The organism is Mesorhizobium sp. WSM4842 (genome assembly GCF_055901575.1).
This window is the reverse complement of record NZ_CM148372.1, coordinates 512,287-568,658: the sequence shown is the minus strand read 5'-3', so window position 1 is coordinate 568,658 and position 56,372 is coordinate 512,287. Positions and strand designations below refer to the sequence as shown.

57 protein-coding genes (1 of these 57 running past the window's edge) are annotated in these 56,372 nt (G+C 62.7%); 28 read left to right on the top strand and 29 right to left on the bottom strand.

Annotated elements, in window-relative coordinates:
* The first annotated feature begins 222 nt into the window (after positions 1-222).
* Both AC0NIE_RS02610 and AC0NIE_RS02605 read left to right on the top strand, forming a co-directional pair.
* Entirely contained in the window at positions 223-1,767 is a 1,545-nt protein-coding gene (locus tag AC0NIE_RS02610; protein ID WP_473488525.1) for a sugar ABC transporter ATP-binding protein, read from the top strand.
* 24 nt (positions 1,768-1,791) lie between these two features.
* A complete protein-coding gene (locus AC0NIE_RS02605; protein WP_095494041.1) occupies positions 1,792-2,787 on the top strand; it encodes an ABC transporter permease in 996 nt (331 codons plus the stop codon).
* 52 nt (positions 2,788-2,839) lie between these two features.
* Here the strand turns inward: AC0NIE_RS02605 and phnN are convergent, their stop codons facing one another.
* The 9 genes from phnN to AC0NIE_RS02560 form a co-directional block, all read right to left on the bottom strand.
* On the bottom strand, positions 2,840-3,469 hold the full coding sequence (gene phnN, locus AC0NIE_RS02600; RefSeq protein WP_473488526.1) for a phosphonate metabolism protein/1,5-bisphosphokinase (PRPP-forming) PhnN: 630 nt from the start codon (positions 3,467-3,469) through the stop codon (positions 2,840-2,842).
* A complete protein-coding gene (locus tag AC0NIE_RS02595; RefSeq protein WP_473488527.1) occupies positions 3,466-4,605 on the bottom strand; it encodes an alpha-D-ribose 1-methylphosphonate 5-triphosphate diphosphatase in 1,140 nt (379 codons plus the stop codon). The genes phnN and AC0NIE_RS02595 overlap by 4 nt, the downstream gene beginning before the upstream one ends.
* 92 nt (positions 4,606-4,697) lie before the next feature.
* Positions 4,698-5,405 (bottom strand): DUF1045 domain-containing protein, encoded by a 708-nt coding sequence (locus tag AC0NIE_RS02590; RefSeq protein WP_473488528.1) that lies wholly within the window; start codon positions 5,403-5,405, stop codon positions 4,698-4,700.
* Positions 5,406-5,558: 153 nt separating this feature from the next.
* Positions 5,559-6,371 (bottom strand): 5-deoxy-glucuronate isomerase, encoded by an 813-nt coding sequence (iolB, locus tag AC0NIE_RS02585; protein WP_473488529.1) that lies wholly within the window; start codon positions 6,369-6,371, stop codon positions 5,559-5,561.
* 308 nt (positions 6,372-6,679) lie between these two features.
* Positions 6,680-6,892, bottom strand: coding sequence for a DUF3329 domain-containing protein (locus AC0NIE_RS02580; RefSeq protein ID WP_473488530.1), 213 nt, complete (start codon positions 6,890-6,892; stop codon positions 6,680-6,682).
* A 47-nt stretch (positions 6,893-6,939) separates the two neighbouring features.
* Entirely contained in the window at positions 6,940-7,857 is a 918-nt protein-coding gene (gene iolE, locus AC0NIE_RS02575) for a myo-inosose-2 dehydratase (RefSeq protein WP_473488531.1), read from the bottom strand.
* Between the two features lie 171 nt (positions 7,858-8,028).
* Positions 8,029-9,879 (bottom strand): 3D-(3,5/4)-trihydroxycyclohexane-1,2-dione acylhydrolase (decyclizing), encoded by a 1,851-nt coding sequence (gene iolD / locus AC0NIE_RS02570; protein WP_473488532.1) that lies wholly within the window; start codon positions 9,877-9,879, stop codon positions 8,029-8,031.
* Positions 9,880-9,914: 35 nt separating this feature from the next.
* Entirely contained in the window at positions 9,915-11,849 is a 1,935-nt protein-coding gene (locus AC0NIE_RS02565; RefSeq protein WP_473488533.1) for a bifunctional 5-dehydro-2-deoxygluconokinase/5-dehydro-2-deoxyphosphogluconate aldolase, read from the bottom strand.
* 216 nt (positions 11,850-12,065) lie between these two features.
* Positions 12,066-12,911: a MurR/RpiR family transcriptional regulator gene (locus tag AC0NIE_RS02560; RefSeq protein WP_473488534.1), complete on the bottom strand. Its 846-nt coding sequence runs from the start codon at positions 12,909-12,911 to the stop codon at positions 12,066-12,068.
* A 155-nt stretch (positions 12,912-13,066) separates the two neighbouring features.
* On the opposite strand from AC0NIE_RS02560, the gene AC0NIE_RS02555 reads away from it, so the two are divergent.
* Positions 13,067-14,176: a Gfo/Idh/MocA family protein gene (locus AC0NIE_RS02555; RefSeq protein ID WP_473488535.1), complete on the top strand. Its 1,110-nt coding sequence runs from the start codon at positions 13,067-13,069 to the stop codon at positions 14,174-14,176.
* A gap of 81 nt (positions 14,177-14,257) precedes the next feature.
* Here the strand turns inward: AC0NIE_RS02555 and AC0NIE_RS02550 are convergent, their stop codons facing one another.
* The 9 genes from AC0NIE_RS02550 to AC0NIE_RS02510 all read right to left on the bottom strand — a co-directional run bounded on the left by AC0NIE_RS02550 (position 14,258) and on the right by AC0NIE_RS02510 (position 25,202).
* On the bottom strand, positions 14,258-15,229 hold the full coding sequence (locus AC0NIE_RS02550; RefSeq protein ID WP_473490043.1) for an IS110 family RNA-guided transposase: 972 nt from the start codon (positions 15,227-15,229) through the stop codon (positions 14,258-14,260).
* 318 nt (positions 15,230-15,547) lie between these two features.
* Positions 15,548-16,639 carry a 3-deoxy-7-phosphoheptulonate synthase gene (locus AC0NIE_RS02545; RefSeq protein ID WP_473484511.1) on the bottom strand — a complete coding sequence of 364 codons (1,092 nt, stop codon included), beginning with the start codon at positions 16,637-16,639 and terminating at the stop codon, positions 15,548-15,550.
* Positions 16,640-17,027: 388 nt separating this feature from the next.
* Complete coding sequence (locus AC0NIE_RS02540) at positions 17,028-18,584, bottom strand: acetolactate synthase large subunit (protein WP_473484508.1); 1,557 nt, start codon at positions 18,582-18,584, stop codon at positions 17,028-17,030.
* Between the two features lie 287 nt (positions 18,585-18,871).
* Positions 18,872-19,666 carry an SDR family oxidoreductase gene (locus tag AC0NIE_RS02535; protein ID WP_473484506.1) on the bottom strand — a complete coding sequence of 265 codons (795 nt, stop codon included), beginning with the start codon at positions 19,664-19,666 and terminating at the stop codon, positions 18,872-18,874.
* A 23-nt stretch (positions 19,667-19,689) separates the two neighbouring features.
* A complete protein-coding gene (gene iolG / locus AC0NIE_RS02530; RefSeq protein ID WP_473484503.1) occupies positions 19,690-20,691 on the bottom strand; it encodes an inositol 2-dehydrogenase in 1,002 nt (333 codons plus the stop codon).
* Between the two features lie 127 nt (positions 20,692-20,818).
* Positions 20,819-21,586, bottom strand: coding sequence for an ATP-binding cassette domain-containing protein (locus AC0NIE_RS02525; protein ID WP_023796933.1), 768 nt, complete (start codon positions 21,584-21,586; stop codon positions 20,819-20,821).
* Between the two features lie 2 nt (positions 21,587-21,588).
* The gene (locus AC0NIE_RS02520; protein WP_123146217.1) at positions 21,589-22,665 is read right to left on the bottom strand and encodes an ABC transporter permease; all 1,077 of its coding nucleotides are present in this window, start codon (positions 22,663-22,665) and stop codon (positions 21,589-21,591) included.
* A 184-nt stretch (positions 22,666-22,849) separates the two neighbouring features.
* Positions 22,850-23,791, bottom strand: coding sequence for a sugar ABC transporter substrate-binding protein (locus AC0NIE_RS02515; RefSeq protein ID WP_473484500.1), 942 nt, complete (start codon positions 23,789-23,791; stop codon positions 22,850-22,852).
* A gap of 379 nt (positions 23,792-24,170) precedes the next feature.
* Positions 24,171-25,202 carry a LacI family DNA-binding transcriptional regulator gene (locus AC0NIE_RS02510; RefSeq protein ID WP_473484498.1) on the bottom strand — a complete coding sequence of 344 codons (1,032 nt, stop codon included), beginning with the start codon at positions 25,200-25,202 and terminating at the stop codon, positions 24,171-24,173.
* Between the two features lie 171 nt (positions 25,203-25,373).
* Here AC0NIE_RS02510 and AC0NIE_RS02505 point away from each other — a divergent pair, with 171 nt between their 5' ends.
* From AC0NIE_RS02505 to AC0NIE_RS02495, 3 genes are read left to right on the top strand one after another with little or no spacing between them, the layout of a single operon-like run.
* A complete protein-coding gene (locus AC0NIE_RS02505) occupies positions 25,374-26,483 on the top strand; it encodes a fatty acid desaturase family protein (protein WP_473484495.1) in 1,110 nt (369 codons plus the stop codon).
* Positions 26,484-26,535: 52 nt separating this feature from the next.
* The gene (locus AC0NIE_RS02500; RefSeq protein WP_292210939.1) at positions 26,536-26,850 is read left to right on the top strand and encodes a Rieske (2Fe-2S) protein; all 315 of its coding nucleotides are present in this window, start codon (positions 26,536-26,538) and stop codon (positions 26,848-26,850) included.
* A gap of 5 nt (positions 26,851-26,855) precedes the next feature.
* Positions 26,856-28,085, top strand: coding sequence for an NAD(P)/FAD-dependent oxidoreductase (locus AC0NIE_RS02495; protein ID WP_473484492.1), 1,230 nt, complete (start codon positions 26,856-26,858; stop codon positions 28,083-28,085).
* Between the two features lie 115 nt (positions 28,086-28,200).
* Here the strand turns inward: AC0NIE_RS02495 and AC0NIE_RS02490 are convergent, their stop codons facing one another.
* The gene (locus tag AC0NIE_RS02490; RefSeq protein WP_473484490.1) at positions 28,201-28,362 is read right to left on the bottom strand and encodes a hypothetical protein; all 162 of its coding nucleotides are present in this window, start codon (positions 28,360-28,362) and stop codon (positions 28,201-28,203) included.
* On the bottom strand, positions 28,363-28,521 hold the full coding sequence (locus tag AC0NIE_RS02485) for a DUF4437 domain-containing protein (RefSeq protein ID WP_473484566.1): 159 nt from the start codon (positions 28,519-28,521) through the stop codon (positions 28,363-28,365). It lies immediately after the preceding gene.
* Positions 28,522-28,734: 213 nt separating this feature from the next.
* Between AC0NIE_RS02485 and AC0NIE_RS02480 the strand changes: the two genes are divergently transcribed.
* Positions 28,735-29,148: a cupin domain-containing protein gene (locus AC0NIE_RS02480; RefSeq protein WP_473484487.1), complete on the top strand. Its 414-nt coding sequence runs from the start codon at positions 28,735-28,737 to the stop codon at positions 29,146-29,148.
* Positions 29,115-29,570: a cupin domain-containing protein gene (locus AC0NIE_RS02475; RefSeq protein WP_473484484.1), complete on the top strand. Its 456-nt coding sequence runs from the start codon at positions 29,115-29,117 to the stop codon at positions 29,568-29,570. Before AC0NIE_RS02480 ends, AC0NIE_RS02475 begins: the two co-directional genes overlap by 34 nt.
* Before the next feature lie 181 nt (positions 29,571-29,751).
* On the opposite strand, the gene AC0NIE_RS02470 is transcribed toward AC0NIE_RS02475, so the two are convergent.
* From AC0NIE_RS02470 to hslV, 5 genes are all read right to left on the bottom strand, one after another.
* Entirely contained in the window at positions 29,752-30,711 is a 960-nt protein-coding gene (locus AC0NIE_RS02470) for a DUF1402 family protein (protein ID WP_473484563.1), read from the bottom strand.
* 254 nt (positions 30,712-30,965) lie between these two features.
* Entirely contained in the window at positions 30,966-32,279 is a 1,314-nt protein-coding gene (gene hslU / locus AC0NIE_RS02465; RefSeq protein WP_292179811.1) for an ATP-dependent protease ATPase subunit HslU, read from the bottom strand.
* 4 nt (positions 32,280-32,283) lie between these two features.
* Entirely contained in the window at positions 32,284-32,883 is a 600-nt protein-coding gene (locus AC0NIE_RS02460) for a DUF2585 domain-containing protein (protein WP_473484481.1), read from the bottom strand.
* Positions 32,884-32,911: 28 nt separating this feature from the next.
* Positions 32,912-33,442 carry a GNAT family N-acetyltransferase gene (locus AC0NIE_RS02455; RefSeq protein WP_473484479.1) on the bottom strand — a complete coding sequence of 177 codons (531 nt, stop codon included), beginning with the start codon at positions 33,440-33,442 and terminating at the stop codon, positions 32,912-32,914.
* A 73-nt stretch (positions 33,443-33,515) separates the two neighbouring features.
* Positions 33,516-34,067, bottom strand: coding sequence for an ATP-dependent protease subunit HslV (hslV, locus tag AC0NIE_RS02450; protein ID WP_192357920.1), 552 nt, complete (start codon positions 34,065-34,067; stop codon positions 33,516-33,518).
* Between the two features lie 224 nt (positions 34,068-34,291).
* On the opposite strand from hslV, the gene hisB reads away from it, so the two are divergent.
* The 10 genes from hisB (at position 34,292) to AC0NIE_RS02400 (ending at position 40,597) form a co-directional block, all read left to right on the top strand.
* Complete coding sequence (gene hisB, locus AC0NIE_RS02445; RefSeq protein ID WP_292210932.1) at positions 34,292-34,891, top strand: imidazoleglycerol-phosphate dehydratase HisB; 600 nt, start codon at positions 34,292-34,294, stop codon at positions 34,889-34,891.
* Positions 34,892-34,894: 3 nt separating this feature from the next.
* Entirely contained in the window at positions 34,895-35,371 is a 477-nt protein-coding gene (locus tag AC0NIE_RS02440) for a DUF2628 domain-containing protein (protein WP_473484477.1), read from the top strand.
* Between the two features lies 1 nt (position 35,372).
* The gene (hisH, locus tag AC0NIE_RS02435) at positions 35,373-36,023 is read left to right on the top strand and encodes an imidazole glycerol phosphate synthase subunit HisH (protein WP_473484475.1); all 651 of its coding nucleotides are present in this window, start codon (positions 35,373-35,375) and stop codon (positions 36,021-36,023) included.
* A gap of 4 nt (positions 36,024-36,027) precedes the next feature.
* Positions 36,028-36,318: a DUF1330 domain-containing protein gene (locus tag AC0NIE_RS02430; RefSeq protein WP_473484473.1), complete on the top strand. Its 291-nt coding sequence runs from the start codon at positions 36,028-36,030 to the stop codon at positions 36,316-36,318.
* 3 nt (positions 36,319-36,321) lie between these two features.
* Positions 36,322-37,071: a 1-(5-phosphoribosyl)-5-[(5-phosphoribosylamino)methylideneamino]imidazole-4-carboxamide isomerase gene (hisA, locus tag AC0NIE_RS02425; RefSeq protein ID WP_473484471.1), complete on the top strand. Its 750-nt coding sequence runs from the start codon at positions 36,322-36,324 to the stop codon at positions 37,069-37,071.
* Complete coding sequence (locus tag AC0NIE_RS02420) at positions 37,068-37,904, top strand: arginase family protein (protein ID WP_473484469.1); 837 nt, start codon at positions 37,068-37,070, stop codon at positions 37,902-37,904. Before hisA ends, AC0NIE_RS02420 begins: the two co-directional genes overlap by 4 nt.
* Entirely contained in the window at positions 37,901-38,695 is a 795-nt protein-coding gene (gene hisF / locus AC0NIE_RS02415) for an imidazole glycerol phosphate synthase subunit HisF (RefSeq protein WP_473484560.1), read from the top strand. The genes AC0NIE_RS02420 and hisF overlap by 4 nt, the downstream gene beginning before the upstream one ends.
* Positions 38,696-38,755: 60 nt before the next feature.
* Entirely contained in the window at positions 38,756-39,082 is a 327-nt protein-coding gene (locus AC0NIE_RS02410) for a phosphoribosyl-ATP diphosphatase (RefSeq protein ID WP_473484467.1), read from the top strand.
* A gap of 24 nt (positions 39,083-39,106) precedes the next feature.
* Positions 39,107-40,066, top strand: a complete 960-nt coding sequence (coaA, locus tag AC0NIE_RS02405; protein WP_258120878.1) for a type I pantothenate kinase — start codon at positions 39,107-39,109, stop codon at positions 40,064-40,066.
* Positions 40,067-40,153: 87 nt separating this feature from the next.
* Positions 40,154-40,597 (top strand): GtrA family protein, encoded by a 444-nt coding sequence (locus AC0NIE_RS02400; RefSeq protein ID WP_473484558.1) that lies wholly within the window; start codon positions 40,154-40,156, stop codon positions 40,595-40,597.
* A gap of 66 nt (positions 40,598-40,663) precedes the next feature.
* On the opposite strand, the gene AC0NIE_RS02395 is transcribed toward AC0NIE_RS02400, so the two are convergent.
* From AC0NIE_RS02395 to AC0NIE_RS02380, 4 genes are all read right to left on the bottom strand, one after another.
* Positions 40,664-41,281 carry an alpha-ketoglutarate-dependent dioxygenase AlkB gene (locus AC0NIE_RS02395; RefSeq protein ID WP_473484465.1) on the bottom strand — a complete coding sequence of 206 codons (618 nt, stop codon included), beginning with the start codon at positions 41,279-41,281 and terminating at the stop codon, positions 40,664-40,666.
* Between the two features lie 108 nt (positions 41,282-41,389).
* Positions 41,390-41,869 carry a peptidoglycan-binding protein LysM gene (gene lysM, locus AC0NIE_RS02390; protein ID WP_473484463.1) on the bottom strand — a complete coding sequence of 160 codons (480 nt, stop codon included), beginning with the start codon at positions 41,867-41,869 and terminating at the stop codon, positions 41,390-41,392.
* Between the two features lie 161 nt (positions 41,870-42,030).
* The gene (gene arfB, locus AC0NIE_RS02385; protein ID WP_473484461.1) at positions 42,031-42,468 is read right to left on the bottom strand and encodes an alternative ribosome rescue aminoacyl-tRNA hydrolase ArfB; all 438 of its coding nucleotides are present in this window, start codon (positions 42,466-42,468) and stop codon (positions 42,031-42,033) included.
* A gap of 83 nt (positions 42,469-42,551) precedes the next feature.
* Positions 42,552-44,162 (bottom strand): phosphoenolpyruvate carboxykinase, encoded by a 1,611-nt coding sequence (locus tag AC0NIE_RS02380; RefSeq protein WP_473484459.1) that lies wholly within the window; start codon positions 44,160-44,162, stop codon positions 42,552-42,554.
* Positions 44,163-44,505: 343 nt separating this feature from the next.
* On the opposite strand from AC0NIE_RS02380, the gene AC0NIE_RS02375 reads away from it, so the two are divergent.
* The 10 genes from AC0NIE_RS02375 to addB all read left to right on the top strand — a co-directional run.
* Entirely contained in the window at positions 44,506-45,207 is a 702-nt protein-coding gene (locus tag AC0NIE_RS02375) for a response regulator transcription factor (RefSeq protein ID WP_023796909.1), read from the top strand.
* Between the two features lie 84 nt (positions 45,208-45,291).
* A complete protein-coding gene (locus AC0NIE_RS02370; protein ID WP_095493999.1) occupies positions 45,292-47,073 on the top strand; it encodes a sensor histidine kinase in 1,782 nt (593 codons plus the stop codon).
* Positions 47,074-47,175: 102 nt separating this feature from the next.
* Positions 47,176-47,637 carry an HPr kinase/phosphorylase gene (locus AC0NIE_RS02365; protein WP_473484457.1) on the top strand — a complete coding sequence of 154 codons (462 nt, stop codon included), beginning with the start codon at positions 47,176-47,178 and terminating at the stop codon, positions 47,635-47,637.
* Between the two features lie 161 nt (positions 47,638-47,798).
* Complete coding sequence (locus AC0NIE_RS02360; RefSeq protein WP_473484455.1) at positions 47,799-48,200, top strand: PTS sugar transporter subunit IIA; 402 nt, start codon at positions 47,799-47,801, stop codon at positions 48,198-48,200.
* Positions 48,197-48,493, top strand: a complete 297-nt coding sequence (locus AC0NIE_RS02355) for an HPr family phosphocarrier protein (protein ID WP_123146245.1) — start codon at positions 48,197-48,199, stop codon at positions 48,491-48,493. Before AC0NIE_RS02360 ends, AC0NIE_RS02355 begins: the two co-directional genes overlap by 4 nt.
* 215 nt (positions 48,494-48,708) lie before the next feature.
* Complete coding sequence (ahcY, locus tag AC0NIE_RS02350) at positions 48,709-50,109, top strand: adenosylhomocysteinase (RefSeq protein ID WP_473484453.1); 1,401 nt, start codon at positions 48,709-48,711, stop codon at positions 50,107-50,109.
* A gap of 188 nt (positions 50,110-50,297) precedes the next feature.
* Positions 50,298-52,862, top strand: a complete 2,565-nt coding sequence (locus tag AC0NIE_RS02345; RefSeq protein ID WP_473484451.1) for a sensor histidine kinase — start codon at positions 50,298-50,300, stop codon at positions 52,860-52,862.
* Positions 52,863-52,870: 8 nt separating this feature from the next.
* The gene (gene tsaE, locus AC0NIE_RS02340) at positions 52,871-54,382 is read left to right on the top strand and encodes a tRNA (adenosine(37)-N6)-threonylcarbamoyltransferase complex ATPase subunit type 1 TsaE (RefSeq protein WP_473484449.1); all 1,512 of its coding nucleotides are present in this window, start codon (positions 52,871-52,873) and stop codon (positions 54,380-54,382) included.
* 20 nt (positions 54,383-54,402) lie between these two features.
* Complete coding sequence (locus AC0NIE_RS02335) at positions 54,403-55,149, top strand: nucleotidyltransferase family protein (protein WP_473484557.1); 747 nt, start codon at positions 54,403-54,405, stop codon at positions 55,147-55,149.
* Positions 55,146-56,372: the beginning of a double-strand break repair protein AddB gene (addB, locus tag AC0NIE_RS02330; protein WP_473484447.1), read on the top strand. Its footprint extends 1,896 nt past the window's final position; only the first 1,227 of its 3,123 coding nucleotides appear in the window; it begins with the start codon at positions 55,146-55,148; its stop codon lies off the right edge, out of view. Before AC0NIE_RS02335 ends, addB begins: the two co-directional genes overlap by 4 nt.

Sequence of the window (56,372 nt, the reverse complement as noted above, 5' to 3'; positions counted from 1 at the left end):
CAGCTTGTCGGTGTTTGCGCTGCCCCTCATCCGCCTGCCGGCACCTTCTCCCCGTGTGGCGACGGGGACTTGGCCGCAGCGCTGGCGACCCCCTCTCCCCGTTCTTCACGGGGAGGGTAAGGGTGAGGGGCAGCGCCAAACCTTCAGCGGATTGTCCTGCTTATTGTTGACGGGCCTGCACAGGCCCGTCAGTCTTTAGCCCGCCAACTGCTGTCAGGCGTGATGAATTATTCCGAAGCATCCATCGGCGCATCCACGACCGCCCCGTTCCTCAGCCTCGAGGGCGTGCGCAAGACCTATCCCGGCGTGGTCGCGCTGGACGGGTTTTCTATGGAGGTTAGGCCCGGCGAAGTCATCGGCCTCGTCGGCGAAAACGGCGCCGGCAAGTCGACGCTGATGAAGATCCTTGGCGGCGTGACCACACCCGATACCGGCACGATCACCGTCGACGGCGTCGCCCATGACGGGCTGACCGTCGAAGCCAGCATCGGCTCCGGCATCGCCTTCGTTCATCAGGAACTCAACCTGTTCGAAAACCTCGACGTTGCTGCCAACATCTTCTTCGGCCGCGAGCCTTTGCGCGCCGGTCCGCTCAGGCTTGTCGACCGCGCCAGGCTGCGCGCGCTGTCGGCGCCGCTGCTCAAACGCGTGGGCGCCAACTTTTCAGCCGACACGCCGGTATCGACGCTGTCGCTTGCCCAGCAGCAGATGGTCGAAATCGCCAAGGCGCTGTCGATCGAGGCAAGGCTGGTGATCCTCGACGAGCCGACATCGAGCCTGCCACTTGCCGAAACCGACAAGCTGCTCGATGTCATCAAGGCGCTGAAGGCGGAGGGCATCAGCGTCATCTTCATCTCGCACCGCCTTCACGAGGTCGGGCGGGTCGCCGATCGCGTCGTCGTGCTGAGGGACGGTATGCTTGCCGGCACGCTGGCGAAGAACGCCATCAATCACGACCAGATGGTCAAACTGATGATCGGCCGCATGCTGAAGGAGAGGGAGAAGGCGGCAGAATCGGCGCGCCCGCCCGGCACCGTCGCCCTGTCGGCCAAAGCCATTCGCAGCAGCGCCTATCCCGACCGACCGGTCGATCTCGGCGTCAGGCATGGCGAAATTCTTGGCCTGGCGGGTCTTGTCGGCTCCGGCCGGACCGAACTGGCGCGCGTGCTTTTCGGCATCGAGAAGAGCCTTGGCGGTGCGCTCCAGCTTGATGGAAAGGATCTGGTTCTTGGTTCGGCCGCCGACGCCGTCTCCAACGGGATTTTCCTCGTCCCCGAGGATCGCAAGCTGACCGGAATTCTGCTCGACCTGTCGATTGCCCAGAATATTTCGCTCCCCAATCTTTCGGCGCATGCCCGGCGGTTCCTGGTTTCTGCCAGCGCCGAAGCCGTCACCGCCGAGAAGCAGAAGCGCAATCTCGGCGTCAAAGCGCCCTCGGTGGCGACGCGCACCGGCACGCTGTCCGGCGGCAACCAGCAAAAAGTCGTGCTGGCCAAATGGCTGGCCATGAACCCCAGGGTGATGATCCTCGACGAGCCGACGCGCGGCATCGACATCGGCGCCAAGGCCGAGATCTACGGGCTGATGCGGGCGCTGGCCGATGCCGGCGTCGCCGTGCTGATGATCTCCAGCGACATGGAGGAGGTGATCGGCGTCTCCGACCGCATCGCCGTTATGCATGAGGGCCAGATCTCAGGCATTCTCGACAAGGAACAGTTCAGCCAGGAAAACGTGCTGCTGCTGGCCGTGGGCAAGCAGCCGAAATAATTCGAGGGCATTGGGGAGAAGACGATGAGCAAGAAAGATCTCGGCCTGCTGATCCTGATCCTCGTGGTGGGGGCGGTGGTGGCGATCATCAATCCGCGCTTCCTGCTGCCGATCAACCTCGCCAACACCTCGAACCTGATTGGGCTGTTCGGCATACTGGCGATCGGCCAAGCTTTCGTCATCATCACCGGCGGCATCGAATTGTCGGTCGGCTCGGTGGTCGCGCTGCTCGGCGTCCTGTTCGTCGATTTCATCGCCACGCGGGGCATGGCATGGCCGGTCGCGCTGCCGCTGATCCTCGTGCTCGGCGGCATCATCGGGCTGGCACATGGCTGGCTGATCACGCGGCTCAAATTGCAGCCTTTCGTGGTGACGCTGTGTGGCCTCTTGATCTATCGCGGCGTCGCGCGGTTCTACACTGCCGACGGCACGGCGGGCTTTGCCTTCGGACAGAACTTTCCGGAACTCGAGTTCCTGACCGCCGGGCGATCCTATGGCGTGCCGAACAGCTTCATCGCGCTGATCGTCATCGCCATCGTGATGTGGGTGGTGCTGCACCGTTCGGTGTTCGGCCGCTACCTCTACGCCATCGGCAAGAACGAGGAGGCGGCGAAATATTCCGGCATCCGCACCGGCCGCGTCGTCATGGCCGCCTATGTCATCTGCGGCGTGCTGACGGCGCTGTCGGCGATCTATTTCGCGATGTACACGCGCTCGATCTCGCCGGCCAGCCACGGCCAGTTCTACGAACTCTACGCCATTGCCGCAGCCGTGCTAGGCGGCTTCTCGCTGCGCGGCGGCGAGGGCTCGCTGATCGGCGTCATCCTCGGAACGGTCCTGCTGCAGGAACTCCAAAACCTCGTCAACCTGCTCGGCATCCCCTCCTCGCTCAATTTCGCGGTGATGGGCGGGGTAATCCTCATCGGCGTATTGGTCGACCAGCAATGGGGCGTGTACCGGGAGCGGCGGCTGATGCTGGAGGCAACCCGCAAGGGCACGGCTGGTGCGGCAGCGGAATAACCGCACCGCCTCTTCCTTCTCCCACAAGTTAGCGGAGAAGGTACGGGGCAGCTTAGATTAAGCCCGACATGTCGGAGAAGGCCATCGCCTTGCGCAGCACGTCGGCAAAGCGCTCGCCGGCCGCTTCGCGCGGGCCGCTATTGTCGATCGAGGTGACGCCTGGTCCGGACAACGCCACATTGGCGCTACGCGCCAGCCGCGCCAGCACTTCGCCGCGCGACTCGCGGCCGCGCATCGCCAGCCGCTCGGCCAGGATTCCCGGCGATGCGGTGATCTCGACGATCGCCAGATTGGCATAACGATCACGCAGCGCCGGGATGATGGCGCGGGAGACATTGGCGATGGCGACGCGGCCGTTGGCGACCGACCGGTCGACTTCAGCCGGGATGCCGTAGCGCAAGCCATGCGCCTCCCAGGAGATGGCGAAGGCGCCATCCGCTTCCGCCTCGACAAAGGCCGCATCGGCAAGCGTGTCGTGATCCTCGCTTGCCGTGTCGCTCGGCCGGGTGATGACCCGGCGGACGAACTCCAGCCGCGTCCCGTCGGCAAACAGCGACCGGGCATAGCCGATCACCGTGTCCTTGCCGGCGCCGCTCGGGCCGACGACGGCGACGAAGACCCCGTCGCGGATCGGAAACGCCGCGGCCGACAATTCACGCTCGATCGACGCCGGCGCCATCATGCGACCCGGCGTCCCTGCCGCCAGACGGTGCGGACAACCGGGACATGGTCGTCGAGACGTACCCGAACCACATCGGCGCGCCGGCCCTGTTCGATGACGCCGCGGTCGGCGAGGCCGACTGCCTCGGCCGGGTTCTTCGAGACCATGGCGACCGCTTGAGGCAGGGAAATGCCGTCGACTACGTCGCCGAGGAAAAACGCCGACTGGATCAGGCTGAAGGGAATGTAATCGGACGACAATATGTCGAGCAGGCCTTCGCCGGCGAGCGTGCGGGCCGAAACATTGCCCGAATGCGAGGCGCCGCGCATGACGTTCGGGGCGCCCATCAGCACCCCGAGCCCTGCCGCCTTCGAAGCTTTTGCGGCCTCTTTGGTGGTCGGGAATTCGGCGACGCGGACGCCTTGTTCGATCGCCTCGCCGACATGGCCGGTCGTGGCGTCGTCATGGCTGGCCAGCACGATGCCGCGCTGATGGCAGGCAGCAGCGATGAAGGCGCGGTTCGGCCCAGAATTCGTCCCCGACTCCGCCATCCGCTTCTCACAGAATTGCTGGAATTCGCGATCCGTCAGCTTCAGCTTGCGCTGGTAGTAATAGGCATAGGTTTCCAAATCGACGAACTGGCGCTGTCCCGGCGCATGGTCCATCAGCGACGCCAGCTTGATCCTGTCATCGCCGTCAAAATGCGCGAAGGCTGCGAGGCAATCCGGCGCCGAAACCTCGCAGCGCAGATGGATGAAATGGTCGGCCCGCAGCCGGTCCTGCTGGACGCTGTCCTCGATCGCATCGGCCAGCTTGCGCATGTCGGCCGAATTCATGTCGGCGTCGTCGTCCATGCCGACGCGCAAGGCATCGAGCACGGTGGTGATGCCGGCGGTCGCCACTTGCGCGTCGTGAGCGAGCACCGCGGCGATCGGGTTCCAGCGCACTTTCGGCCGCGGCGCGTAATGGCCTTCGAGGTGGTCGGTGTGAAGCTCGACCAGCCCGGGAATGATGAAATCGCCGCCCATGTCCTCGCCGCTCCGGCCGGCGCCGGCGTCGATCCCGGCGATCAAGCCGTCGCGCAGCACGATCGACCCTTCGATGATCTCGTCGGCAAGCACGATGCGGGCATTGTTGAGAACGGTCTCGGCGGTCATTTCAGGCAGTCCTTGGAGCATTTTGCAGCCGATTGGAATCACCGATTGGGTGAATTGGCGTCGCACAAATGCGGTTAAAACAAATAGCCATTTCAGGCAGTTTTTCTGGCCGGGCGGCGCCCGAGCGCGTGATGGGAAAGCACCATGAACGGGGCGCCAGGTTCGGTTTCGACAAACAGGGTCAGTGCGTCCACCGGCAGCGGGCGTTGCAGGACCTGCGCAAACAGGCTGTCGATTGCTGCGCGAAGACGAGGGCTTTCCTGTGACGAAACACGGCCGGACAGCGTCATATGGAACCGGAAGGTCCCGAAGACGTAGGGGTAGCCCCACTGGCAGAGATTGCGGAATTCAGCCGGCTTCAGCGAGTCAGGGCTGCGCCGTTCGATCTCAGCCTCGCTCAGCGGCGCGCGAAAACGGTCGAAGTCGCGCACCACGTCGTCGGCGAAGCGGTTGAGCGCCGGCAGCGGTGCTTCCGGCACCAGCGCGAAGAAGCCGTCGATCTGGCTGACGACCAGCCGTGGGATCGTCACCACCGGCGTCGTCTCGGCGAAATCGTCCAGCGCCGCGCGAAGCGCGCCTTCCGTTTCGTTCGAAGCCAGCCGGAAGGGCGCCTTCAGTGTCGCATGAAAGCCGTAGCGGCGTGCCGAAGCGGTGTGGAAGGCGACTTCCGCCGCCGACAGTTCGCCCACGGCCTCGACCGGCCTCGTGGCGGCGCCGAACGGGTCGCGGCCGAGCCAATTGGCGGCGATCCGCGCCAGCGGTTCGTCCTGCCGGGGTGTGAAATAGATAGCGTAGCGCATCGAAAGTCCTCGTCAACTCCCGCTGCCATAGGCGATTTGCATGACGAAATGACGAAGCTGATGATCGCTCCTGATAACAAAGTTGTTCAGGCGGGTCATTAGCCGACGATTTTTTCGCCTTGGGCCAGTTTGCCGACCCGGACGGGCAGCGCCTCAGGCCTTCATCAGCCATTCGTGCTCGGGCGCGTTGTGGAATTTCCACGTCCGCTTCGGCCCGGCCATGACGTTGAGGTAGTAGAGGTCGTAGCCATGGCAGGCGGCACAAGGGTGATAGCCCTTTGGCACCAGCACGACGTCGCCGTCCTCGATTGCCATCGCCTCGTCGAGCGAACGAGCGCCATTCCAGTCGGCATCGGTGTAGACGCGCTGGAAGGCAAAGCCCTGCGGCGGATTGAGGCGGTGGTAATAGGTCTCCTCAAGATAGGATTCGGCCGGCAGATTGTCCTGGTCATGCTTGTGCGGCGGATAGCTCGATGTATGGCCGCCGGGCGTAATGACCTCGACCACCAGCAATGAATCGGCCGGCTTGCCTTCCGGCAGGATGTTGGTGACATAGCGCGTGTTGGTGCCCTTGCCGCGAACCTCCTGGCCGAGATCCTTCGGCGCAATGACGCGGACCGGCAGGCCGCCGCCAAGCCCCGGCGCCGAGCAGACCGCGACTTCGAGGTCGGTATCGGCGGTCACCGACCAGTCAGAACCCTGCGGTACGTAGACCGACCACGGCTTGCCTTCGAAGGGCGACATGCGTTCGCCGAGCAGGCCGAGATCCTTGCCGCCGGCCTTGGCCTTGCCCTTGCCGGTGACGAACACCAGGCAGACTTCACGGTTCGCGGTTTGTCCGGAGGCTATTTCGCCTGGCCGCAGCCGATGCAGATCGAAACCGACATAGGTCCAGCCGGCGTTTTGCGGCGTCACATGGGCGACGCGGCCATGCCCCTTATCGGCTTTGACCAGCAGTTTCGACATTGAGGTCTCCTATCCTCGACACTCGAATTCCAACTTCGTCATCCTAGGGCGAAGCAGGAGCGAAGCTCCGTCGCGAAGACCCTAGGATCCATGCCGTAACCTTGGCCGAAGGGCACAGCGGAGCAGAATTCTGCACCGTCATAATACTTCGAAGTCATGGCATGGATCCTAGGGTCTGCGCCGCGTCGCTGCGCTCCTTGCTCCGCCCTAGGATGACGAAGCGAGGGGTGTACCGGCCAATCGCCGACGCATGCGATCTGTCAGTCACGCGGTATCCGATCCAAAAACTTCTGCGCCATGGATTCCGATCATTCCTTCGGCTCGGCCGGATCCTTGCCGCCGTCGGCCGGCTTGTAGAGATAGAAGAACTGCCAGACGGCATAGCCGGCGAAGCCGAGCGCGATCGTGCCCCAGAACGGCGCGCCGGTGGCAAACTCGACCACGGCCCAGCCCAGGCAGACCGCGACGATGGCAACGCGCCGCCACAAAGGCCGGAAGAACGGATGCTCAGAGTCCTTCATCGGATCAACCCCCGCATCGGATCAGCCCTTCGCCGGGAATACTGCATTCAAGCATTGGGGAAGCCCTGTGTTGCAACCGTGTAGCCGGCGGCCATCATCACCCGCATCAACTCCTTGTAGCCGACTTGCGCCATCTTGAGCGGCGGATTCTTCTTCGGGTCCTGCTCGGCTTCGACCACGAACCAGCCTTCATAGCCGTAGTTCGCCAGCCTTTCCACAATGGCACCGAAATCCAGCGAACCATCTCCCGGCACCGTGAAGGCGCCAAGCGCCACGGCATCGAGAAAGGATTGCTTCTGGCGATCCAGTTTTTCAATCACCCCCATGCGCACATCTTTCACATGCACGTGGTTGATGCGCTGGTGATGGTTGTCGATGGCGTGCAGAACGTCACCGCCGGCAAACGCCAGGTGACCGGCATCGAGCAGCAGGGGAATGCCTTCACCCGAGTAGCGCATGAAGGCATCGAGCTCCGGCTCGGTCTCGACGACCGCCGCCATATGATGGTGATACGAGAGCGGCATGCCCTGCTCGGCGCACCATTCGCCGAACTGCGTGAGGCGCCTCGCATAGGCTTTCATCTCGTCATCCGAAAGCCTGGGCTTGGTGGCGAGCGGCTTCGAGCGGTCGCCCTGGATGGAGCGGCCGACCTCGCCGTAAACGATGCAAGGCGCGTTCACCGCCTTGAACAGATCGATCATCGGCTGGATGCGATCCTTGTTCTTGGCCATGTCTTCGTCGACCAGCGTACCGGAGAACCAGCCGCCGCAGAGCGTCACGTCGGCCTCCTTCAGGATCGGCAGCATGATTTTCGGATCACTGGGAAAACGGCGGCCCATTTCCATGCCGGTGAAGCCCGCCGATCGCGACTGGCGCAAGCACTCTTCCAGCGACACGTCATCGCTGAGTTCCGCAAGATCGTCGTTCCACCATGCAATGGGAGACATGCCCAGTTTGGCTTTCAAGTCGTCACTCCAATGTCAGTTCGTTCAATTTTCATTCGTCGGCGCTGCCCCTCATCCGCCTGCCGGCACCTTCTCCCCGTAAGGACGGCGAGAAGGGACAAACGTCAACGTTCGCGACCCCCTCTCCCCGTCCTAACGGGGAGAGGGTAAGGGTGAGGGGCAGCGCCGACATCAATCACCAACACTCTGCATCCGCCGCTTTTCTTCATAGGCTTTGCGTGCGGCGTTGACCTGCGGCCGCGAAGAAACTTCCGGCACGGCGACATCCCACCAATGGCCGCCGACATCGGTCGACACCAGTGGGTCGGTGTCGATGACCAGTACCGTCGTCTTGCTATTGTCTTTCGCCTTTGCCAGCGCCGTTTCCAGCCCGGCGATCGACGAAACCTTCTCGGCGATGCCGCCGAGGCTTGCCGCATGCGCGGCGAAGTCGATATCGGGCATAATCTCGTGGCGTGCGTCCTTCAGCAGATTGTTGAAGTTGGCGCCGCCGGTCGCCATCTGCAGCCGGTTGATGCAGCCATAGCCCCTGTTATCGAGCAGCACGATGGTCAGCTTGAGGCCGAGCATGACCGAGGTCGCGATCTCGGAATTGAGCATCAGATAGGAGCCGTCGCCGATCATCACGACGACCTCTTCACCCGGCTTGGCCATCTTCACGCCGAGCCCGCCAGCGATCTCGTAGCCCATGGTCGAGAAGCCGTATTCGGCGTGGTAGGAGCCGGGCGCGCCGGCTTGCCAAAGCTTGTGCAATTCGCCGGGCAGGCCGCCGGCGGCATGAAGCAGTATCACGCCGGAGCCCATGGCGCGCTGCACGGCGCCGATCACCTGCGCGTCGGACGGATAGGCGGCATTGGTCGACGCCGCCACCTTGCCGGCATCGGCCTGCCAGTCCTTTTTGCCCTTGGTAGCATTGTCGGTCCAGGCAGCCGGCGCCTTCCAGCCGTTCAGCGCCGCGCCAAGCTCGGCGAGCCCTTCCGCCGCATCAGTGACCAGCGGCAGCGCCTGGTGTTTTCCCGCATCGAAAGGCTGGACGTTCAGCCCGATGATGATCTTGCCGGAATTCTTGAACAGCGCCCACGAGCCGGTGGTGAAATCCTGCAATCTGGTGCCGACGGCAAGCACGACATCGGCTTCTTCAGCCAGCCGGTTGGCCGCCGAAGTGCCGGTGACGCCGACCGCGGCCATGTTGAGCGGATGATCGTCCGGAAGCGAGGATTTGCCGCCCTGCGTCTCACAGACCGGGATACCGGCGCCTTGCACCAGCTTCGCCAATTCACCGGAAGCCTGCGAATAAAGCACGCCGCCGCCGGCAATCACCAATGGCTTCTTCGCGCCCTTCAGTGCTGCCACCGCGGCCGCCAGCTCCTGGCGGTCCGGACGCGGTCGGCGCTGGGTCCAGACCCGTTCGGCAAAGAAGCTCTCGGGGTAATCATAGGCCTCGGCCTGCACGTCCTGGCAGAGCGCCAGCGTCACCGGTCCGCATTCGGCCGGATCGGTCAGCACCTGCATCGCACGGTTGAGCGCCGGGACGATCTGCTCGGGCCGGGTGATGCGGTCGAAATAGCGCGACACCGGGCGGAAGCAGTCATTGACCGTCGCCGTGCCGTCGGAAAAATCCTCTGCCTGCTGCAGGACGGGGTCGGGGATACGATTGGAGAAGACGTCGCCGGGGAGAAACAGGACGGGCAACCTGTTTACATGCGCAAGTGCCGCCGCCGTCACCATGTTGAGCGCGCCGGGGCCGATCGAACTCGTCGCCGCCATGAACCGGCGACGGAAATTGGCCTTGGCGTAGGCGATCGCCGCATGCGCCATCGCCTGTTCGTTGTGAGCGCGAAAGGTCGGCAATTCGTCACGCACCTGATAGAGCGCCTCGCCGACGCCGGCGACATTGCCATGGCCGAAGATCGCCCAGACGCCGCCGAAGATCGGCATTTTTTTGCCGTCGATCTCGGCCATCTGGCGGGCAAGAAAGCGGGTCAGCGCCTGCGCCATCGTCAGGCGGATTATCTTGGTCATGTTGTTTTCCTCCGCAGTCCTTATGTCGCGCCTTCTTATGCTGCTTTGCGGTCGCGCACGGCAAGCCATGCCTCGGTCAGCCTCTCGAAGCGCGACGCCATGTCGGCCACCGCCTCGTCGTCCGAGATCTTGCCGGCAAGCCATTGTTCGGCCGCGTTGATGAAGATGGTGCGGCCGACGGCGAAGCCCTTGACGATGGGCGCCTTGGCGGTCGCGGCAAAGGCCGCTTCCAGCTCGTCATGTGGCGCTTCCAGGCCGAGCAGCACAATCCCGCGGCACCACGGATCGTTCTTCAGGATCACCGCTTCGATCTTTGCCCAAGACCCGGCTGAAGCCTGCGGTTCAAGCTTCCACCAGTCGGGCTTGATATCAAGCGCATAGAGTTCTTCCAGCGCCCGTGGGATCGTCGTGTCGTCGAGCTTGCCGTGCTTGCCGGCGATGATTTCGATGAGAAGTTCTCTCCCCACTTTCCGCGCGGCCTCGAACAGGCTTTTGAGCTTTTGCTGCTGCTCGGTCTTCAGCGCCTCCGGGTCGTCGGGGTGGTAGAAGCACAGGCACTTGATGCAATGGTCGACCGGCCACTCGATCAATTGCGAGCCGATATCCTGCGAGAATTCGAAACGAAGCGGCCGAGATCCGGGCAATTCGACTGGCCGGCCAAGCCAGGCGAAGGAATGGCGGGCGAATTCGAACATCGCCTCGCGGCCGTATTTTTCGTCGAGCAGCATGCCGTAACCGGCACGGCCGGCGGCGACCTTTGCCGCCGCCTTGACCGTCAGCACCTTGAAATCATGGATACGCGACGGATCGGCACCGGCTTTCGCGGCGACATCGTCAAGCTGGATACGGTGATCGCAGGCCAGCGCCATCAGCGAGGGAATATCGCGCCGGCGCGTCGTCGCCCAATGGATATGGTTGATCGCCTCGTCCTTGCGCAAGGCCAGATGCTTGCTGCCGTTCTTCAGGAAGAACTGCAGTTCCTCGAAGGTCGGGTATTCCGGCGCGCAGAGCAGCCGCGACACGGCGAAGGCGCCGCAGGCATTGGCCCAGGTCGCCGCCGTCTCCAGGCTTTCCTCGCCGAGCCAGCCGCGCAGGAAGCCCGACATGAAGGCATCGCCGGCACCGAGCACATTGTAGACCTCGATCGGAAAGCCCTTGCCGACGATGCCGTCTTCGAGATCATCGCTGATCGGCCCATCATAGACGATGCAGCCCATGGCGCCGCGCTTCAAGACGATCGTGGCCTTGGACAGCGAGCGGATGGTCTTCAACGCGCTCAGGCAATCATCCGCACCGGAGGCGATCATGATCTCTTCTTCGGTGCCGACGATCAGGTCGCAGTCGGGCAGCACTGTCTTCAGCTGGGCGGAGACCCGGTCGGATTTCACGTAGCGCTCGAAGCCTTCGGCATGGCCGGCGAGACCCCAGAGATTAGGGCGGTAGTCGATGTCGAACACCACCTTGCCGCCCTTGGCCTTGATAGTGCGGATCGCCTTGCGCTGCGCGGCATCGCTGTTGGGCCGCGAAAAATGCGTACCGGTGACGACGATCGCACGTGCCGAAGCGATGAAGGCTTCGTCGATATCGTCTTCCGAAAGCGCCATGTCGGCGCAGTCGGAGCGGTAGAAGATCATCGGCGAGACGCCTTCGTCCTCGACCGACAGCAGCACCAGCGCGGTCAGCCGGTCCGGGTCGGTCCTGAGGCCGGCCACGGAAACGCCCTCGCGGGTCAGCTGCTCGCGGATGAAGCGGCCCATCTGCTCGTTGCCGACGCGGGTGAGCAGCGCCGAGCGCAGGCCGAGCCTCGCCGTGCCGACCGAAATGTTGGCCGGACAGCCGCCGACCGACTTGGCAAAGGAGGTGATGTCCTCCAGGCGCGAGCCGATCTGCTGGCCGTAGAGGTCGACCGAGGCGCGGCCAATGGTGATGACGTCGAGCGGCGCATGTTTCGCGTCCACGGCTTCGCCCATTCAAACCTCCCATCAGCCTTGTTGTCTTGGGTAACACGCGCGAGCGGCAGCGTGGCGCCGGCAATATGAAATAATAATTCCAATCCATAGTCAATATGGAACGCGCATTCCTTTGCTGAAAAGTGCTAGACCATGATCCCGAACCGAAGGTCAGCGAAGCAAAAAAGTGGCGCCCGGTTTTCGGAAAAGAGCATGGTCAAACAAGAGAAAAGTTGTCTAGGCCTTGCGCTTCCTGCCCGCATCGCGCCGCTTTTCGCCAACCGCAACGGTCAGCGCCATGGCCAGCGCCATCGTTGCCGACAGCGACCGGAAGCCGGCGAAATCGGCCTCGGCGACCTCGAACCAGACTTTGGCGAACTGGGCGAGCGGCGAAAACGAACTGTCGGTGATCGCCACGATCGGCACGCCTTGCTCGGAAATGACGCGCGCCTCCTCGATGGCCGCCGGGGCATAGGGTGAGAAACTGATGGCGATGACGGCATCCCTGGGCGAGGCAAAGCTGATCATCTCGGCGTTGAGGCCGGCGGCCGATTCGATCAGCTGGTTGCGGATCTTGAGCTTGCCCAGCGCATAGGCGATGTAGGAGGCGACCGGATACGAGCGGCGCTTGGCCAGCACATAGATCGTCTCCGCCTTCGCAAGCAGGGCGATCGCATCTTCGAAATGGTCTTCGTTCAACCTGCCTGAAATATCGTTGAGCGAGGTGCTGGCCGCGGCGACGAAGCCGTCGAAAATCGCCCGGTGACCGGCGCCTTCCTCGGCCTTGGCGCGCAATGCCGCCAGCCTTTCGTCATAGGACGAATTGCGCTCACGCAGCCGCTCGCGAAACACCAGCTGTAGGCTGGTGAAGCCGTCGAAGCCGAGCTGCTGGGCGAAGCGGATCAAGGTCGAAGGCTGGACGCCGGCGGAGGCGGCAATGCTGGCGGCGGTGCCAAAGGCAATATCGTCGGGATTGTCGAGCGCATAGGCGGCGATCTGCGCGATGCGCTTGGGCAGGCTATGGCGCCGTTCCAGGATCGTCGAACGCAGCGTTTCGAAATCGCGGGGCACCCGTTCGTCCATCGTCGCTCCGCCTAAGCCATCAATCGATGCCGTGTGTGCCCCATCATAGCGAGCCTGTGCAAGAAGGCCATAAAAAATGAGGCATGCGTTCCATTTCTGGATAAAATGGACTAATTCATCCACACAAAATCGTCCTGGCAGCGGAGACAAGGGAAATGGTCGGAGTCGGTCTTATCGGCACAGGCTTCATGGGCAAGTGTCACGCCATCGCCTGGAACACGGTCGGCACCGTCTTTCCCGACGTGGCCAAGCCAAGGCTGGTCCATCTCGGCGAGGTCACAGAGGACCTTGCCAAACGCCGTGCCACCGAATTCGGTTTTGCCAAGGGCTCCGGCGACTGGCGCGCTGTCGTCGATGATCCGGATGTCGATATCGTCTCGCTGACCACGCCCAACCAGTTCCACCCGGAGATGGCCATCGCCATCCTCGAAGCCGGCAAGCATTTGTGGTGCGAAAAGCCGATGGCGCCGAGCTTTGCCGAGGCGCAAGCCATGGCGGCGGCGGCCCAAAAGTCCGGCAAGGTGGCGGCGCTCGGCTACAACTACATCCAGAACCCGGCCATCCGCCATATCGGTGCGCTGCTCGACGAGCAGATCATCGGCGAGGTCAACCATCTGCGCATCGAGATGGACGAGGATTTCATGGCCGACCCGGAGGCGCAGTTCTTCTGGAAGCACGAGGCGGCGTCCGGTTACGGTGCGCTCGACGATTTCGCCGTGCATCCGCTGTCGCTGGTCGCCGTGCTGTTCGGCCGCGTCGCCCGCGTCATGTGCGACATGGCAAAACCCTATGCCGATCGCCGCGTCGCGTCGGGCGGGCGCCGGGCGGTTGAGACCTACGACATCGCCAGCGTGCTGATGCATCTCGAAAACGGCATTGCCGGCACGCTGCTGGTCAACCGTTCGGCCTGGGGCCGCAAGGGCCGGATCGCCATCCAGATATTCGGCTCGAAGGGCTCGATCCTGTACGATCAGGAGCGGATGAACGAGTTCCAGCTCTATCTCACCGCTGACCGGCCGACCGAGCAAGGCTATCGCACCATCCTGGTGGCGCCGCATCACAAGCCCTACGACGCCTTCCTGCCGGCACCCGGCCACGGGCTTGGCTTCAACGATCTCAAGATCATCGAATGCCGGGAGCTTTTGACGCGGCTGGCCGGCAAGCCGGCGCGGATCATCGATTTCGACGGGGGCCTCGAAATCGAGCGCACCGTGCATGCCATGGCGAGCTCATTCGAGGAACTGCGCTGGGTTGATGTGAGGTAGCGCCGGCGTTGGCTCACCTTCTCCCCCTGTGGGAGAAGGTGGCCGAACGAAGCTCGGTCGGATGAGCATCTGTGTTTGTTGTCAAGGGGCGATTGGGCTCCAGAAGCGGTCTTGGGCGATGAGTGCGTTGGCCATGACGACGAGCTTTCGCATGACGGCGACGAGGATGACCTTTGCGGCCTTTCCGGCGTTGCGCAGGCGTGCGGCGAAGGCGGCAAGGTCCTTGTTGTAGCGGCTTGCCGACAGCGCCGCCATGTAGAGGACGTTTCTGACAGCCTTGCGTCCGCCTTTGATTGCACGGCGGCCCTGACGCGGCCCGCTGTCGTGGGCGACGGGGGCGAGGCCGGTCAGCATGGCCGCCTGTTTGGCGTTGAGCGTGCCCATCTCGGCGAGACCGACCAGCAGCGCGGTGGCCGTGATCGGGCCAATGCCCGGGATCGACACCAAGATGGCGTGGCGGCGGGCAAGGGCGGGGTCGGCCGAGATCAGGCGAGCGGTTTCGGTTTCGAGACGGACGAGGTGGCGTTCGATCATCCGCAGTCTGCGCTTGAGTTCGGCGCGCAGAAAGGGGCTTTGGAGTGTCGCCAAGCGGTTGATGAGCGCGGTGCGTTCGGCACTGGCGGCACCGCGCACGCCGACGATTTCCTGCAATGCTTCCATCGCAAGCGAAGCCGGTACCGTCTCGGCCGGTTCGAGTGCGACCCCCATCAAGGCCAGCAGCCTGGCGTCGATCCTATCGGTCTTGGCGAGCTGGCCGCAGGCTTCGGCAAAGAGCCGAGCGCGCAGCGGGTTGACGACGGCCACGGCCAATCCCGCCTCGTGCAGCGAGCGTTGCGCCGCCCGATGGTATTTGGACGTCGCCTCCAGGACCACCCGCCTCACCGCAAGCTCGCCGAGCAGGCGCTTCAGCCGCCGCAGTCCGCCACTGTCATTGGCGACGCGGAAGCTCTTGCCGGCCGGATGGACGTAGACATCCAGCCACTCTTTACACACGTCGATGCCGGCATAGACTGGCGGCGTCGCATTCGGTTCGGACAATACCTTGCCTTGCATGCGGGACTTGCTCCCCATCATCTGTTCAGGACCAATGTGAGAACGAATGGACCTTGCTCATCCGCGGCTCACACCAAGGGGCGTACGGTCCCATCCGTCCACTCCCCGGCGGACGGCCATCCGTCGGGGAGTACAGCTATCTTGCACAAATAGCCGCAATCCGAACATGCAAGGGGTGTTGGACGGATCGCTACCTTTGAAGTTATAAGCCTTTAAAATCATTCCTTTTTTTAACGCAGCATCCCGTCCGGCACCCCTCATCCGGCTCGGCGCTGCGCGCCGATTCACCTTCTCCCACAAGGGGAGAAGGTGAAAGCTTCAGGCGGCGCCCGGACGGCTGGAGATGATAGCGCGTCGCGCTGATCGGCGCCGCTCGACGGCGTCGGCAAGGCCGTGCAGCACCGTCTCGGTGGTTGCCCAGTCGATGCAGCCATCGGTGATGCTCTGGCCGTAGACGATCGGCTTGCCGGGCATGATGTCCTGCCGGCCGGCGACGAGGTTGCTCTCGATCATGACGCCGATGATGCGCTCATCGCCTGCCGCGACCTGGCCCGCCACGTCAGCCGCCACCGTCGGCTGGTTCTCCGGCTTCTTGTTGCTGTTGGCGTGGCTGACATCGATCATCAGCCGTGGCGCTACGCCGATCCGGCCGAGTTCCGCGCAGGCGGCAGCTATGCTCGTCGCGTCATAGTTCGGCACGATGCCGCCGCGCAGGATGACGTGGCAGTCCTCGTTGCCGGTGGTCGTCGCGATGGCGCTGCGCCCGCCCTTCGTCACCGCCATGAAATGATGCGGCTGAGCGGCGGATTTCACCGCTTCGGCGGCGATCCGCAAATTGCCGTCGGTGCCATTCTTGAAGCCGACCGGGCAGGACAGGCCGGATGCAAGTTCGCGATGGATCTGGCTCTCTGTCGTGCGCGCGCCGATCGCGCCCCAGGCGACGAGGTCGGCAATGTATTGCGGGGTCGCCATGTCGAGGAATTCGGTCGCCGCCGGAAGGCCGAGATTGTTGACGGCGGAGAGCACGTTGCGGGCCAGTCTCAGTCCTTTGTCGATGTTGAAGCTGCCGTCCAGGTCGGGATCGTTGATCAGGCCCTTCCAGCCGACCGTCGTGCGCGGCTTCTCGAAATACACGCGCATCACGATCTCCAGCCGGTCCGACAGGCTCTCGCGCAACCCCGCCAGATGGCTGGCATAGTCTACGGCAGCGGCCGGGTCGTGGATCGAACAGGGGCCGACGACGACGATCAGCCGATCGTCGGCGCCGGTCAGCACGGCGTGGATGGCGTTGCGTGCCGCGGCAATGGTGCGCGTCGCCGTCAGCGTGCGCGGTATCTCCCGCATCACCTGGTCCGGCGTACTCAATTCCCTTATTTCCTTGACCCGAAGATCGTCGGTGGTGGTCAACACGGCTTTCTGCTCCTGGTTGGGAGACCTGCCGGCTGAAACAAAAAAGCCGCCAGGTCTGGCGGCTGATCGGATGTTGTTGCTGCAATCTTCAGATCGAGCGCAATCCTCCCGCCGCCAGCGAGCTGCCGTAGCTAAAATACCAGAACGAGGCGGTCAGGTGGATCATGTCAGCCCTATAGCCGAAGCCGGAGCGCTTGTCACGCGTCGGTAGTGTCTCTATTTGAATTTCGGCTCACGACCCGTTGCGGAAGTTCGTTCGCTCGTGCCGAATTCACGCCCTTGACCCCAAGGCGACCTTTATGTGGTCGCCATGCAAGGTTCGAAAGCGGTGGAACTTTTGTCATTTGAGCCGGAAAAAACACGCAGCGCCTTTGCCAATTAGGCACTTTCATAATCGTGCCTCGATGAGAAACGGCCCCTGGCGCGACAAGGCCGCATCAAGCAGCGTACTGAACGTCTCGCAGGTGGTGGCAACTGCTGCCTCGACGCCAAAACCGCGCGCAAGGGAGACCCAATCGATTGGGGGATTATCGAGATCGAGCATTCGTTGAGCATTTGTCCCGATGGAGGCGACCCCAACGTTACGCATCTCGGCGTGGAGGATTGCGTAAGTCCGATTTGAGAAGATGATCGTCGTCACATCGAGATGCTCGCGGGCCTGGGTCCAAAGCCCCTGCACGGTATACATGGCGCTCCCATCGGCCTGGAGGTTGATTACCTTTCGATCCGGACACCCGACAGCAGCACCCGTTGCCAGAGGGATGCCGTCACCGATGGATCCTCCCGTCGGCGAGATGAAGTCATGTGGAGCCGCGAAGGCGGAGAGTGCGAAGAACCGTCGGCCAGAGGTTATTGCCTCCTCGCATATGATGGCGTTGTCGGGAATTTTGTGCGCGACAATAACCGCAACCGCATCGTCAGTCAGTTGTCCAACTGGATAGCCTTCGTCTCCTTTTGGCGCGATCAGTTGCAGGGACTGCGTTCGCTTCACGCCGAGTTCGTCATGCAGTGCTTCCAGCGCTCCCTTCAAATCCTCGCCGTGCTTGGTCAGCGTCAGGACTGTACAATCATCCCGAACCAACCTACCGGGCTTTCCTGGATACGCGAAGAACGCCACCGGTTCCGGCGCGCCGACAAGAACTAACAGGTCGAGGTCCTTCAAGACATCGAGCGCCAAGTCGATCGGATAAGGAATGCGCACCGGAGCGACTCGCCCGAGGCCACGCTGAGTGTGGGCTACCAACACTTCGTTGAAGAGCCGAACGTCGCACGCAGTCGCGATCCGGCCTGCGATGGCAAGCGCGTCGGCGCGCGCAGCGGTTCCGCCGACAACGATTGCGACGCGCCCCGGATTGGCGCGGATGGCTCTTGCCACCGCTCGCACCGTTTGAGGATCGGGCGAGCGAGGTGTGTCGATCGATATCTTTCGCCAAGGCGAAGGCGCGGCAACCTCTCCCCACGCAGCATCGGCAGGCAGAATCATCGTTGCAACTCCTGGCGGCGACAACGAGGCACGATAGGCCGCCTCAGCCGTAGGGCCGACATCCAGGGAACCGTTGACGCGACGCACCCAATTCGACATCGGCGCTGCCAGTCCTTCGATGTCCGTGGCCAACGGCGCGTCGAGCGGAAGGTGATAGGAAGCATGGTCACCCACGATATTTATCATCGGTGTGCGGGCGCGGCGTGCGTTGTGCAAATTGGCCAACCCATTGGCAAGCCCTGGTCCTGTGTGAAGCAAGGTTGCGGCGGGGTGACCGGTCATTCGCGCGTAGCCGTCGGCAGCGCCGGTGACGACGCCCTCGCTGAGACCGAGCACGCATCGCAATTCTGGCTTGCGATCCAGCGCCGCGACGAAATGCATTTCCGATGTTCCCGGATTGGCGAAGCATACCGTCACGTCATTCGCCAAAAGCACTTCAGCGAGGACATCCGCCCCGTTCATACGAACAGCTTGACTGTCTGCCTTCACGTGCGCCCCCGATGGCCTCACCTTCACAATGGCTACTTATTCAGAGCTGCACAAGCCGCATTGGGCATCAATGGGGCAGGGCGCGGGCTTCCGGGCAAATTTTGGGAAGGTCCGCCTCGGGGGCGATGCCGGACCTTCCTGGCTGCGCATTTGTAGTTCCGCTTCTGGCGCTGCCTGCTCGTTCCGATTGGCGAGGCGGAGGGCAGAAAACCACCCACAGCCGAAATTCAAACTGAGACACCACCCACCGTCTGATGATGCTACTCCGGCGACGACCCTGCAATGTTCTGGTCGTAATCGACCAGCGACCCGGTCATGACGCCCGACTGCGAGCTGACCATATAGCTGATCAGCCAGGCAAGCTGGTCCGGCTTCACCAATTGGCCCATCGGCTGCGCGGCCTCGGCCTTTTCCAGCCAGTCGTCCGGCGCGTCGTGCCATTTCTTCTGCACGATCGCCTCGCCCTCGGTATCCATCCAGCCGGGCAGCACGGCGTTGCAGCGGATGCGATTGCTGCGGTAGGCATTGGCGACATTCTTGGTCAGCGTCGCCAGTGCGCCCTTGCTCGACGAATAGGGCGCCAGGAACGACTGGCCACAATGCGCCGACATCGACAGCACATTGACGATTGAGCCGGGCGCCTTGCGGTCGAGCAGGTGTGCCACCACACCCTGCATCAGGAAGAAGGGGCCGCGCACATTGGTCTGAAATATCTGGTCGAATGTTTCCTCGGTGGTCTCGACCAGTGAGCCGCGGGCCGAGGTGGCGGCAGCGTTGACCAGCGAATTGACGGTGCCGAAATGAGCGATCGCCGTTTCGACGACCCGCTTGCAGTCGGCCACCACCGAGACGTCGGCGCTGATGAAGATGGCGTCGACGCCGTTTTTCCCAAGTGCGGCGACCGCCTTGTCGCCCTTCTCCCTGGAACGGCCAACCAGCGCCAGGGCGCGGCAGCCCTCGTCGGCCAGCGTCTCGGCGACGGCGAAGCCGATGCCTTGCGCGCCGCCGGTGACGATAGCGCGTGTTTCGGAATTGCGACCGGCGGAACCGTTCATCGCCTTGCTCCTGTGCTTGATAGTCAGACTGTGTTGTCGAGGCGAATGGTCTTGCCTTCCCTAGCCGATTTCAGCGCCGCGTCCGCCAACCTCAGCGCGACGAGCCCGTCCTTGCCGCTCGGCGCCGCCTTCTTGCCCGACGTCGCTGCCGCGATGAAGGCGGCGATCTCGTTGGCGTAGGCGTCGAGATAGCGGGTCATGAAGAAGTCGTGCAGCGGCGGGCGCGTATAGCCCTTTTCATTGGCTAGCTCGATCGACACCGGCCGCTGGTTCTCGGCCGCGACCATGCCTTTCGAGCCATGCACCTCGATGCGCTGGTCGTAGCCGTAGGTGGCGCGCCGCGAATTGGAGATGATGCACTGCTTGCCGGAGGCGGTTTCGAGGATGACGCTGACGCTGTCGAAATCGCCGGCCTCGCCGATTTGTCTGTCGACCAGCACCGAGGCATGGGCGCTGACCGCCACCGGCTCCTCGCCGAGCAGGAAGCGCGCCATATCGAAATCATGGATGGTCATGTCGCGGAAGATGCCGCCCGAGCGGCCGATATAGTCGAGCGGCGGCGGGCCTGGATCGCGCGATGTGATGGTCAGCATCTCGACGGTGCCGATGGCGCCGTCGTCGATCGCCTTGCGCACGGCGGCGAAATGCGGATCGAAGCGGCGGTTGAAGCCGACCATCAAAGTGGCGCCGGCCTTGTCGACCACGGCCAGGCATTCCTCCACTCTGCCGGCGTCGAGGTCGATCGGCTTCTCGCAGAAGATCGCCTTGCCGGCCTTGGCGAACCGCTCGATCAGATCGGCATGGGTATCGGTCGGCGTGCAGATGATGACCGCATCGATATCCCCGGCTTTTTCGATGGCCTCGATGCTGCGCACTTCAGCACCATAGGCCGACGCCAGCTCGGTCGCCGCTTTCTCGAAGGCATCGGCGACGGCGACCAGCCTGGCCTGCGGATTGGAACCCACGGCGCGGGCATGGACCTTGCCGATACGACCGGCACCGAGAAGAGCGAAACGGAGAGGCATGGGAATCCTTTGGGATGGTTCGAAAGCAAGTGTGTCCGCGCCTGCCTGTCAGGCAAAGAGGCGCAGGCGGTTTTCTGATCGTAGCAGACCGGCGACGCGCTGATGACCCGCCACCTCGGCATCCATTCTAGGCCGCAAGTTCTGCCTCCCCGGTCTTGGCGCCGGTGATGTATGAGACGATGTCGTTGCCGTCGGTGTCCTGCTTGCGCAGATTGGCGACGATGCGGCCGCGCCGGAAGACGACGATACGGTCGACCAGGTCGAACACCTGGCGCATGTTGTGACTGATCAGGATCAGCGGCTCGCCATTGGCTTTCAGCGTGCGGATGATGTTTTCGACCTGCATCGTCTCCTGCACACCAAGTGCTGCCGTCGGCTCGTCCATGATGATGAGCTTGGAAGCGAAGGTAGCGGTTCTGGCGATCGCCACGCACTGGCGCTGGCCGCCCGACATGTGGCGGATGGTGTTGGAAAGGTTGGGAATCTTGACCGCCGTGCGGATCAACGCTGCCTCGGTCGCCTTGCGCATGAACTTGCGATCGAGGATCGAGAAAGGCCCGAGATTGAAAAGCACCTTTTCGCGGCCGAGAAACAGGTTCGATGGCACGTCGAGATCGTCGGCAAGCGCCAGGTTCTGGAACACCGTTTCGATGCCCGCCTCGCGCGCCGCGATCGGGCCGGCGAAGTTCACTTCCTTGCCGTCGAACCAGACCTTGCCGCTAGTGCGCTGCTCGACGGCGGTGATCTGGCGCACGAAGGTCGATTTGCCGGCGCCGTTGTCACCCATGATGGCGACATGCTCGCCCTTGCGCAGTTCGAAGTTCGCGCTTTCGAGCGCATGCACGCCGCCGTAGTATTTGGTCAGGTTTTCAGTCTTCAGGACAATGTCTGACATGATCAAGCCCTCATTGCCCGCAGGCGCTGGCGCCACTGGTCGAGAACGACTGCGCCGATGATGATCACGCCCTTGACCATCTCCTGGTAGTAGGCGTCGAGGCGCAGGAAGGTGAAGCCGGAGATGATGACGCCGAAGATCAGCGCACCGATCACCGTACCGATGATCGAGCCGCGGCCGCCCGACAGCGAGACGCCGCCGATGACTGCCATGGCGATCGCGTCCAGTTCGTACATTACGCCCATGCCGGCCTGAGCGGTGAGGTTCTTGGAACTCAGCACCACGGCGGCGAGCGAGGCGAGGATGCCGGCAATGACGAAGACGAGGATCTTGTGGTTCTGGACATTTATGCCGGACATGCGGGCGGCGTCCTCGTTGGAGCCGATGGCATAACAGTGCTTGCCGTACCTGGTGTATGACAGGATCAGCTGGAACAGAATCGCCAGCGATATGAAGATGATGACCGGCATCAGCCCCTTGCCGATTGCGGCGAAACTTTCGGTGGGAAACGAGATCGGCTGCCCCTTGGACCACCATTTGGCGACGCCGCGCGCGGTGACCATCATGCCGAGCGTGGCGATGAACGGCGGAATGCGCGTGTAGGCGATCAGCGAGCCGTTGATCAAGCCCGCCAGCAGGCCGCAGCCGATCGCGACGAGCACCGGAACGATCACCGGCAGGTCAGTCCAGCCCTGCTCGATGAACATCGCCTTGGGGTTAGGGTTGCCGTTGACCGTCGCCACCTGGGCGAAACTCATGGCAATCATCGCCGTGGCGCCGACGATCGAACCCGAAGAAAGGTCGATGCCGCCGGAAATGATCACCTGCGTCACGCCGATGGCGATGATGCCGACGATCGACACCTGCAGGATGATGATCTGCAGGCGCGCTTCGTTGAAGATCGTATCGACGTTGGCGCGGGTGTTGAACAGGAAGCTGTCGCCAAGAAAGACGCGGCCGATCAGCTCGAAGGCGCCGACCAGGATGATGAGCGCCAGGAAAACGTTGAATTCGGCAGGCCATGTGCGCTTCTTCGCATCATAGCTCAGTCCGCCGACGCCATGGGTTGTCTGTGCCAAATCTTGCTTCCTCCGTCAGCAGTCGCCCTCCCGCCTGTCTACGGCGATGAGAGAAAAAGGAGCGGCGCCGTCCCTTTGTTTTGAGCATCGGATTTCCCGATGCTCTTGTTTCGAACATCGGATTTCCTAAAAACCGGTCCGATGCTCTGACGCGCCGCTCCCTATCGAAAAACGGTCCTCTGCCTCAGTTCTTCTGCAGGAACTTGTCGATGTTTGCCGGCGTGACCAGCTGGAACGGGATGTAGACCTTCTGTTCAACCGCCTCGCCCTTGGAAAGCTTGAGCGCTGCGTCCAGCGCCCCGGCACCTTGACCGGCCGCATCCTGGAACACGGTCACGTCGAGATCGCCCGCCTGCATAGCGGCAAGCGCGTCCTGGGTGGCGTCCACGCCGCCGACGACAACCGACTTCATGTCAATGTTGGCAGCCTTCATGGCCTGGATGGCACCGATGGCGCTTTCGTCATTGTTGGCGATCACACCATCGAACGGCGTGCCGGTCGACAGCCAGTTGGTCATCAGATTCTGCGCTTCCTCGCGTTTCCAGTTCGACGTCTGCTTGTCGATGATCTTGATGAAGCTGCATTCCGGAGTGGCGATCACGTCGTCAATGTCCTTGGTGCGCTGCACCGCGGCCTGGTTCGACAGCTCGCCCATGATCACGTAGACATTGGCCTCGGTCTTACCGGCCTCTTTGAACAGGCGGCAGACCTCCTGGGTCTCGAGAGTGCCTGACTCAACCTCGTTCGAGGCGACGAAAGCCTGGTTGTCCGGCAGCGTGTCGACATTGACCGGCTCGCGGTTAACGTAGACCAACGGAACCTTGGCCGCAGCCGCGGCGTCCGACATCGCCTGGGTGGCCGAGGTGTCGACCGGATTGACGATGATCGCGTCAACGCCCGAGGCGACGAAGTTCTTGATCTGGTCGAGCTGCTTGGCGACGTCGTTCTGCGCGTCCTCGACCTGCAGCTCCACGCCGTCCATGCCCTTGGCCTGCTCGATCATGCCGTTGCGCAGCACGGTGAGGAAATTATCGTCGAACAGCGCCATCGACACGCCGATCTTGGCCGCGAGGGCGGACGAACTCATCAGCGCCGAAAACACGACGCCCAAAAGCAGTTTCTTCATTTTATTTCTCCTCCACAGAATTGGTGTCCGGCTGCACCGATCTACCCGGAATCCCCGATCTTCCGGGGAATCTCTCCCGATTGCCATCTCCGTTCCTGATGGCGATTTCCGCGTTGACTGGAGCGCCAAGCCCTCCGTTGAAACAGATGTTCCGGAACGAAAGAACCAAAATACCTATCTGGTGAAATATTTATTCCATTCTGCGTGCGGGCGTCAAGGAGATTCCGAAAGCGGATGCCGGATTTTCGGATAACGCGGCTGAGGGCCGGCAAATCTTCTGCAAGAATCCATCAGGTTGATGGTTCACATCATTGCCGACGCATCGTGGTGCCCGATCTGAACCTGGATCCCTGTCTGAGCCCAGACGTTTTGCCCGAACCTAGATGTTTTCCGGTAGATAGATATCGAAGGGCAGGAAGGTCTGGCCCGGCGCATTGGCAGCGCCTGCCTCGATGGCATGCGCCATCAGCCCGACAAGCTCGCGGCATAGTGCTGCCAGCGGCGTCGAAATCACCATGGTCAGGATGTTGTCGGCGAGCGCCGCGCGCGACTCGGCGTTGATCTCGTTGCAGACGACCACCGGCATATTTACGGGCCTCGCTGCCCTGAGCGCCGAGACCGCGCCTTCCATGCCGCCGCCGGCGACGTAGCAGCCGGCAAGATCCGGGTACCGCGCCAGAAGATCGATCATCGCATCATGGGTCACCTGGTTGGCCTCCAGATTGACCAGCGTCTCCAGCACCGTGAATTCCGGCGCATGCTCGCGGAAGAATGATCTGAAGCCGATCTCGCGTAGCTCATGGCCATGGAAGCGATGGCTGCCGACAAAAAGGGCGACCTTGCCGGGTTTCCTCGCCGCCCTGGCGATCATCCAGGCCGCGGTGCGGCCGACCTTGCGGTTGTCGAGGCCGACATAGCCTTCGCGGATGCCGGCGGCAAAGTCGGATAGCAGGGAAAAGACGGGTTGCCCCCTTGCCTTCAGGGTCTCGACGGCTGCCGTCAGCGTCGGATGGTCCGGACCGACAAGGGCGACGGCCCTGGATTTCGCCGCCAGCTTGCGCATCTGGGCAGCGATCTCGTCGGGCGCCAGCGAACTGGCGAAGTCGATGGTTGCGACGCCGCGGAAGCGCTGCGATTGCGACACCGCCAGTTCGAGCTCCCGCGCGAAATCGCTGTAGAAGACATCATTGCCCCTCAGCAGCAGGAAGCCGAGCCGATATTCCGGCAGTTCCTGGCGCATCCGCTGCTTGATCAGTCCGGCGGCGTGATAGCCGATATCGGTTGCAGCCTCATAGACACGGCGTGCGGTTTCCTCGCGCACCGGCAGGCGATTGTTTAGCACCCGGTCGACGGTGGCGACGCTGACGCCGGAGGCGCGCGCCAGATCGGTGATGGTCGGCCGTTTTGCCATGGCCGTCTCTCCGCTTGCCAAAGTTTACATCATTCTGATGGGAAATGATAGAAACTATCTTTGTGACATTGAGCCTATCATGGCTTGGCGTTATTTCTAGCCTACGATGCTTACGACCGCGGCCCGGTCATTGGCCGGGGCGGATCGCAGGACGCTGGTGGAGGCACTCCGATGGACGCAACGATGGACGCAGCACCGTCTCGGCGAGACTACAGCCTGCTCGGCCGCGACGCGAAGCTTGCCGTCGAGACCGGGCTGGCCGCGGCCGAGTGGTATCACACCGACGTGCCCCGCAAGCAGATGAAGGAGCTGATGCAGCGCTCCGACGGGCCAGCGATCCGCGACACCACCATCTGGCTCGGCGCCCTGATCCTGAGCGGCGCGGGCGGCGCCTGGTTCTGGGGCACATGGTGGTGCGTGCCGTTCTTCTTCGTCTATGGCGTCCTCTACGGCTCTTCTACCGATTCACGCTGGCACGAATGCGGTCACGGCACCGCGTTCAGGACGCAGTGGATGAATGATGCGATCTATCAGATCGCCTGCTTCATGATCATGCGCAATCCGGTGACCTGGCGCTGGAGCCATACGCGGCATCACACCGATACGATCATCGTCGGCCGCGATCCGGAAATCGCGGTGATGCGCCCACCGGACCTGTTGCGCGTCGTGCTCAATTTCTTCGGCATTGTCGATGCCTGGCATGCCATGAGCGACATGGTTCGCAATGCGGCCGGCATCATCAGCCCGGCGGAAAAGACCTTCATTCCCGAGCAGGAGCAGCCGAAGGCGATCCGCATTGCCCGCATCTGGACCGCGGTCTATGCCGCGACCATCGCGCTGGCACTTTATAGTGGCTCGTTCCTGCCCTTGATGCTGGTCGGGCTGCCCCGGCTTTACGGCGCCTGGCATCACGTCATGACTGGCCTGCTGCAGCATGGCGGCCTCGCCGAAAATGTCATCGACCACCGCCTCAACAGCCGCACCGTCTACATGAACCCGATCAGCCGCTTCATCTACTGGAACATGAACTACCATGTCGAGCATCACATGTTTCCGATGGTGCCTTATCATGCGCTGCCGAGGCTGCATGAGCTGATCAAGCACGATCTGCCGGCGCCGACGCCGTCGATCCTGGCCGGCTATCGCGAGATGATACCTGCCTTTCTGCGCCAGCTGCGGAATGAGGACTATTTCCTCAAGCGCGCGCTGCCGCCGACCGCGAAGCCCTATCGTGAGGAATTCCACAACGATAACGATGCTGTCGCGGCAGCAGCGGAATGAGATGCGCCCGTACCGGGCAAGTTGACCAAGCAAAATTCTGCCGGGAGGACCAATGAGCGACTGGGTCGAGGCCTGTGACGCCGAAGACATCGACGAAGAGGACGTGATGCGGTTCGACCATGGCGGCCGCACCTTCGCCATCTATCGCAGCCCCGACGACGAATATTTCGCAACGGACGGTCTTTGCACGCATGAGAAGGTGCATCTGGCCGACGGGCTGGTGATGGACGACATCATCGAATGCCCGAAGCACAATGGCCGTTTCAGCTACAAGACCGGGGCGGCCAGGGGCGCGCCGGTCTGCGTCAATCTCAGGACATATCCGGTCAAGCTCGACGCCGGCAAAATCCTCATTCAGATCGGGTGACGGTGATGACGAAGGGGATGGTGATCATCGGTGCCGGCGAATGCGGCGGGCGGGCTGCCTTGGCGCTGCGCGATCTCTTCTATGACGGGCCGGTGACGCTTGTCGGGGACGAACCGCATCTGCCCTATGAGCGGCCGCCGCTGTCGAAAGACGCGATGGCCAGCGATGTGCCCGTGATCAAAGCGATCGCCAGCGATGAGATCCTGGCCGAGAGATCGATCCGGCATATCCATTCGGTTCAGGCGGTCGCGATCGACCGCGCGGCGCATGGCGTGCGCCTGTCGGACGGCTCGATCCTGCCATACGACAAGCTCTTGCTGGCAACCGGATCGGTGCCGCGCAAGTTGCCGATGCCGGGGCTTGGCGCGCGCTGTGTCTATCTCCGGACCTTCAACGACGCGCTGGCCATTCGCGCTCATCTCAGCGCCGGAAACCGCATTGCCATCGTTGGCGGCGGCTTCATTGGCCTCGAGCTTGCCGCCGCGGCACGCAGGCTGGGGGCCACGGTCACTATCATTGAGGCGCAGCCGCGCATCCTGACTCGCGGCGTGCCGGCCGAGATCGCCAAAATCATCCACGAGGCGCATGAAGCCGAAGGCGTCAAAATCCTGTGCGGCGACGGGATCGCTGCGATCGCCGACGACGGCGCCCAGGTGCGCATCGCGCTTGCCGGCGGGCAGGACATCGTCGCCGATCTGGCGGTGATAGGCATCGGCGCCGTGCCGGTGACCGGACTTGCCGCGGAGGCGGGGCTGACGATCGATAACGGCATAGCTGTCGATGCCGCGCTTCGCACCAGCGATCCGGACATCTTCGCCGCCGGCGATTGCTGCTCGTTTCCGGTTGCCGTCTATGGCGGCCGGCGCGTGCGGCTGGAAGCCTGGCGCAACGCGCAGGAGCAGGGCGCGCTTGCGGCCAGGAACATGCTCGGCGCCGGTGAGGCCTACGCGGCGGTGCCATGGTTCTGGTCGGATCAGTACGGCTTGACCTTGCAGATATCTGGGCTCTCGGACGAGGGCAGCAAGGTCGTGCGTCGCGATCTCGACGACGGCGCCTTCATCCTGTTCCATTTGGCGCAGGACGGCAGGCTCGTCGCAGCGAGCGGCATCGGCCCGGGCAACGCGGTCGCCCGCGACATAAGGCTGGCCGAGATGCTGATCGCAAGAAGGGCAAAGCCGGCGCCTGAGGCGCTCGGTTCGCAAACGATCAAGCTGAAGTCGCTGCTGGCGGCATGAGCCGGTGCGGGTTCCGGAACTGGCGGAACGCTTGTCGTTCTAGTGGTGACAACCCGACGCTTGGTAGCCATTGGGCCTCTGCCCGTCCAGGTCACACTGCATAGTTGTTGCCCAGCTACCGGCTCTTGAAAAAAGTGGAATAAGACTCGGTGTTGATAAGAAGGATCACGCACTGCTTTTCGGACATGCAGGCATCGGCATGCATCTGGTCTGCCTTCTGGGTCCAATATGATCCGGGCCGCAGTTCGATGCCTTTGCCCTCGCCCGTTTCGGGCACCTAGTGGCTCCAGGTGCCCTCGATGACAACGCCCTGATAGTCTGCCGTATGTGCATGTATGGGTGCTTGCCATCCCCCGGGGACTTTCAGCAGCGTTCCGGCCGGACCCACATCGCGCTTGCCCCATAAGGGACCCAGTCGGTGGGGCTGGCCAGGCATTTCCTCATAATACGGCACCTTCTCAACGGGCAGGTATGTATTCTCCAGCGCGTAAGTCTGAGACGGCAGGATAATAACTGCGGCTATCGCCCCCACGAGCTTTGGAAAAAGCACCGACATCTCCCTCAATGTTGCCACGTTGCCACGAAACTATTGGTAGCAGGGAAGAAGCCTATTGTGGAATGCCGGACGAGCAATGATATTGCGTCCGAGATGTATGCTCGATCATCCAATTCTGCCGATCCTGTCCATCTTCTCGGACAATCCCTGCGTGACCTCAGGCCAGCGGAGGCGAGTTACTGCCGGGCCGAGGTAACGCGGCCTTGGGGCATCGGCCTGCAATTCCAAAAAGGAATTCGCTTCCATTTCGTGGCCGAAGGCACCTGTTGGGTGCTTGTCGAGGGGTCTGAACCGGAGCGGCTGGACAAGGGCGACGTCGTGCTCCTTCCGCATGGCACCAAACATGTCATCGCCGACGACCCTGACGGTGCGGTGACCGATCTCGCGCTCCTGGGCCCAAGACAGATATCCGACACAAGCTATTCCCTCAACACCGGCGGCGGGGTGCCCGATCCCTCATTTTCTGCTGCACCGTGGATTTCGAGGAACCGCTGGCCGATCGACTGATTGGGTCCATGCCCGCAAAACTTGTGCTTCGCGAGGGACCGAACCGTACCCGGTCACTCGGCATGCTGCTGGAGGTAATGGCGGCGGAGATGACGGAAGAAAGCGTAGGCTCGGCCACGATAATGGCCCGTGTGGCCGATGCAGCCATCAGCATCATTGTTCGCGATTGGGCTGGGGATAGCGATGACCATCGCCGAGGCTGGCTCGCTGCGCTGCGCGATCGAGGACTTGGCCCCGCCCTGCTCGGCATCCATACGAGGCCGGGGGAAAGCTGGTCTCTGGCCCGACTGGCGAGAACTGCGGCCATGTCGCGGTCCACCTTCGCAGAACGTTTTTCACTTGTCCTCGGGATATCGCCGGCCCGCTATGTGCTCGAATTCCGAATGCGCGAAGCAAACGCCTGCTCCTTGACCCGAGCCTGACGATCCCAGCCATCGCCACGCGCCTGGGGTGCGCGGATGCAAGGGATTGCATCAAGGGCAATAGGCTCTTTGGCCGAGTGCGTCGTCCACTTGCATTTGCGCTCTCGTATCGGCTCTCGCCAACAGCAGCTCAACCCCAGGGCGGCTGTGGTCGTCAGGCACCAAGAGTCGGATTTCACCACTAAAACAACGCCTTCAGCTCCGGCAATTTGTCGTTGACCAGCCAGCCATAGTAATTTTCCTCGGGCAGCTTCTCCGGTTCGCCCGCGTCGCGGCGCCTGTCGTTCTCGGCCTTCAGCGCATGGGCGCGCTGTTCCGGATTGCCGACATTGTAGAGTGTCGATGTGATGCCGGGATTGCCCGATATGTCGAAGCCGGCAATGCTCTGGTAGGCATCGATCGATTTCCGGATCGTCGCTGCGACATAATCCAGTGTCAGGTCCGGATCCATGATGGTTTTGTAGACCGCGTTCGGATCGCCGACGTCGAGCTTCGGCAGGCCGGAAACCTGGTGCACGAGATCGCTCATCTGCAACGCGGTCAGCGGATTGAGCTGACCAAGGCCGAAGGTTTGGCCGGCATAATAGGGCTGGAAGAAGGTGGCGCCGAAGCGGTCGTCGGGGAAGATCTCGCCGCCGACAGTCTTGCCGCGAAAGGACTGGTTCCACACCTGCTCGCGGCATTCCCAGAGCGTGTAACTATCCGTTTTGCCGGCGCATTCCTGGAATTGCGGCCGCTGCACGAAATCGGTGATGTCCTCGCCTTCATAGGCGAAGGACAGCTTGCTCGACAGATAGGAGATCGCCTTGACGTAGTAGGTCTGCAGCCGGTCATAGGCGTCGACATTGTAGGTGTGCTCGCCGACGATGGCGCCGACGATATGCATCGGGTCGATGCCATAGGTCGCCGCCGCTTGGCTGATCTTGCCGCGAAGACCGGCGTCGTGCTGCAGCAGCGCATAGACCTTGCTGTATTTTGCCTGGAAGGTGGTGTTGGTGGCCTGGGTGCGCCGGTTTGAGGCGCCCGGTATGTTGGGCTGCTCGGCATGACTGTTGCCCGGCGGCACCATCGTCGCCGCTTCGGCGGCGAACATGGCTGTCGCCAGCGTCAGCCCGAGAATGACGAGGATCAGTTTTTTCATGCGCGCCGCCTGCAACAGCGCATAACCCCCGGAATCGATTTTCGGGGTCATGCGCAAAACCAACTGAATAACGCCCCTTGCACGCCCAACTGATGCGCGGCGCTGTAGTTGCCGGGCAAACTAGGTAAAGCTGGATGGGGAGTCGAGAGCCCTTGCGCCTGGCAAGACAAAAGCTGGCCGGATGCTTCCATTTGGCCACACGTTTCAGAACTTGCCGGCTCGCCCGGCCCATTTCTTGTAGGATGGATCGCCTGCTACAGGATGAAACGCGACAAATCCGTGTTTCTGGACAGGTCGCCGACATGCTTTTGCACATAGGCGGCGTCGATGGTCACCGCCGTGCCATGGCGGTCCGGCGCGTCATAGGAGATCTCGTCCAGCACCCGCTCCATCACCGTCTGAAGCCGCCTGGCGCCGATGTTCTCGACGCTGGCGTTGAGATCGACGGCGATGCCGGCCAGCGAATCGATGGCGTCGTCGGTGAAAACGAGATCGACGCCCTCGGTCTTCATCAGCGCGATGTACTGCTTGATCAGGCTGGCCTCGGTCTCGGTCAGGATGCGGACGAAATCGTCCTTCTCCAGCGCACGCAGCTCGACGCGGATCGGCAGACGGCCCTGCAGTTCGGGCAGCAGGTCGGACGGCTTGGCAACGTGGAACGCACCCGATGCGATGAACAGGATGTGGTCCGTCTTCACCGGCCCGTATTTGGTCGCGACCGTAGTGCCTTCGACAAGCGGCAGCAAGTCGCGCTGCACGCCTTCGCGGGAAACACCGGCACCCATGCCGCCTTCGCGCGAGGCGATCTTGTCAATCTCGTCGAGGAAGACGATGCCGTCGTTTTCGGTCGATTCGAGCGCCCTGCGCACCACCTCGTCCTGGTCGAGCAGCTTGTCGGACTCGTCGCCGACCAGCACTGCGTAGGATTCCTTCACCGTCGTCTTGCGCGTCTTGGTCTTCTGGCCGCCCATCGCTTTCGACAGCATGTCGTTGATGTTCAACACGCCGATATTGGCGCCCGGCATGCCCGGGATCTCGAAGCCGGGCATGCCGCCAGTGCCGGTATCGCTCACCTCGATCTCGATCTCCTTGTCGTCGAGCTCGCCGTCGCGCAGCTTCTTGCGGAAACTGTCGCGCGTGGCCGGGCTCGCCGTCTTGCCGACGAGCGCTTCCAGCACACGTTCCTCGGCATTGATATGGGCCCGCGCCTTGACATCCTCGCGCATTTTCTCGCGCACCAACCCGATAGCGATCTCGACCAGGTCGCGGATGATCTGCTCGACGTCGCGGCCGACATAGCCGACCTCGGTGAATTTGGTCGCCTCGACCTTGACGAACGGCGCACCGGCAAGGCGTGCCAGGCGGCGCGAGATCTCGGTCTTGCCGACGCCGGTCGGGCCGATCATCAGGATGTTCTTCGGCATCACCTCTTCACGCATCTGGCCTTCGAGCTGCTGGCGGCGCCAGCGGTTGCGCAAGGCGATGGCCACGGCGCGCTTGGCGTCCTTCTGGCCGATGATGAAGCGATCGAGTTCCGAAACGATCTCGCGGGGCGAAAATGTGCTCATATTCCTAAATTCCACTTTGCCACTGCCGGATGGACTCGAACGGATGCAGCAGCATGATCACGTTGAGTGTCAGATTGTCCCGGATGATGTAGCCAACACCGAATTCGAAGATGACGGACAGGGTCACGATCACCCATATAGGAAGCCTGCGCGCCATCACAAATCCCAGCACCATCGCCAGCGTGTCCGCCACCGAATTGATGATGCTGTCGCCGTAATAGTCGAGCGAGATCGTGCCGGCGCGGTAGCGCTCGATGATCAAAGGGCTGTTCTCGAGAAGTTCCCAGCCGCCCTCTATGACGACCGCAAATGCCAGCCTGAGCCCGATCGGCGAGCGCGGGAACAGAAACCAGGCCAGCGCATAGAACAGGAAGCCGTGGATGAGGTGCGAGAATGTGTACCAGTCGGAAATATGCTGGGAATTCTCCGAACTCTGCACGATGCCGTGCCACAGCTTGACATAGCCGCATGTGCAGATCGGCGTTCGGCCCATGCCGTAAAGGGCTCCGGCCTGGAATATGATCAGGCCGAGGACGAGCAGAAGCCCCATCCGCCAACTGTCTTCATAGGCCGAGACGGTCTTGTCGGCGCCGGTTGTGCTCATGTTGTTACTGCCCCTCTTCGGCGTCGCCCTATTCGGCGTCACCCTCTTTTACATCGCCCTCTTCGGCATCGATTGCCATCAGTACGGCGTCGCCATATTCCGATTGCCTTCGATCGATAGCTCTGAAACCGGCCTTTTCATAGGCACGGATCGCTCGTCCGTTGGATGGATCCGGGTCGATGATGACACGCGGCACCCCTTCCGCGAACAGCTGTTCCACGAACTGCCGGACAATCGCCGAGCCGTGGCCGCGTCCGATAAGCTCAGGCCTGCCGATCGACAGATCGATGCCGAGCGTACCGAACGGCTGGTCGCTGTAGGGATGGCCGTCCTCCAGATGCGGGTCGTAGCTCTGCATGTACCCGATCGGCTCGCCGTCGAGCTCGATGATCAGCGGCTCAACGGAAATGCTGTCGATGTGTTCGCGGATCTGGGCGATCTCCGTCTCGGGATCGTCCCACCACTCCGCGACATGCGGCTCGGCCAGCCATGCCGCGATCATTGGCAGGTCCGCCTCCGTCACCGGCCGAAAGTCATATCTATTTTCTTGTTTGGCCATGATCTTCTCCGAACCGAAGGTCAGCGAAGCAAAAACCGGTTTCCACTTTTCGGGATCATGGCCAGCGATCGGCTCAGCCGGCATCGAGGGTTTCGATGACAAAGTTGTTGTTGGTGTAGACGCAAATGTCGGATGCGATCTGCATCGCCTTGCGGGCGATTTCTTCGGCATCCTTGTCGGAGTCCATCAGCGCGCGCGCCGCGGCCAGCGCGTAGTTGCCGCCCGAACCGATCGCCATCACGCCATGTTCGGGTTCGAGCACGTCGCCGGTGCCGGTCAGCGCCAGTGAGACCGACTTGTCGGCAACCAGCATCATCGCTTCCAGCCGGCGCAGATAGCGGTCCGTGCGCCAGTCCTTGGCGAGTTCGACACAGGCCCGCGTCAATTGCTCCGGATATTGTTCGAGCTTAGCCTCGAGCCGCTCCAGAAGCGTGAAGGCATCAGCGGTGGCGCCGGCGAAACCGGCAATGACATTGCCGCTTTTGCCAATGCGGCGCACCTTCTTGGCGTTGCCTTTCATGATCGTCTGGCCAAGGCTGACCTGGCCATCACCGGCGATCACCACCTTGCCGCCCCTGCGCACGGTCAAGATCGTCGTGGCGTGCATGGTCAGTTCATTCGACATATTCTGCTCCGATCAGCACCGGTCCCGAAAAGGCGATTGGCGCGTTACGAGTGACTTGATCGACCATATGTATGCATAGGTCCGATGATTGCCAACCGGCCATCCGCCAGGCTCGATATCCCTTGGCATGGCAACTGGCAATCGCCGGATCATGCTGCTAGAAGGCTCTCGTTTTCAAGCATGTGGACGCTTGGAACGCCTGAACTCTGGACAAGGATGAGGTCATGCCGCCCCGTTCCGCCAACGCCAGCCGCAAGACTGGGGAAACCGACATCTCCGTATCGGTCCAGGTCGACGGCTCGGGAAAATCCGATATTTCGACGGGCGTCGGCTTCTTCGACCACATGCTGGACCAACTGTCGCGCCATTCGCTGATCGACATGACGGTCAAGGCCAAGGGTGATCTGCACATAGACGACCACCACACGGTCGAGGACACCGGCATCGCGCTCGGCCAGGCGCTGGCCAAGGCGTTGGGCGAGCGGCGCGGCATCATGCGCTATGCCTCGGTCGATCTCGCCATGGACGAGACGCTGACGCGCGCGGCGATCGACGTCTCCGGCCGTCCTTTCCTTGTCTGGAACGTTGCGTTCTCGTCGCCGAAGATCGGCACGTTCGACACCGAACTGGTGCGCGAATTCTTCCAGGCCCTGGCGCAGAATGCCGGCATCACGCTGCATGTCACCAACCACTACGGCGCCAACAATCACCACATCGCCGAGACCTGCTTCAAGGCGGTGGCGCGTGCGCTGCGCATCGCGCTTGAAAGCGACCCGCGCCAGCCGGACGCGGTTCCTTCCACCAAGGGATCTCTGAAGGGATAGGCGATGGCGATCTACGTCGTGATGGAACCGCCGGGCCGCGGCGAAAAGCCTGACACAACGGCCTTTGTCCGTGATGGGTTTTCCTGGCTCGGCTTCCTCGTGCCGCCGCTGTGGCTGCTCTGGCACCGGTTGTGGATCGAGGCAGCACTGGCGTTTGTCGCCATGGCTCTCCTTTCGATGCTTGCTGAAGGATTGAACTTTGGGCTCGCCGGCCCGCTGCTGTCGCTGCTTGTATCGCTCTACGTCGGTCTGGAAGGTCAGGCCTTGCGGATTGCCGCGTTGCGCCGTCGTGGCTGGCATGAATGGGGAGTTATCGCGGCCGATAGGATCGACGATGCCGATACGCGCTATGTGCTGGAAACCGAAACGCATTCGGATGAGCAAGCGCCCGCGCAACGCATCATCCCGGATCCAGCCCATGCCCGGCCAGCGCAGATGGGCATCGCGCTGGGGCTGAACCACGCTCCGGGAAGACCCTGATATGCGGGTCGCGATCATCGACTACGGCTCGGGCAACCTGCGCTCGGCCACCAAAGCCTTCGAGCGCGCCGCGCATGAAGCCGGTATAGCCGCCGCGATCGACCTGACCGCCGACGCCGAGCGTGTTAGGACCGCCGACCGCGTCGTCCTGCCCGGCGTCGGCGCCTATGCCGATTGCGCGGCCGGGCTGCGCGCTGTGGCCGGCATGTGGGAAGCGGTCGAGGAGGTCGCGACCGTCAAGGGGCGGCCGTTCCTCGGCATCTGCGTCGGCATGCAGCTGATGTCGGAGCGGGGCCTGGAAAAGACTGTTACAGAAGGTTTTGGCTGGGTCGCCGGCGACGTCAAGGAGATCACCCCGGCCGATTCGGCGCTAAAGATACCGCAGATCGGCTGGAACACGATCGAGCTCACGCGCAAGCATCCGCTGTTTTCCGGCATTCCGACCGGCACCAAGGGATTGCACGCCTATTTCGTCCACTCCTATCATCTCGACGCCAGGAAAGCCGACGACGTGCTCGCGATTGCCGATTATGGCGGTCCGGTGACGGCCGCTGTTGTCAGCGACAATCTCGCCGGCACGCAGTTTCATCCCGAAAAGAGCCAGGCGCTTGGCCTGGCGCTGATCACCAATTTCCTGCGCTGGAGGCCCTAGGATAATGAGCAAGAAAGGCTACTGGATGGCGATGATCGATGTCCGCGATCCCGAGGGCTACAAGCAATATATCGAGGCGAACGCGGCGGCGTTTGCGAAATATGGTGCGAAGTTTCCCGTGCGTGCGGGGCGTTACGCGAACCCGGAAGGGGCGACAGGCAACCGCCACGTCCTGGTGGAGTTCGAGTCCTACGACAGGGCGATAGAATGCTACGAGTCGCCTGAATACCGGGAGGCATTGAAGTACAGGCTTGCCGCCTCGACCGGTCACTTCGTCATTGTTGAAGGCGCCTGAACGGTGATCCTGTTCCCGGCCATCGACCTCAAGGACGGCAAGTGCGTGCGCCTGAAGCAGGGCGATATGGCGACCGCGACGATTTACAATGACGACCCGGCCGCCCAGGCCAGGGCTTTCGAGCAACAGGGCTTTGAATGGCTGCATGTCGTCGACCTCAACGGCGCCTTCAAGGGCCAGAGCGTCAACAGCGCGGCGGTCGGCGCCATCCTCAAAGCGACAAAAACCCCGGTGCAGCTCGGCGGCGGCATCCGCACCCTGGCGCAGGTCGAGGACTGGCTCGATCGCGGGCTGGCCCGCATCATTCTCGGCACGGTGGCGGTGCGCGATCCGGATCTGGTCAGGCAGGCCTGCAAGGCGTTCCCGGGCAGGATCGCCGTCGGCATCGACGCCAAGGGCGGCAAGGTAGCGGTCGAGGGCTGGGCCGAGGCCTCGAGCCTCGGCGTCATCGAACTGGCAAGGAAGTTCGAGGGCGCCGGCGTCGCCGCCATCATCTACACCGACATCGACCGCGACGGTGTGCTGACCGGCATAAACTGGGATGCCACCATCGATCTCGCCGAAGCGGTTTCGATCCCGGTCATAGCCTCCGGGGGGCTCGCCTCGATCGCCGACATCGTGCGCATGACCATGCCCGATGCGCAAAAACTCGAAGGCGCCATCTCCGGCCGCGCGCTATATGACGGGCGTATCGATCCGGCCGAGGCACTGGCCATCCTGGCGGCAGGATCGGAGAAGGCGAGGGCGCGATGAAACTCTCGATTATCCTCGCACCCTATGACAGCGGCCTTTACCACGCCGGCTTTGGCCAGGGCCCTGACGCCATCATTGCCGGCGGGCTTGTCGATGAACTTGCCTTGCGCGGCCATGATGTCATCGTCGAGGACATCGGCGAGGTCGGCGATGCCCAGAAGCGCGAAATCGCGACAGGTTTCGCGGTCTGTCGGGCAGTCGCCACCAAGGTCGACATGGCGCGCGACGATGAGCGTTTTCCCATCGTGCTCGCCGGAAATTGCCTGACCGCCGCCGGTGCGGTGGCTGGCGATACCGCGGATTCGATCATCTGGATCGATCAGCATGGCGATCTCAACACGCCCGAGACGTCCGCCTACGGCTTTCTCGACGGCATGGCGCTGGCGACGACGCTGGGGCTCTGCTGGCGCCCGATGACGTCAGCGATTCCCGGCTTCCAGGCGATCGACCCGTCGCGGTGCATGCTGGTCGATGCGCGCGACCTCGATCCCGATGAAAGGCGGCTTCTAGAGACGTTGCCGATCATTCGCGCCCAATGGACCGATGCACTCGACAATGTCGGAAGGCTCAAGGCGGCCGGCGCGGCCCAAGTCCATTTGCATCTGGATCTGGACGTTCACGATCCGGATGTGCTGCAGGTGAACCGCTATGCACGGCCGGGAGGTCCAAATCCGGAGGAACTGCGGCAACTGGTTTGCGGGCTGGCCAAATCGATCCCGATAGTCGGCGTCACCCTGTCTGCCTACGATCCTGCCTTTGACGCCAAGGGCGAGGTTCCGCCTGTCGTCGGGCAATTGCTTGGCGATTTTCTTGCCGCGCTTGGGAGGATCTGATGCTGAAAGCCCGTGTCATCCCCTGTCTCGACGTCAAGAACGGCCGCGTCGTCAAGGGCGTCAACTTCGTCGACCTGGTCGATGCCGGCGATCCGGTCGAGGCGGCCAAGGCCTATGACGCCGCCGGCGCTGACGAGCTCTGCTTCCTCGACATCACCGCCTCGTCCGAAAATCGCGAAACCATCTTCGACATCGTCGCCCGCACCGCCGAACAATGTTTTATGCCGCTGACCGTCGGCGGCGGCGTGCGACAAGTCGCCGACATAAGAAAGCTGCTTTTGGCCGGCGCCGACAAGGTGTCGATCAACACGGCGGCGGTGAAGAATCCCGATTTCGTCGCCGAGGCGGCCGATAAGTTCGGCAATCAGTGCATCGTCGTCGCCATCGACGCCAAGAAAGTGTCGGCCGAAGGCGAGCCCGCCCGCTGGGAGATTTTCACCCATGGCGGCCGCGAGAAGACCGGCATCGACGCGGTCGAATTCGCTCAGCAGATGGTCGATCGCGGCGCCGGCGAGATCCTGCTGACGTCGATGGATCGCGATGGCACCAAGGCCGGCTACGACATCGCGCTCACCCGCGCGGTAGCCGACGCCGTGCGTGCGCCGGTCATCGCCTCCGGCGGCGTCGGCACGCTCGATCACATGGTCGAGGGCATTCGCGACGGCCATGCCGGCGCGGTGCTGGCGGCATCGATCTTCCATTTCGGCACCTACAGCATTGCCGAAGCCAAGGCGCATATGGCCCGCGCCGGCCTGCCGATGCGGCTGGACACCCTAGGTGATCGGCTCTAAAGCAAAGCGGGAGCCGGTTGTCGGGAAAGATCATGCTTAAACAAGCAGATAGATGGCGCTATGGTTGAGTTTTCGCTCTCCGAGCTGGAGACAATCATCAGGGAACGCGCGCATTCCGGCGATCCGGATTCGTGGACGGCAAAGCTGTTCGCGCGCGGCATCGACAAGGCGGCGCAGAAGCTCGGCGAAGAGGCGGTCGAAACGGTGATCGCGGCCGTTGGCGGTGACAGACAGGCTCTCGTTTCGGAAAGCGCCGATCTCATCTATCATTGGCTTGTCGTTCTTGGCGTCGCCGGCATTCCGCTTGCCGATGTCCTGACCGAACTCGAACGCCGCACCGGTCGTTCGGGCATCGCCGAAAAGGCGTCTCGGCAGGACCGGGGCTGATCGCTGCGAAGGGTAGGAAACTCGATGGACCAGCTCGCCCCCACCGAGAAATATTCGCCCTTTCGTTTTTTCTCGGCGGAGCAATGGTCGCAGTTCCGCGCCGACACGCCGATGACGCTCGGCGAGGACGAGGTCCGTCGCCTGCGTTCGCTCAACGACCCGGTCGACCTCGAAGAGGTCAAGCGCATCTATCTTTCGCTGTCGCGGCTTTTGTCGGCCCATGTCGAGGCGAGCCAGCTTCTGTTCAGGCAGCGCCAGGCCTTCTTCAACGCGATGGATGTCGTCAAAACGCCCTTCATCATCGGCATTGCCGGCTCTGTCGCGGTCGGCAAATCGACCACGGCTCGCGTGCTCAAGGAATTGCTGGCGCGCTGGCCGTCGAGCCCCAAGGTCGATCTGATCACCACTGACGGCTTCCTGCTTCCCAACGAAATCCTGCGCCGCAACAATCTGATGGAGCGCAAGGGCTTTCCCGACAGCTACGATGTCGGCGCATTGCTGCGTTTCCTGTCGGGCATCAAATCGGCGCAGCGCAATGTCCGCGCGCCTGTTTATTCGCACCTGACCTACGACGTCGTTCCCGGCGAGTTCCAGACTATCGACCGGCCGGATATATTGATCTTCGAAGGCATCAACGTGCTGCAGCCGGGCAAGCTGCCGAAGGACGGCAAGATCGTGCCTTTCCTGTCGGATTTCTTCGACTTCGCCATCTATATCGATGCCGAAGAGGAGCTGATCCATCAATGGTACATCGCCCGCTTCATGCGGCTGCGCGAGACCGCCTTCCGCAATCCGGACTCCTTCTTCCACCGCTATTCGCAACTTTCGCAGGCAGCGGCCCGCGCCATCGCCGAGGGCCTGTGGACCAACATCAATCTGAAGAATTTGCGCGAGAACATCCTGCCGACGCGAGCCCGCGCCGATCTCATCCTGCGCAAGGGCGCCAATCATCTGGTCGAGGAAGTGGCGCTCAGGAAGCTGTAACGAAGCGGTTAACGGCGCTTTAGGCAGTGCCCGCTATCGTTCGATTGCCAATTCCAGAGCATTTGTCGGGAGCAGCCGGTGATCAATATGCCTGCATTGCGCCGGCCCGACATTTCCGCCTGGCGCGGAACACTTGCTCCGCGCCGGCTTCTCAAATTCGCCTCGGTGGGGCTTGCGGCCACAGTGCTCTACGCGCTTTGTGCCAGCCTCTTCGCCATTGCCGGGTCAACATACCTGCCGCCGGCCACAGCCTCCGTCGCCGCCTATGCGGTCGCGGCAATATTCTCCTATCTCGGCCACAAGTTCTTCACGTTCATGTCGGCCGGCTCGCATCAATTTGAAGCGCCGCGTTTCGCCGTGCTGACTGGATTCGGCCTTGCCATCGCCTATCTTCTTCCGCTGCTCCTCGTCGGGCAGTTCGGCCTGCCGGTCGCAGCTCCGATACTGCTCACTTGCATTCTCATTCCCGTGGTCAACTTTGTCGTTCTCGAACGCTGGATCTTTTCCGGCAGCGTCAGGCCTGGACCGTGACCCAGAGCGGGTGCCGGTTTTGCAAAAATCCGGTGCTTAAACAAAGAGATAGACGGCGATACGGCTCTAGCCGGGATAGGTCACCCGCCGCAGCGTCAGATTGATCCGCCCGCCATTCCTAAGCAACGCCGAGGTCGACGGATAAATGCGGTCGACGCCGTGAAAACAGAGGCGGCCTTCGCCACCAAGCACGACGACGTCGCCGCTTTTCAGCCTGAACGATTTGGTGCCGCCTTCGCGCGTGCTCTGGCCGACCCTGAACAGGCAATCGTCGCCCAGGGAAACGGAAACGACCGGCGCGGAGAAATCGATCTCGTCGCGGTCTTGATGAAGGCCCATCTTCGCGTCCGGCGAATAGAAATTGACCAGGCAGGCCTCCGGCGGATGCGGATATGCTGACACGTCCCGCCACAGCTGCAGCAGTATGTCGGGGATCGGCGGCCAGGGCGTTCCGGTCACCGGGTGCTTCGGCTGGTAGCGATAGCCGAGCTCCTTGTCGGTGACCCAGCCGAGCGAGCCGCAATTGGTCATGCGCACGCTCATCTCCTTGCCGGTGCGCGGCATCGCCGGCACGAACAGCGGCGCTTCCTGCACGACCTGCCTCACGTCCTCGACCAGCGCTTCCTGCACCGCGCGGGACAGATAGCCGGGCATGTGGCGGACGCCTTTGGGCAGGACGAGCATGGTCGCTTGATCCGTTGGTCTGGAAGAACCAGAATGCCACTGTCAAATGAAAACGGCGACCCGAAAGCCGCCATTGTCGATTGCTGTTGCCGATCTGGCCCGATCTGGTCAGGCCTGATCGAGATCCGGGATACGCAGGACCTGCCCCGGATAGATCTTGTCCGGGTGGGTCAGTATCGGCTTGTTGGCCTCGAAAATGATCGTGTTCTTCGCACCCTTGCCCTTGCCGTAGCTCTTTTCGGCGATCTTCCAGAGGTTGTCGCCTTTCTTGACCGTATAGAAGGTCGGTTCCTTGGCCGGGGCAGCGGGGGTGCCGGCCTCGGGTGCGGCGACCTGCAATTCGTCCGCCTGCACCTTGGACACGCCGAGCGTGTTGCCGACGGCGATGACGGCCTTTTCGAAGATCGACTGATCCTTGACCACGCCTTTCAGGACAGCCGTATCGCCTTTGACGTCGACTTCCACATTGTCGGTGCCGAGCGCGTGCGAATCGAGTTCTTTCTTCAGCGTATCGGCGGTCGGCTCCGGCTCATCGTCGCCGAAGCCGAGCTTCTTGCCGACGCCCTTGACGAAATCAAACATGCCCATCTGCGGTCTCCTTGCTGTGGCGATACCGAACTTGCCACCTACAACCTTGAATTGGAAGCCGCGCAATTGATGTCGCGCCTACCGATCGGTTCGAAAACCGGAATCGCTCGCACGATGGGTAGTTACAAAAATGTCAGAGCGCACTTGTGACGCGCGTCGCTCTAATCGTCGTCCACCCGACCGCGCAGCTTCTTGATTGTGCCGCGTCCAGCCTTGGTCTTCAGCCGCCTTTCGACCGCGCCTTTCGACGGCCTCGTCTTTTTGCGCGGCGGTGGCGGCGGTTCGGCGGCCTTGGCGACCAGTTCCGCAAGCCGCGCCCGGGCGTCCGCCCGGTTCTGCTCTTGCGTGCGGAAGCTTCCGGCCTCGATGACGATGACGCCGTCCTTGGTGGCGCGCTGGCCAGCCAGCTTTATGGTTCGCGCGCGGACGCGCTCCGACAGGCCCGGCGCATTCGCCGCATCGAAGCGCAATTGCACCGCTGTCGCCACCTTGTTGACGTTCTGGCCGCCAGGGCCGGACGAGCGGATGAAGTCCTCGTGCAGGTCATCCGGATGGATCACCGCATCGTCGGCGATGATGATCTTGTCGTCGGCGTTCATGCTGCAGTCATGGCGCGGCGGACGAAAAAAGAAAAGGCCGTTCCCCGGGGTCGGGCCTTGAGGTGCAGATATCCAGCCGGCGATTATTCCGCGGCTTCGCGCATGCGTGGGGCGGCGCCGAGCACGATGGCGTCGACATGAGCTTCGAATTTTTCGAAATTGATGGCAAACATGCCGACCAGCCTCGCCGCCTGCAGGTCATAGGCTGAGGTATCGGCCCAGGTCGATCTCGGATCGAGAATGGCGCGGTCGACGCCCGCAACCGCCACCGGCACATCGAAACCAAAATTAGCGTCGGTGCGGAAATCGGCCCCTTTCAGCGAGCCGTCGAGCGCCGCGGCAAGCAGCGCCCGCGTCGCCTTGATCGGCATCCGCTTGCCGGTGCCATAGGCGCCGCCGGTCCAGCCGGTGTTGACCAGCCAGCAATCGACACCGTGATGGGCGATCAGCTCGCGCAGCAGATTGCCGTATTCCGACGGATGGCGCGGCATGAACGGTGCGCCGAAACAGGTCGAAAACGTCGCTTCGGGTTCGGTGACGCCCTTTTCTGTCCCAGCCACCTTGGCGGTATAGCCGGAGAGGAAATGATACATCGCCTGCGCCGGAGTCAGCCGGGCGATCGGCGGCATCACGCCGAATGCGTCGGCGGTCAGCATGATAATGTTTTTCGGGTGACCGGCGCGGCCTGTCTTGCTGGCGTTGGGGATGAAATTGAGCGGATAGGCGCAGCGCGTGTTTTCAGTGAGACTGCCGTCGTCGAAATCCGGCACGCGGCCCGCATCGAGCACCACATTCTCCAGCACCGTGCCGAAGCGTTGGGTGGTGGCGAAGATCTCCGGCTCGGCTTCGGCCGAAAGCTTTATCGTCTTGGCATAGCAGCCGCCTTCGAAATTGAAGATGCCATGCGGACCCCAGCCGTGCTCGTCGTCGCCGACCAGCGTGCGCGACGGATCGGCCGACAGCGTCGTCTTGCCGGTTCCCGAGAGGCCGAAGAAGATCGCCGCGTCTCCGCCGGTGCCTTCATTGGCCGAGCAATGCATCGGCATCACGCCCTTCGCCGGCAACAGATAGTTGAGTACGGTGAACACCGACTTCTTCATTTCGCCGGCATAGGAGGTGCCGCCGATCAGCACGATCATGCGAGAGAGATCGACGGCGATCACCGTTTCGGTGCGGGTGCCGTGGCGGACAGGATCGGCGCGGAACGACGGCAGGTCGATGATCGTCATGTCAGGCACGAAATGCTCGAGCTCGGCGGCTTCCGGGCGAATGAGCAGATTGCGGATGAACAAGGAGTGCCAGGCAAGCTCCGTGACGACCCTGGTCGTCAGCTTCAAGTCCTCGTCGGCGCCGCCGACCAGATCCTGCACATAAAGATCCTTGTCCGCCGCATGGGCGCGAAAATCGGCGAGCAGCGTGTCGAACTGGGCTGGCGAAATCGCCTTGTTGTTGTCCCACCATACATGCGGCCCGGTGGTCTCGTCGCGCACGACGAATTTGTCCTTGGGCGAGCGGCCGGTGTGCTGCCCGGTCTCGGCGACGAGCGCGCCATGCGCCGTGAGCCGGGCCTCGCCGCGGCGGACCGCTTCCTCGTAAAGGACGGCCTCCCCGAAATTATAGCGCACCGCGCCTGTAGTCGTTAGGCCGATCCGATCGATCGCCCATGCGGGATTGCGTTTGCCGGCTTCCGACATGAGGGGTTCCTTCTTCGATTTGCAGCATCCTGGCCGGCGAATTTCCGGAGCCCCCACAAGGAGACTGTAACGGTGAGAACCAGAAAAGCCAAATGATATCAAATAATTAATCGATTTAAATATTTTGAAAGTTGTTTAAATCGTTTATATGTGCAAAAAGTCAGGTGGTTGCCCACAGGATTGGCGGTCTTTAACAGTCCAATCCATGTTGAGGTGAAATCGTGGCCGCCGGCATGCCGCTCGTGACAGCGGACGAAGCCTGTGCCACATTTTGTACCTAATTTGTCCTGCAAAAGCCCCTTCTCGACCAAAGAAGGGACAGCTCATGAGGGAGCCACTTGAAATGGCAACAATCGCGCTTGTCGACGACGACCGCAACATTCTGACGTCGGTGTCGATCGCCCTGGAATCGGAGGGATATCGCGTCGAAACCTACACGGATGGGGCGTCGGCGCTGGAAGGCCTGGCGGCGCGCCCGCCGAACCTCGCCATCCTCGACATCAAGATGCCGCGCATGGACGGCATGGAGCTTCTGCGCCGGATGCGCCAGAAATCCGACCTGCCGGTGATCTTCCTGACGTCCAAGGACGACGAGATCGATGAGCTTTTCGGCCTCAAGATGGGTGCCGACGACTTCATCCGTAAACCCTTCTCGCAGCGTCTTCTGGTCGAGCGGGTTCGCGCCGTGCTGCGCCGTGCCAGCGCCCGCGAGGCGTCGGCCAAGACGCCCAACCAGCAGGCCCGTTCGCTCGAGCGCGGCCAGCTTGTCATGGACCAGGAGCGTCACACCTGCACCTGGAAAGGCGAGCCGGTGACGCTTACCGTCACCGAATTCCTGATCCTGCATTCTCTGGCTCAGCGCCCCGGTGTGGTAAAAAGCCGTGATGCGCTGATGGATTCGGCCTATGATGAGCAGGTCTATGTCGATGACCGCACCATCGACAGTCACATCAAGCGGCTTCGCAAGAAGTTCAAGGCCGTCGATGATGACTTCGAGATGATCGAAACCCTTTACGGAGTCGGATATCGGTTCCGCGAAGCATGAATTGATGCATGTCGCCCAAAAGTGGTCCCGGTTTTGGGACAACGACATGCTCAAAACTAAAAACTGAGCGGGGGCTGCTATTCGATGGCAGTGGACGTAGAGCGAGTGAGACGGACGGGCGCCCGGCGCCCGTCGCGGATTCTGCCGGCATTCCTGTCGAGAATCACGGTGCCGATGCGCCGCTTCCTCGGCCACCACATCTTTTCCAGCCTGACGCGACGCATTCTCTTCCTCAACCTCGCCGGCCTGGCCGTCCTGGTCACCGGCATTCTCTACCTCAACACGTTTCGCGACGGGCTGATCGATGCCCGCGTCGAAAGCCTGATGACCCAGGGCGAGATCATCGCTGGCGCGATCGCGGCATCGGCGACGGTCGAGACCGATTCGATCAGCATCGATCCGGAAAAGCTGCTGGAACTGCAGGCCGGCGAAAGCCTGGGGCCCGGCTCCGATCAGCTCGACAATCTGGATTTTCCGATCAATCCGGAGCGCGTCGCGCCGGTGCTCAGGCGGTTGATTTCGCCGACACGGACGCGCGCCCGCATCTATGACCGCGACGCCAATCTGCTGCTCGATTCCCGCCATCTCTATTCGCGCGGCCAGATCCTTCGCTACGATCTGCCGCCGACCGACAAGGAAGAGCCCGACCTTCTGGAACGTATCCAGAAATTCGTCTTCGACTTCTTCCGCAACACCGCGCTGCCGGTCTACCATGAACAGCCGGGCGGCAATGGCGCTGCATTTCCGGAGGTGGTCAAGGCGCTTACCGGCAGCCCGTCGACCATCGTGCGGATCTCCGAACAGGGCGAGCAGATTGTTTCGGTCGCCGTGCCGATCCAGCGCTTCCGCGCCGTCCTCGGCGTGCTGATGCTGTCGACGGAAGGCGGCGACATCGACAAGATCGTCGCGGCCGAGCGCAAGGCGATCCTGCGCGTCTTCGGCATCGCCGCCCTTGTCACCGCCATCCTGTCGATGCTGCTCGCCTCGACCATCGCCAACCCGCTGCGCCGGCTGTCGGCGGCGGCGGTCAGGGTGCGGCGCGGCGTCAAGAATCGCGAGGAAATCCCGGACTTCTCCGACCGGCAGGACGAGATCGGCAATCTGTCGATCGCCGTGCGCGACATGACCAATGCGCTCTACGCCCGCATCGAGGCGATCGAAAGTTTCGCGGCTGATGTCTCGCACGAATTGAAGAACCCGCTGACCTCGCTGCGCAGCGCGGTGGAGACCCTGCCGCTGGCCAAGAACGACACGTCGCGCGGCCGGCTGATGGAGATCATCCAGCACGACGTCAGGCGGCTGGACCGTCTCATCACCGACATTTCCGACGCCTCCCGTCTTGACGCCGAGCTCGCGCGGGAAGACGCAGGAACCGTGGATCTCAAGAAATTCATCACGGATCTGGTCGACGTTTCGCGCACGGCGACGCGCAACAAGAAGACGGTCGAGATCGAATTCAAGGTCGCCAAGCTGCCGCAGGGCGTCAAAGGCTACTTCGTCGCCGGTCATGATCTGAGGATCGGCCAGGTCATCACCAATCTGATCGAGAATGCCCGCTCCTTCGTTCCTGAAGAGCGCGGCCACATTGCCATATCTCTGGCGCGCGCCGGCAAGGTCAACATCATCACCGTCGACGACAATGGTCCCGGTATAAGGGCCGACAACATCGACCGCATCTTCGAACGCTTCTACACCGACCGGCCGGCCGGCGAGGCGTTCGGCCAGAATTCAGGCCTCGGCCTGTCGATCAGCAGGCAGATCGTCGAAGCCCATGGCGGCACGCTGACCGCCGAGAACATCCCGGGCACCAAACCCGGCGAGATCAAGGGCGCGCGCTTCGTCGTGACACTGCCGGCCGAAGGCTGACGCATGATCCAAAAAGTGGGTACCGGTTTTCGGAACAAGATCATGCGTAAACCAAAAAGCATGATCCCGAAAAAAAGTGGGGACCGGGTTTCGGACAAGATCATGCCTGATCCGACTGTGCAGGCTGAGAACATTCACGGCACGGCGATCCTGATCGGCGAGCGTGGTGTCCTTATCACGGGACCGTCCGGCTCGGGCAAGACGACGCTGGCTCTCGCCCTCATCGATCATTGTCGCCGGCATGGATTGTTTTCGCGGCTGATCGGTGACGACAGGCTCCTCGCCGCCGATCACGCGGGGCGGCTGGTCTGCCGGGTGCCCAGCCCCATCGCCGGCCTCGCCGAGGTGCCTGGATTCGGCCCGCGGCCATTGTTGTTCGAGCCCGGCGGCGTGATCGACCTTCGCGTCCGGCTGGTGCCAGCAAGCGAGGTGGCCCGCTTCCAGGAAGATGTCAGCGAGCCCATTGCGGGCTGTCCGGTGCCGCGCATTGATCTTGCCGAACGCAATGTTCCGGCGGCCTTGCCGGCCGTGATGGCGCGGCTGCTAATTGCGCCTTTCGTATAATCCAATTTCAAATTTTTGCTGCAATGCGTCAAAATGGCCTGCGCCGGTGCAATTTTGGGCTTGTCAACGCGCCTCGCGTCGACAAGATAGCGCTCCCGCCGCCTGCATGGCCGGCGAGCATGAAACGCCTATGAAGCGGCGATGACGGGAGCCACCAAAGAATGATCGGACTCGTGCTTGTAACGCACGGTCAACTGGCCGCCGAATTCCGCCATGCCGTGGAACATGTCGTCGGGCCACAAGACAGTTTCGAGACCGTGGCGATCGGCGCTGATGACGATATGGAGCAGCGCCGCAGCGACATCGTCGATGCCGTTGCCCGTGTCGACACCGGGGCAGGCGTCATCGTTTTGACCGATATGTTCGGCGGCACGCCCTCCAATCTCGCCATTTCGGTGATGGAATCCGGTCGTACCGAAGTCATTGCCGGCATGAACCTGCCGATGCTGATCAAGCTGTCCAGCATTCGCAAGGGCGACAATATGAGCGTAGCGCTGGACGAGGCGCAGGCGGCCGGCCGCAAATACATCAATGTCGCCAGCCAGCTGCTGAGCAGCAAATGAACGCGCTGTCGGCCAAGAAGGGTGACATCGTCCGGGAATTTCCAATCGTCAACCAGCGTGGCCTGCATGCCCGCGCCTCGGCGAAGTTCGTTCAGGTCGCCAGCGGCTTCGACGCCTCCGTCCAGGTCGAGAAGGACGGCGTCACGGTTGGCGGCACCTCGATCATGGGCCTCATGATGCTGGCGGCGAGCCCCGGCTTTTCGATCCGCGTCACCGCCAGCGGCCCGGAGGCCGAGCAGGTGATCGACGCACTGGAGCAACTGGTCGCCTCCCGCTTCGGCGAGGAGTCCTGACGCCCAGAGCACCGCGCGTCCTTTGGGCATGGTGCTTCCGAAAATCGATTCCGGTTTCGCGCCGGTGCGCCTCCGAAGACATGTACGGATAAAGATTTCTTTATATCCCATTGTCGTCCGACCGACGATCTGCTAGTCAGGCCGGCAACTCGCGCCCTTCGACACGCCTTCCGGCGCGGGCGCATCCCGAAGACAATTCACATCGGAGCACTGCCATGACGGGTAGCAATGACTGTGTGGTCGCCGACATCTCGCTTGCCGGCTGGGGCCGCAAGGAGATCGACATCGCTGAGACCGAAATGCCGGGCCTGATGGCCTGCCGCGAAGAATTCGGCAAGGCGCAGCCGCTCAAGGGCGCGCGCATCACCGGTTCGCTGCACATGACCATCCAGACGGCGGTGCTGATCGAAACGCTGAAGGCGCTCGGCGCCGATATCCGGTGGGCCTCCTGCAACATCTTCTCGACCCAGGACCATGCGGCCGCGGCCATCGCCGAGGCCGGCATTCCGGTCTTCGCCGTCAAGGGCGAGACGCTCGAGGACTACTGGGTCTACACCGACAAGATCTTCCAGTGGGCCGATGGCGGCACCTCCAACATGATCCTCGACGATGGCGGCGACGCCACCATGTACATCCTGATCGGCGCGCGTGCCGAAGCCGGCGAGGATGTGCTCTCCAATCCGGGCAGCGAGGAGGAAGAAATCCTGTTTGCCCAGATCAAGAAGCGGATGGCGGCATCGCCCGGTTTCTTCACCAAGCAGAAGGAAGCGATCCGCGGCGTCACCGAAGAGACCACCACCGGCGTCAACCGGCTCTATCAGTTGCAGAAGAAGGGCCTGCTGCCGTTTCCGGCGATCAACGTCAACGATAGCGTGACCAAGTCGAAATTCGACAACAAATATGGCTGCAAGGAATCGCTGGTCGACGGCATTCGCCGCGGCACCGACACGATGATGGCCGGCAAGGTTGCGGTCGTCTGTGGCTATGGCGACGTCGGCAAAGGCTCTTCGGCATCGCTCAAGGGCGCCGGCGCCCGCGTCAAGGTCACCGAGGTCGATCCGATCTGCGCATTGCAGGCGGCGATGGACGGCTTCGAAGTCGTCACGCTCGAAGATGCCGCCCCGACCGCCGACATTATCATCACCACCACCGGCAACAAGGATGTCGTCACCATCGACCACATGCGGGCGATGAAGGACATGGTGATCGTCGGCAATATCGGCCACTTCGATAACGAGATCCAGGTGGCGTCGCTGCGCAACCTGAAGTGGACCAACATCAAGCCGCAGGTCGACATGATCACCTTCCCGGACGGCAAGCGGATGATCCTTTTGTCCGAAGGTCGCCTGCTCAATCTCGGCAACGCCACCGGCCACCCGAGCTTCGTCATGTCGGCGTCCTTCACCAACCAGGTGCTGGCCCAGATCGAGCTGTACACCAAGCCCGGCCAGTATCAGAACCAGGTCTATGTGCTGCCGAAGCATCTCGATGAAAAGGTCGCGCGCCTGCATCTCGACAAGCTCGGCGCCCGGCTTACCGAACTATCCGGCGAACAGGCCGCCTATATCGGCGTGACCCCGCAGGGACCGTTCAAGCCGGAACACTACCGCTATTAACCACAGCGGAAATTACCACTAGATATTGATGCCGGGCGATTGACTTTTCGCCCGGCTTTATTTTTGCGCTGATTGATTCTTCACGCCGATTCGCGCAAGCGCTATGGTGCTGATTCGCGGGTCCGGGGACGAGGGCCGACACCCGCATCAGGGCGGTCTTGCATTCAGGCGGCGAAGAGGACCAGGACATGCCGGGGGATTACCCGCCTTGCGCGGGACAGGCCGTTTCCGGCGGCCACAACGATTCGGTGACCATGGGTTCCGCTGCCAGAGGCGGAAGCCTCTTATGGCGCGCTGGCAGCCGCGTCGGAAAATTGCTTGCTTCTTCCGCGCTCGTCGGTCCGCTGCTTGGCCTTTCGGCACATGCTGGACCCGCTGCTGCGTCCAAAGCCGGGCTGTCGGTCAGCACGGTCGAGGTCATGCAACTCGCGATGTTTGTCGGCGTCATGGGTGCCGCACTTGTCTCGGCCATTTTCCTGATCCGCGAACGGGCGCGCACCTCGGCGCAGAATGTCGAACTCAGAGCCCGCCTGGCCGACGTCAACGCTGCGCTGCAGCGCTCCGAGGCGCTGCTCAACCTGCGCGGCCAGCGTGTCGTCGTATGGGCCTCGGAAAACAAAAAGCCCGAGCTCGTCGGGACATTGCCCGTTGAAAGCGGCGCTCCGGAAGACCGTGCCGCCTTCCTCGCCTTCGGCCGTTGGCTGATGCCGCGCTCGGCGGCGGCGCTCGAAAATGCCGTGGCGGGGCTGCGGGAAAAGGCGAAGCCGTTCGATCTCGTCATCGAATCGCAGGCCGGTGCGCCGCTCGAAGTGCACGGGCGCAAGAGCGCAGCACACGTGGTCGTCCGCTTCGTCTCGCTTTCAGAAACGCAGCGAAGCGAGGCCAGGCTGAAAATCGAGAACCAGCGTCTCGCCGCCGACTATGACACCATGCTCGGCCTTCTCAACGCACTCAGCATGCCAGCATGGCTGCGCACGGCGAACGGGCGGCTGAAATGGGTCAACCGCGCCTATGCCAAGGCGGTCGAGGCGGAAAACGCCGAAGCTGCAGTTCGCGACGCGAAGGAATTCCTGGGTGGCCAGGCGCGCGAAGCAATCGCTGCGCAGCACAAGTCGCATCCCGTCTTCGAGCAGGCGCTTTCCACCGTGATCGAAGGCGACCGCCGCATGTTCGCCGTGACCGACTTCGCTGGCGCCGACGGCTCGGCGGGTCTTGCCTGCGACACCAGCGCCATCGAAACCATCCGTAACGAATATGAGCGGACCGTGCGGAGCCACGCCGACACGCTCGATCAGCTCAACACCGCCGTGGCGATTTTCGATACCGACGAAAAGCTGCGGTTTTTCAACCAGGCGTTCCAGAAACTATGGGGTCTCGACAGCGGCTTCCTGCACAGCGCTCCCGACAACGCCTTGTTGCTCGATCGGCTGCGCAGCGAAGGCAAGATCGCCGAGCAACCCGAATGGCGGCGCTGGAAGGAAAGCCTGCTTGGCGCCTATCGCGCGGTCGAGTCGCAGGAACATTGGTGGCATCTGCCGGACGGCAAGACCATCCGCGTCGTCGCCAATCCGCAACCCAAGGGCGGCGTGACCTGGGTATTCGAGAACCTGACCGAGAAGATGGACCTTGAAAGCCGCTATCAGACCGCGGTGCGGGTTCAGGGCGAGACGCTCGACAATCTTGCCGAAGGCGTGGCCGTGTTCGGCCCGGACGGCAGGCTCAGATTGTCGAACCCGGCATTCGCAGCACTTTGGGGGCTGGACGCTGACGCCGCCAAGCCCAACATTCACGTCTCCACGATCCGCGATCTGTGCGACCGGCGCGCCGCCGACAGCCCCTGGCGCGGGTTCGTTGCCGCCATCACCGGTTTCGACGACGAGCGCCGCGACCGCCACGGCCAGACCGAGCTGAACAACGGCACCGTGCTGCGCTACGCGATGATCCCGCTGCCAAACGGGCAGGTGATGATGACCTTCGTCGACGTCACCGACAGCGTCAATGTCGAGCGTGCGCTGAAGGACAAGAACGAGGCGCTGGAAAAATCCGACCAGCTCAAGAACGAGTTCGTGCAGCACGTCTCCTACGAATTGCGCTCGCCGCTGACCAACATCATTGGCTTCACCGAGCTTCTTTCGCTGCCGTCGACCGGGCCATTGAGCCAGAAGCAGCGCGAATATGTCGAGCATGTCGGCTCGTCTTCCGCGGTCCTGCTCACCATCGTCAATGACATCCTCGACCTGGCAACCGTGGATGCCGGGATCATGGAGCTCGACATCTCCGAAGTTCACGTCGACCGGACCATCGCCGCCGCCGCCGAACTTGTTGCCGACCGGCTGGAAGAGCATTCGATCAGGCTCAAGATCGACGCGGCCACCGCGCCAAAGACGTTCCACGGCGATGAAATCCGCATCCGCCAGATCCTCTACAATCTGCTGAGCAATGCCGCGAACTACGCTCCGGAGGCGAGCACCATCACGCTCGCCTGTCGCTCGCTTGCCGAAGGCGTGGAATTCTCCGTTCACGACGATGGTCCCGGCATGCCGCCCGACCTGCTCGATTCGGTGTTCCGGCGTTTCGAACCGCGCACCAATGGCGGCCGCCGGCGCGGCGCCGGCCTCGGTCTGTCGATCGTCAAGAGCTTTGTCGAGCTGCATGGCGGCAGCGTCCGCATTGAGACCGGCAACTACAAGGGCACCACCGTCATTTGTGCCTTTCCGGATACGCCGTCCGGCATCCGCGCGGCGGCCGAGTAGCGCGCTCGATGACAGGCGTGGTGCTGGAGCGTTTTCTCGCCGACGAGGCTGCGACCGCAAGGCTGGGCGAGGATCTGGCCATGTCGCTGCGCCCCGGCGACGTGCTGGCGCTCAAAGGCGATCTCGGCGCCGGCAAGTCGAGTTTGGCGCGGGCGCTGATCAGGGCAATGACCGACGATGCCGGTCTCGACGTGCCGAGCCCGACCTTCACGCTCGTCCAGAGCTATGAGGCGCGTGTTCCCGTCCATCATTTCGACCTCTATCGCCTGTCCTCGGCGTCCGAACTGGACGAACTGGGTTTCGACGAGGCGCTGGCGCAAGGCGCTGCCCTGGTCGAATGGCCGGAACGGGCAGAGGCCTATTTGCCAAAGACTTCGGTTCTGATCGAACTGGTCCATCAGGACGACGGACGCCTGGCGAGATTGTCGGGACAAGGCGCTGCCGTCGAGCGAGCGGCACGATCGCTGGCCATGCGCGAGTTTCTCGAAAGAGCTGGCTGGGGTGAAGCGCAAAGACGCTATTTTATCGGCGACGCCTCGGCCCGCTCCTATGAGATCGTCTCGCTGGCCGGCCTGCCGCCGCGCGTGCTGATGAACTCGCCGCGGCTAGTGCTCGGGCCGCCGGTCCGCGACGGCAAGCCCTATGCGGTGATCGCCCGCACCGCGCAATCGGTCGCGGCCTTCGTCGCCGTCGATCGGGCATTGCGGGCCGGTGGCGTCAGCGCCCCGGAAATCCACGCGCAGGATCTGGACCAGGGCTTTCTTCTGCTGGAGCATCTTGGCTCGGAGGGATTTCTCGGCCAGCACGGTCAGCCGGCGGCGGAGCGCTACGCGGCGGCTGCCGAACTGCTTGCCATGATGCACGGCAAGGCATGGCCCGATCGCATCGAGGCCGCGCCCGGTGTGTTTCACGACGTGCCGCCTTTCGACCGCGACGCCATGATGATCGAAGCCGAATTGCTGCTCGACTGGTATGTGCCGGCGATATCAGGCGCCCCGGCAAGCGATGCATTGCGCGCCGGCTATACAAAGGAATGGAATGCGGTTCTCGACCGGTTGGAGGGGCGCGAATACACGCTCATGCTGCGCGACTTTCATTCGCCCAACATCATCTGGCGCGGCGAGCGTACCGGTCACGATCGCCTCGGCATCGTCGATGTCCAGGACGCGCTGATCGGCCCGTCCGCCTACGATCTCGCCTCGCTGGCCATGGATGCGCGCGTCACGCTTTCGCCTGAGATCGAGCGGCGAACGCTCGACGCCTATATCGCCGCGCGCCATAAGGCTGGCGCCTTTAACGAAGACGAATTCGTCGAGACCTATGCGATCATGGCTGCGCAGCGCAATTCGAAGATTCTCGGCATTTTCGTCCGGCTCGAAAAGCGCGACGGCAAGCCCTATTATCTGAAACACCTGCCGCGCATTCGCGATTATCTCCGGCGGGCGCTGGCGCATCCCGGGCTGGCCAGCTTGCGGGATTTCTATACCACCCACGGCCTACTGGAGGAACGGTCGCTGTGACGACACGCCTCAAAACCGCAATGGTGCTTGCCGCCGGGCTCGGAAAGCGCATGCGGCCAATCACCGACACAATGCCGAAGCCGCTGGTCAAGATATCAGGCAAGACGTTGCTCGACTGGAGCCTGGACAGCCTGGCTCGTGCCGGCGTCGACAAGGCCATGGTCAACGTCCATTATTTTCCCGAGCAGATCGTCGCCCACGTCGCCGCGCGCCGCGCGCCGCGCGTCGTCATTTCCGACGAAAGCGAAAGACTGCTCGATTCCGCCGGCGGTATCGTCCATGCTTTGCCGGAACTGGGAGGGGCTCCCTTTTACATCGTCAATGCCGACACCTTCTGGATCGATAGCGGCGTGCCCAACCTTGCCCGCCTCGCCCTTGCATGGGACGCGGCGAGAATGGATATTCTGCTGATGCTCGCGGACCCCCAGTCAGCAACCGGACACAGCGGCGGCACCGATTTCCTGATGGCGCCGGACGGCGCCTTGCGGCGTTCGAAAGGTGACCCGACAGGCCTGATCTATGCCGGCGCGGCGATCGTCCATCCCAGGCTTTTCAAGGATGCGCCGGCCGGCCCACACTCGCTCAACGCCTATTTCGATGCGGCCATCGCAGCCGGCCGCCTGTACGGCATGGTGATGCACGGCCATTGGATCACCGTCGGCACGCCCGACGCCATTCCGCTTGCGGAAGCGGCCGTTGCCACCGCTCTTGCTGAGTCGCCCGGCACTCTTACCGAGTTGACCAGCGCTCTCACCGAGTTGAAATGAGCGGCTCCCGCCGCGTTTTCTCGATCCCGCCCGGAGCGCCGTTTCTGCCGACGCTGGCCGAGGCCCTGCTGTCAGGGCGCCTCGTTTCCGGTTTCAGCTTCGACGGCGACCCGCTGGCGCTGGCCGACGCCACCATCTACGTGCCGACGCGCCGAGCCGCACGGGCGCTGCGCGGCGTATTCGTCGACCGTCTCGGCGGCCGCTCGGCGATTCTGCCGGTCATCCGCCCGCTCGGCGAGTTCGACGAGGACGAAGCTTCATTCGAGGCCGACGCGTCGGCCGCCATCGAGCTCGCACCGCCGATCGCCGCGATCGAGCGCCTGCTGCTGCTGGCGCCGCTGGTCCGCGCCTGGAAACGCCGCCTGCCGGCGCATGTCGCGGCACTTTTCGACGAAGAGATCGTCGTGCCGGCCTCCGCCGCCGACGCCATCTGGCTGGCGCGCGACCTGGCTCGGCTGATGGACGAGATCGAGACGGAAGGTACGGACTGGACCAAGCTCGCCGATCTGGTGACCGGCAACCTCGCCGGCTGGTGGCAAGTGACGCTCGATTTCCTGAGCATCGTCACCGAAAACTGGCCCAACCTCCTCGAGGAACGCAATCGCTCCAACCCGGCCGCGCATCGCAATGCGCTGATAAGGCTGGAAGCAGCACGGCTGAAGCGCAATCCGCCGGCCGGACCGGTGATCGCCGCCGGCTCCACCGGGTCTATTCCCGCCACCGCCGAACTGCTCGCGGTGATCGCCGGCCTGCCCAGCGGCGCGGTCGTGCTGCCCGGCCTCGACCTGATGCTGGATGAGCCGTCATTCCAGGCAATTGCGGCGCCCGGCGCGCGGCCGGCCTTGCTCGGCCATCCGCAATACGGCCTGGCAAAACTGATTGGCAAGATCGGCGTGCTGCGCGGCGATGTCGAGGAGATCGCCATTGCCAAAAGGCCGCTCACGCTGCGCGCCGCCCTTGTCGGCGAGGCGCTGCGGCCTGCCGAAACCACTGAGCTGTGGGCCGAGACGCGCGCCGGTTTCGCCGCCGGTGACATCATTGACGCCTTCGTCGACGTGACGCTTCTCGAAGCCGCCGGCGAACGCGACGAAGCCGTAGCGATCGCCGTCGCGCTCAAACGTGCCGTCGAACACCCCGGCCAGCGCGCTGCACTCGTCACCGGCGACCGCGCCCTGGCGCGGCGCGTCTCAGTCGAGCTCTTGCGCTTTGGCGTCGTCGCCGAC

Coding starts and splice junctions, on each gene's coding strand:
- AC0NIE_RS02610 (WP_473488525.1), top strand. CDS start 223: ATGAATTATTCCGAAGCATCCATCGGCGCATCCACGACCGCCCCGTTC.
- AC0NIE_RS02605 (WP_095494041.1), top strand. CDS start 1,792: ATGAGCAAGAAAGATCTCGGCCTGCTGATCCTGATCCTCGTGGTGGGG.
- phnN (WP_473488526.1), bottom strand. CDS start 3,469: ATGATGGCGCCGGCGTCGATCGAGCGTGAATTGTCGGCCGCGGCGTTT.
- AC0NIE_RS02595 (WP_473488527.1), bottom strand. CDS start 4,605: ATGACCGCCGAGACCGTTCTCAACAATGCCCGCATCGTGCTTGCCGAC.
- AC0NIE_RS02590 (WP_473488528.1), bottom strand. CDS start 5,405: ATGCGCTACGCTATCTATTTCACACCCCGGCAGGACGAACCGCTGGCG.
- iolB (WP_473488529.1), bottom strand. CDS start 6,371: ATGTCGAAACTGCTGGTCAAAGCCGATAAGGGGCATGGCCGCGTCGCC.
- AC0NIE_RS02580 (WP_473488530.1), bottom strand. CDS start 6,892: ATGAAGGACTCTGAGCATCCGTTCTTCCGGCCTTTGTGGCGGCGCGTT.
- iolD (WP_473488532.1), bottom strand. CDS start 9,879: ATGACCAAGATAATCCGCCTGACGATGGCGCAGGCGCTGACCCGCTTT.
- AC0NIE_RS02565 (WP_473488533.1), bottom strand. CDS start 11,849: ATGGGCGAAGCCGTGGACGCGAAACATGCGCCGCTCGACGTCATCACC.
- AC0NIE_RS02560 (WP_473488534.1), bottom strand. CDS start 12,911: ATGGACGAACGGGTGCCCCGCGATTTCGAAACGCTGCGTTCGACGATC.
- AC0NIE_RS02555 (WP_473488535.1), top strand. CDS start 13,067: ATGGTCGGAGTCGGTCTTATCGGCACAGGCTTCATGGGCAAGTGTCAC.
- AC0NIE_RS02550 (WP_473490043.1), bottom strand. CDS start 15,229: ATGCAAGGCAAGGTATTGTCCGAACCGAATGCGACGCCGCCAGTCTAT.
- AC0NIE_RS02540 (WP_473484508.1), bottom strand. CDS start 18,584: ATGAACGGGGCGGATGTCCTCGCTGAAGTGCTTTTGGCGAATGACGTG.
- AC0NIE_RS02535 (WP_473484506.1), bottom strand. CDS start 19,666: ATGAACGGTTCCGCCGGTCGCAATTCCGAAACACGCGCTATCGTCACC.
- iolG (WP_473484503.1), bottom strand. CDS start 20,691: ATGCCTCTCCGTTTCGCTCTTCTCGGTGCCGGTCGTATCGGCAAGGTC.
- AC0NIE_RS02525 (WP_023796933.1), bottom strand. CDS start 21,586: ATGTCAGACATTGTCCTGAAGACTGAAAACCTGACCAAATACTACGGC.
- AC0NIE_RS02515 (WP_473484500.1), bottom strand. CDS start 23,791: ATGAAGAAACTGCTTTTGGGCGTCGTGTTTTCGGCGCTGATGAGTTCG.
- AC0NIE_RS02510 (WP_473484498.1), bottom strand. CDS start 25,202: ATGGCAAAACGGCCGACCATCACCGATCTGGCGCGCGCCTCCGGCGTC.
- AC0NIE_RS02505 (WP_473484495.1), top strand. CDS start 25,374: ATGGACGCAACGATGGACGCAGCACCGTCTCGGCGAGACTACAGCCTG.
- AC0NIE_RS02500 (WP_292210939.1), top strand. CDS start 26,536: ATGAGCGACTGGGTCGAGGCCTGTGACGCCGAAGACATCGACGAAGAG.
- AC0NIE_RS02495 (WP_473484492.1), top strand. CDS start 26,856: ATGACGAAGGGGATGGTGATCATCGGTGCCGGCGAATGCGGCGGGCGG.
- AC0NIE_RS02485 (WP_473484566.1), bottom strand. CDS start 28,521: ATGCCTGGCCAGCCCCACCGACTGGGTCCCTTATGGGGCAAGCGCGAT.
- AC0NIE_RS02480 (WP_473484487.1), top strand. CDS start 28,735: ATGTATGCTCGATCATCCAATTCTGCCGATCCTGTCCATCTTCTCGGA.
- AC0NIE_RS02470 (WP_473484563.1), bottom strand. CDS start 30,711: ATGAAAAAACTGATCCTCGTCATTCTCGGGCTGACGCTGGCGACAGCC.
- hslU (WP_292179811.1), bottom strand. CDS start 32,279: ATGAGCACATTTTCGCCCCGCGAGATCGTTTCGGAACTCGATCGCTTC.
- AC0NIE_RS02460 (WP_473484481.1), bottom strand. CDS start 32,883: ATGAGCACAACCGGCGCCGACAAGACCGTCTCGGCCTATGAAGACAGT.
- AC0NIE_RS02455 (WP_473484479.1), bottom strand. CDS start 33,442: ATGGCCAAACAAGAAAATAGATATGACTTTCGGCCGGTGACGGAGGCG.
- hslV (WP_192357920.1), bottom strand. CDS start 34,067: ATGTCGAATGAACTGACCATGCACGCCACGACGATCTTGACCGTGCGC.
- hisB (WP_292210932.1), top strand. CDS start 34,292: ATGCCGCCCCGTTCCGCCAACGCCAGCCGCAAGACTGGGGAAACCGAC.
- AC0NIE_RS02440 (WP_473484477.1), top strand. CDS start 34,895: ATGGCGATCTACGTCGTGATGGAACCGCCGGGCCGCGGCGAAAAGCCT.
- hisH (WP_473484475.1), top strand. CDS start 35,373: ATGCGGGTCGCGATCATCGACTACGGCTCGGGCAACCTGCGCTCGGCC.
- AC0NIE_RS02430 (WP_473484473.1), top strand. CDS start 36,028: ATGAGCAAGAAAGGCTACTGGATGGCGATGATCGATGTCCGCGATCCC.
- AC0NIE_RS02420 (WP_473484469.1), top strand. CDS start 37,068: ATGAAACTCTCGATTATCCTCGCACCCTATGACAGCGGCCTTTACCAC.
- AC0NIE_RS02410 (WP_473484467.1), top strand. CDS start 38,756: ATGGTTGAGTTTTCGCTCTCCGAGCTGGAGACAATCATCAGGGAACGC.
- coaA (WP_258120878.1), top strand. CDS start 39,107: ATGGACCAGCTCGCCCCCACCGAGAAATATTCGCCCTTTCGTTTTTTC.
- AC0NIE_RS02400 (WP_473484558.1), top strand. CDS start 40,154: ATGCCTGCATTGCGCCGGCCCGACATTTCCGCCTGGCGCGGAACACTT.
- AC0NIE_RS02395 (WP_473484465.1), bottom strand. CDS start 41,281: ATGCTCGTCCTGCCCAAAGGCGTCCGCCACATGCCCGGCTATCTGTCC.
- lysM (WP_473484463.1), bottom strand. CDS start 41,869: ATGGGCATGTTTGATTTCGTCAAGGGCGTCGGCAAGAAGCTCGGCTTC.
- arfB (WP_473484461.1), bottom strand. CDS start 42,468: ATGAACGCCGACGACAAGATCATCATCGCCGACGATGCGGTGATCCAT.
- AC0NIE_RS02380 (WP_473484459.1), bottom strand. CDS start 44,162: ATGTCGGAAGCCGGCAAACGCAATCCCGCATGGGCGATCGATCGGATC.
- AC0NIE_RS02375 (WP_023796909.1), top strand. CDS start 44,506: ATGGCAACAATCGCGCTTGTCGACGACGACCGCAACATTCTGACGTCG.
- AC0NIE_RS02370 (WP_095493999.1), top strand. CDS start 45,292: ATGGCAGTGGACGTAGAGCGAGTGAGACGGACGGGCGCCCGGCGCCCG.
- AC0NIE_RS02365 (WP_473484457.1), top strand. CDS start 47,176: ATGCCTGATCCGACTGTGCAGGCTGAGAACATTCACGGCACGGCGATC.
- AC0NIE_RS02360 (WP_473484455.1), top strand. CDS start 47,799: ATGATCGGACTCGTGCTTGTAACGCACGGTCAACTGGCCGCCGAATTC.
- AC0NIE_RS02355 (WP_123146245.1), top strand. CDS start 48,197: ATGAACGCGCTGTCGGCCAAGAAGGGTGACATCGTCCGGGAATTTCCA.
- ahcY (WP_473484453.1), top strand. CDS start 48,709: ATGACGGGTAGCAATGACTGTGTGGTCGCCGACATCTCGCTTGCCGGC.
- AC0NIE_RS02345 (WP_473484451.1), top strand. CDS start 50,298: ATGCCGGGGGATTACCCGCCTTGCGCGGGACAGGCCGTTTCCGGCGGC.
- tsaE (WP_473484449.1), top strand. CDS start 52,871: ATGACAGGCGTGGTGCTGGAGCGTTTTCTCGCCGACGAGGCTGCGACC.
- AC0NIE_RS02335 (WP_473484557.1), top strand. CDS start 54,403: ATGGTGCTTGCCGCCGGGCTCGGAAAGCGCATGCGGCCAATCACCGAC.